57 protein-coding genes (1 of these 57 running past the window's edge) are annotated in these 55,822 nt (G+C 71.3%); 38 read left to right on the forward strand and 19 right to left on the reverse strand.

Going from position 1 to position 55,822, the window contains the following annotated elements:
- Window positions 1-121 precede the first annotated feature (121 nt).
- From ACZ61C_RS38760 to ACZ61C_RS38770, 3 genes are all read right to left on the reverse strand, one after another.
- Window positions 122-1,660, reverse strand: coding sequence for an amino acid permease (locus tag ACZ61C_RS38760; RefSeq protein ID WP_465312906.1), 1,539 nt, complete (start codon window positions 1,658-1,660; stop codon window positions 122-124).
- A gap of 71 nt (window positions 1,661-1,731) precedes the next feature.
- Entirely contained in the window at window positions 1,732-2,655 is a 924-nt protein-coding gene (locus tag ACZ61C_RS38765) for a serine hydrolase domain-containing protein (protein WP_465312907.1), read from the reverse strand.
- Window positions 2,656-2,695: 40 nt separating this feature from the next.
- Entirely contained in the window at window positions 2,696-3,844 is a 1,149-nt protein-coding gene (locus tag ACZ61C_RS38770) for a glycerophosphodiester phosphodiesterase (protein WP_465312908.1), read from the reverse strand.
- A gap of 169 nt (window positions 3,845-4,013) precedes the next feature.
- Here ACZ61C_RS38770 and purD point away from each other — a divergent pair, with 169 nt between their 5' ends.
- The 9 genes from purD (at window position 4,014) to ACZ61C_RS38815 (ending at window position 11,923) form a co-directional block, all read left to right on the forward strand.
- Window positions 4,014-5,288, forward strand: a complete 1,275-nt coding sequence (gene purD / locus ACZ61C_RS38775) for a phosphoribosylamine--glycine ligase (RefSeq protein WP_465312909.1) — start codon at window positions 4,014-4,016, stop codon at window positions 5,286-5,288.
- Between the two features lie 112 nt (window positions 5,289-5,400).
- The gene (locus ACZ61C_RS38780; RefSeq protein ID WP_465312910.1) at window positions 5,401-5,781 is read left to right on the forward strand and encodes a hypothetical protein; all 381 of its coding nucleotides are present in this window, start codon (window positions 5,401-5,403) and stop codon (window positions 5,779-5,781) included.
- Window positions 5,782-5,806: 25 nt separating this feature from the next.
- Window positions 5,807-6,376, forward strand: coding sequence for a DUF3558 domain-containing protein (locus ACZ61C_RS38785; RefSeq protein ID WP_465313121.1), 570 nt, complete (start codon window positions 5,807-5,809; stop codon window positions 6,374-6,376).
- Between the two features lie 9 nt (window positions 6,377-6,385).
- Window positions 6,386-7,981, forward strand: coding sequence for a hypothetical protein (locus tag ACZ61C_RS38790; protein WP_465312911.1), 1,596 nt, complete (start codon window positions 6,386-6,388; stop codon window positions 7,979-7,981).
- 2 nt (window positions 7,982-7,983) lie between these two features.
- Window positions 7,984-8,742, forward strand: a complete 759-nt coding sequence (locus tag ACZ61C_RS38795; protein ID WP_465312912.1) for an ESX secretion-associated protein EspG — start codon at window positions 7,984-7,986, stop codon at window positions 8,740-8,742.
- Between the two features lie 198 nt (window positions 8,743-8,940).
- Entirely contained in the window at window positions 8,941-9,258 is a 318-nt protein-coding gene (locus ACZ61C_RS38800; protein ID WP_465313122.1) for a hypothetical protein, read from the forward strand.
- Window positions 9,259-9,313: 55 nt separating this feature from the next.
- Window positions 9,314-10,435 (forward strand): transglycosylase SLT domain-containing protein, encoded by a 1,122-nt coding sequence (locus ACZ61C_RS38805; protein WP_465313123.1) that lies wholly within the window; start codon window positions 9,314-9,316, stop codon window positions 10,433-10,435.
- A gap of 26 nt (window positions 10,436-10,461) precedes the next feature.
- Window positions 10,462-11,634, forward strand: coding sequence for a pyridoxal phosphate-dependent aminotransferase (locus tag ACZ61C_RS38810; protein ID WP_465312913.1), 1,173 nt, complete (start codon window positions 10,462-10,464; stop codon window positions 11,632-11,634).
- A gap of 100 nt (window positions 11,635-11,734) precedes the next feature.
- The gene (locus ACZ61C_RS38815) at window positions 11,735-11,923 is read left to right on the forward strand and encodes a hypothetical protein (protein WP_364610651.1); all 189 of its coding nucleotides are present in this window, start codon (window positions 11,735-11,737) and stop codon (window positions 11,921-11,923) included.
- 3 nt (window positions 11,924-11,926) lie between these two features.
- On the opposite strand, the gene ACZ61C_RS38820 is transcribed toward ACZ61C_RS38815, so the two are convergent.
- The 3 genes from ACZ61C_RS38820 to ACZ61C_RS38830 form a co-directional block, all read right to left on the reverse strand.
- Window positions 11,927-12,742 carry an SAM-dependent methyltransferase gene (locus tag ACZ61C_RS38820; RefSeq protein ID WP_465312914.1) on the reverse strand — a complete coding sequence of 272 codons (816 nt, stop codon included), beginning with the start codon at window positions 12,740-12,742 and terminating at the stop codon, window positions 11,927-11,929.
- An 87-nt stretch (window positions 12,743-12,829) separates the two neighbouring features.
- Window positions 12,830-13,408, reverse strand: coding sequence for an HAD family hydrolase (locus ACZ61C_RS38825; RefSeq protein ID WP_465312915.1), 579 nt, complete (start codon window positions 13,406-13,408; stop codon window positions 12,830-12,832).
- Between the two features lie 17 nt (window positions 13,409-13,425).
- The gene (locus ACZ61C_RS38830) at window positions 13,426-14,448 is read right to left on the reverse strand and encodes a threonine aldolase family protein (RefSeq protein ID WP_465312916.1); all 1,023 of its coding nucleotides are present in this window, start codon (window positions 14,446-14,448) and stop codon (window positions 13,426-13,428) included.
- 135 nt (window positions 14,449-14,583) lie between these two features.
- On the opposite strand from ACZ61C_RS38830, the gene ACZ61C_RS38835 reads away from it, so the two are divergent.
- Genes ACZ61C_RS38835 through ACZ61C_RS38845 form a run of 3 tightly spaced genes read left to right on the forward strand, consistent with a single transcriptional unit; the run spans window position 14,584 to window position 16,451 of the window.
- Complete coding sequence (locus tag ACZ61C_RS38835; protein ID WP_465312917.1) at window positions 14,584-15,093, forward strand: SigE family RNA polymerase sigma factor; 510 nt, start codon at window positions 14,584-14,586, stop codon at window positions 15,091-15,093.
- Entirely contained in the window at window positions 15,086-15,802 is a 717-nt protein-coding gene (locus ACZ61C_RS38840; protein ID WP_465312918.1) for a hypothetical protein, read from the forward strand. Before ACZ61C_RS38835 ends, ACZ61C_RS38840 begins: the two co-directional genes overlap by 8 nt.
- Window positions 15,803-15,836: 34 nt before the next feature.
- Window positions 15,837-16,451 carry a TetR/AcrR family transcriptional regulator gene (locus ACZ61C_RS38845; RefSeq protein ID WP_465312919.1) on the forward strand — a complete coding sequence of 205 codons (615 nt, stop codon included), beginning with the start codon at window positions 15,837-15,839 and terminating at the stop codon, window positions 16,449-16,451.
- Here the strand turns inward: ACZ61C_RS38845 and ACZ61C_RS38850 are convergent.
- Window positions 16,433-17,137, reverse strand: coding sequence for a FadR/GntR family transcriptional regulator (locus tag ACZ61C_RS38850; protein ID WP_465312920.1), 705 nt, complete (start codon window positions 17,135-17,137; stop codon window positions 16,433-16,435). The two genes, ACZ61C_RS38845 and ACZ61C_RS38850, sit on opposite strands and share 19 nt — an antisense overlap.
- Before the next feature lie 169 nt (window positions 17,138-17,306).
- On the opposite strand from ACZ61C_RS38850, the gene ACZ61C_RS38855 reads away from it, so the two are divergent.
- From ACZ61C_RS38855 to ACZ61C_RS38870, 4 genes are read left to right on the forward strand one after another with little or no spacing between them, the layout of a single operon-like run.
- Complete coding sequence (locus ACZ61C_RS38855) at window positions 17,307-18,605, forward strand: ABC transporter substrate-binding protein (protein ID WP_465312921.1); 1,299 nt, start codon at window positions 17,307-17,309, stop codon at window positions 18,603-18,605.
- Window position 18,606: 1 nt separating this feature from the next.
- Entirely contained in the window at window positions 18,607-19,524 is a 918-nt protein-coding gene (locus ACZ61C_RS38860; RefSeq protein ID WP_465312922.1) for a carbohydrate ABC transporter permease, read from the forward strand.
- The gene (locus tag ACZ61C_RS38865) at window positions 19,521-20,342 is read left to right on the forward strand and encodes a carbohydrate ABC transporter permease (protein WP_465312923.1); all 822 of its coding nucleotides are present in this window, start codon (window positions 19,521-19,523) and stop codon (window positions 20,340-20,342) included. The genes ACZ61C_RS38860 and ACZ61C_RS38865 overlap by 4 nt, the downstream gene beginning before the upstream one ends.
- A gap of 14 nt (window positions 20,343-20,356) precedes the next feature.
- Window positions 20,357-22,369, forward strand: coding sequence for an alpha-galactosidase (locus ACZ61C_RS38870; protein WP_465312924.1), 2,013 nt, complete (start codon window positions 20,357-20,359; stop codon window positions 22,367-22,369).
- Here the strand turns inward: ACZ61C_RS38870 and ACZ61C_RS38875 are convergent.
- A complete protein-coding gene (locus ACZ61C_RS38875) occupies window positions 22,352-23,548 on the reverse strand; it encodes a glycosyltransferase (RefSeq protein ID WP_465312925.1) in 1,197 nt (398 codons plus the stop codon). The genes ACZ61C_RS38870 and ACZ61C_RS38875 overlap by 18 nt on opposite strands.
- Window positions 23,549-23,652: 104 nt before the next feature.
- Here ACZ61C_RS38875 and ACZ61C_RS38880 point away from each other — a divergent pair, with 104 nt between their 5' ends.
- Window positions 23,653-24,273, forward strand: coding sequence for a hypothetical protein (locus ACZ61C_RS38880; RefSeq protein ID WP_465312926.1), 621 nt, complete (start codon window positions 23,653-23,655; stop codon window positions 24,271-24,273).
- Here ACZ61C_RS38880 and ACZ61C_RS38885 read toward each other — a convergent pair.
- The 3 genes from ACZ61C_RS38885 to ACZ61C_RS38895 are packed head-to-tail and all read right to left on the reverse strand — an operon-like array spanning window position 24,262 to window position 26,781.
- Window positions 24,262-25,260 (reverse strand): lactonase family protein, encoded by a 999-nt coding sequence (locus ACZ61C_RS38885; RefSeq protein WP_465312927.1) that lies wholly within the window; start codon window positions 25,258-25,260, stop codon window positions 24,262-24,264. The genes ACZ61C_RS38880 and ACZ61C_RS38885 overlap by 12 nt on opposite strands.
- Window positions 25,253-25,870, reverse strand: a complete 618-nt coding sequence (locus tag ACZ61C_RS38890; RefSeq protein WP_465312928.1) for a bifunctional 4-hydroxy-2-oxoglutarate aldolase/2-dehydro-3-deoxy-phosphogluconate aldolase — start codon at window positions 25,868-25,870, stop codon at window positions 25,253-25,255. Before ACZ61C_RS38890 ends, ACZ61C_RS38885 begins: the two co-directional genes overlap by 8 nt.
- Window positions 25,867-26,781 (reverse strand): sugar kinase, encoded by a 915-nt coding sequence (locus ACZ61C_RS38895; protein WP_465312929.1) that lies wholly within the window; start codon window positions 26,779-26,781, stop codon window positions 25,867-25,869. Before ACZ61C_RS38895 ends, ACZ61C_RS38890 begins: the two co-directional genes overlap by 4 nt.
- A 122-nt stretch (window positions 26,782-26,903) precedes the next feature.
- On the opposite strand from ACZ61C_RS38895, the gene ACZ61C_RS38900 reads away from it, so the two are divergent.
- The 12 genes from ACZ61C_RS38900 (at window position 26,904) to ACZ61C_RS38955 (ending at window position 39,018) form a co-directional block, all read left to right on the forward strand.
- Window positions 26,904-28,949 (forward strand): DUF8189 domain-containing protein, encoded by a 2,046-nt coding sequence (locus tag ACZ61C_RS38900; protein ID WP_465312930.1) that lies wholly within the window; start codon window positions 26,904-26,906, stop codon window positions 28,947-28,949.
- 14 nt (window positions 28,950-28,963) lie between these two features.
- Window positions 28,964-29,647 (forward strand): SDR family NAD(P)-dependent oxidoreductase, encoded by a 684-nt coding sequence (locus tag ACZ61C_RS38905; RefSeq protein WP_465312931.1) that lies wholly within the window; start codon window positions 28,964-28,966, stop codon window positions 29,645-29,647.
- 14 nt (window positions 29,648-29,661) lie between these two features.
- Window positions 29,662-30,807 carry a galactonate dehydratase gene (gene dgoD, locus ACZ61C_RS38910; RefSeq protein WP_465312932.1) on the forward strand — a complete coding sequence of 382 codons (1,146 nt, stop codon included), beginning with the start codon at window positions 29,662-29,664 and terminating at the stop codon, window positions 30,805-30,807.
- Window positions 30,801-31,655, forward strand: a complete 855-nt coding sequence (locus tag ACZ61C_RS38915) for a DUF4380 domain-containing protein (protein ID WP_465312933.1) — start codon at window positions 30,801-30,803, stop codon at window positions 31,653-31,655. Before dgoD ends, ACZ61C_RS38915 begins: the two co-directional genes overlap by 7 nt.
- Window positions 31,656-32,054: 399 nt before the next feature.
- Entirely contained in the window at window positions 32,055-32,549 is a 495-nt protein-coding gene (locus tag ACZ61C_RS38920) for a hypothetical protein (protein WP_465312934.1), read from the forward strand.
- Between the two features lie 97 nt (window positions 32,550-32,646).
- On the forward strand, window positions 32,647-34,074 hold the full coding sequence (purB, locus tag ACZ61C_RS38925) for an adenylosuccinate lyase (protein WP_465312935.1): 1,428 nt from the start codon (window positions 32,647-32,649) through the stop codon (window positions 34,072-34,074).
- 150 nt (window positions 34,075-34,224) lie between these two features.
- Window positions 34,225-35,049, forward strand: a complete 825-nt coding sequence (locus tag ACZ61C_RS38930) for a substrate-binding periplasmic protein (protein WP_465312936.1) — start codon at window positions 34,225-34,227, stop codon at window positions 35,047-35,049.
- Between the two features lies 1 nt (window position 35,050).
- Entirely contained in the window at window positions 35,051-35,833 is a 783-nt protein-coding gene (locus ACZ61C_RS38935; RefSeq protein WP_465312937.1) for an ABC transporter substrate-binding protein, read from the forward strand.
- Window positions 35,830-36,600: an ABC transporter substrate-binding protein gene (locus ACZ61C_RS38940; RefSeq protein WP_465312938.1), complete on the forward strand. Its 771-nt coding sequence runs from the start codon at window positions 35,830-35,832 to the stop codon at window positions 36,598-36,600. The genes ACZ61C_RS38935 and ACZ61C_RS38940 overlap by 4 nt, the downstream gene beginning before the upstream one ends.
- Window positions 36,601-37,359 (forward strand): amino acid ABC transporter permease, encoded by a 759-nt coding sequence (locus ACZ61C_RS38945; RefSeq protein ID WP_465312939.1) that lies wholly within the window; start codon window positions 36,601-36,603, stop codon window positions 37,357-37,359.
- Window positions 37,353-38,093 carry an amino acid ABC transporter ATP-binding protein gene (locus ACZ61C_RS38950; protein WP_465312940.1) on the forward strand — a complete coding sequence of 247 codons (741 nt, stop codon included), beginning with the start codon at window positions 37,353-37,355 and terminating at the stop codon, window positions 38,091-38,093. The genes ACZ61C_RS38945 and ACZ61C_RS38950 overlap by 7 nt, the downstream gene beginning before the upstream one ends.
- Before the next feature lie 43 nt (window positions 38,094-38,136).
- On the forward strand, window positions 38,137-39,018 hold the full coding sequence (locus tag ACZ61C_RS38955) for an MOSC domain-containing protein (RefSeq protein ID WP_465312941.1): 882 nt from the start codon (window positions 38,137-38,139) through the stop codon (window positions 39,016-39,018).
- Here the strand turns inward: ACZ61C_RS38955 and ACZ61C_RS38960 are convergent.
- Window positions 38,901-39,707 (reverse strand): SAM hydrolase/SAM-dependent halogenase family protein, encoded by an 807-nt coding sequence (locus tag ACZ61C_RS38960; RefSeq protein WP_465312942.1) that lies wholly within the window; start codon window positions 39,705-39,707, stop codon window positions 38,901-38,903. The genes ACZ61C_RS38955 and ACZ61C_RS38960 overlap by 118 nt on opposite strands.
- A gap of 47 nt (window positions 39,708-39,754) precedes the next feature.
- Here ACZ61C_RS38960 and ACZ61C_RS38965 point away from each other — a divergent pair, with 47 nt between their 5' ends.
- The 3 genes from ACZ61C_RS38965 (at window position 39,755) to ACZ61C_RS38975 (ending at window position 41,914) form a co-directional block, all read left to right on the forward strand.
- Window positions 39,755-40,759 (forward strand): phosphoribosylaminoimidazolesuccinocarboxamide synthase, encoded by a 1,005-nt coding sequence (locus ACZ61C_RS38965; protein WP_465312943.1) that lies wholly within the window; start codon window positions 39,755-39,757, stop codon window positions 40,757-40,759.
- Window positions 40,680-41,144, forward strand: a complete 465-nt coding sequence (locus ACZ61C_RS38970) for an NADPH-dependent FMN reductase (RefSeq protein WP_465312944.1) — start codon at window positions 40,680-40,682, stop codon at window positions 41,142-41,144. The genes ACZ61C_RS38965 and ACZ61C_RS38970 overlap by 80 nt, the downstream gene beginning before the upstream one ends.
- Window positions 41,145-41,218: 74 nt before the next feature.
- Window positions 41,219-41,914, forward strand: coding sequence for a DUF2334 domain-containing protein (locus ACZ61C_RS38975; protein WP_465312945.1), 696 nt, complete (start codon window positions 41,219-41,221; stop codon window positions 41,912-41,914).
- Between the two features lie 25 nt (window positions 41,915-41,939).
- Here ACZ61C_RS38975 and ACZ61C_RS38980 read toward each other — a convergent pair whose 3' ends face one another.
- Entirely contained in the window at window positions 41,940-42,593 is a 654-nt protein-coding gene (locus ACZ61C_RS38980; protein WP_465312946.1) for a TetR/AcrR family transcriptional regulator, read from the reverse strand.
- A 90-nt stretch (window positions 42,594-42,683) separates the two neighbouring features.
- Here ACZ61C_RS38980 and ACZ61C_RS38985 point away from each other — a divergent pair, with 90 nt between their 5' ends.
- A complete protein-coding gene (locus ACZ61C_RS38985) occupies window positions 42,684-43,628 on the forward strand; it encodes an SDR family NAD(P)-dependent oxidoreductase (RefSeq protein WP_465312947.1) in 945 nt (314 codons plus the stop codon).
- A gap of 21 nt (window positions 43,629-43,649) precedes the next feature.
- Here the strand turns inward: ACZ61C_RS38985 and ACZ61C_RS38990 are convergent, their stop codons facing one another.
- Together ACZ61C_RS38990 and ACZ61C_RS38995 are read right to left on the reverse strand one after the other, a co-directional pair.
- Window positions 43,650-44,285, reverse strand: coding sequence for an MBL fold metallo-hydrolase (locus ACZ61C_RS38990; protein ID WP_465312948.1), 636 nt, complete (start codon window positions 44,283-44,285; stop codon window positions 43,650-43,652).
- A 48-nt stretch (window positions 44,286-44,333) separates the two neighbouring features.
- Window positions 44,334-45,272 carry an ArsR/SmtB family transcription factor gene (locus ACZ61C_RS38995; RefSeq protein WP_465312949.1) on the reverse strand — a complete coding sequence of 313 codons (939 nt, stop codon included), beginning with the start codon at window positions 45,270-45,272 and terminating at the stop codon, window positions 44,334-44,336.
- A gap of 61 nt (window positions 45,273-45,333) precedes the next feature.
- On the opposite strand from ACZ61C_RS38995, the gene ACZ61C_RS39000 reads away from it, so the two are divergent.
- On the forward strand, window positions 45,334-46,479 hold the full coding sequence (locus ACZ61C_RS39000; protein ID WP_465312950.1) for an MFS transporter: 1,146 nt from the start codon (window positions 45,334-45,336) through the stop codon (window positions 46,477-46,479).
- Between the two features lie 34 nt (window positions 46,480-46,513).
- Window positions 46,514-48,010, forward strand: a complete 1,497-nt coding sequence (locus tag ACZ61C_RS39005; RefSeq protein ID WP_465312951.1) for an aldehyde dehydrogenase family protein — start codon at window positions 46,514-46,516, stop codon at window positions 48,008-48,010.
- Here the strand turns inward: ACZ61C_RS39005 and ACZ61C_RS39010 are convergent.
- On the reverse strand, window positions 48,007-49,566 hold the full coding sequence (locus tag ACZ61C_RS39010; protein WP_465312952.1) for a GMC family oxidoreductase: 1,560 nt from the start codon (window positions 49,564-49,566) through the stop codon (window positions 48,007-48,009). The two genes, ACZ61C_RS39005 and ACZ61C_RS39010, sit on opposite strands and share 4 nt — an antisense overlap.
- Window positions 49,567-49,715: 149 nt before the next feature.
- Here ACZ61C_RS39010 and purS point away from each other — a divergent pair, with 149 nt between their 5' ends.
- Both purS and purQ read left to right on the forward strand, forming a co-directional pair.
- A complete protein-coding gene (gene purS, locus ACZ61C_RS39015; RefSeq protein WP_086675945.1) occupies window positions 49,716-49,955 on the forward strand; it encodes a phosphoribosylformylglycinamidine synthase subunit PurS in 240 nt (79 codons plus the stop codon).
- Entirely contained in the window at window positions 49,952-50,629 is a 678-nt protein-coding gene (purQ, locus tag ACZ61C_RS39020; protein WP_465312953.1) for a phosphoribosylformylglycinamidine synthase subunit PurQ, read from the forward strand. The genes purS and purQ overlap by 4 nt, the downstream gene beginning before the upstream one ends.
- A gap of 82 nt (window positions 50,630-50,711) precedes the next feature.
- On the opposite strand, the gene ACZ61C_RS39025 is transcribed toward purQ, so the two are convergent.
- The 3 genes from ACZ61C_RS39025 to ACZ61C_RS39035 form a co-directional block, all read right to left on the reverse strand.
- On the reverse strand, window positions 50,712-51,137 hold the full coding sequence (locus ACZ61C_RS39025; protein WP_465312954.1) for a pyridoxamine 5'-phosphate oxidase family protein: 426 nt from the start codon (window positions 51,135-51,137) through the stop codon (window positions 50,712-50,714).
- 66 nt (window positions 51,138-51,203) lie between these two features.
- Entirely contained in the window at window positions 51,204-52,949 is a 1,746-nt protein-coding gene (locus ACZ61C_RS39030; protein ID WP_465312955.1) for an ABC transporter ATP-binding protein, read from the reverse strand.
- Window positions 52,946-54,580: an ABC transporter ATP-binding protein gene (locus ACZ61C_RS39035; RefSeq protein ID WP_465312956.1), complete on the reverse strand. Its 1,635-nt coding sequence runs from the start codon at window positions 54,578-54,580 to the stop codon at window positions 52,946-52,948. Before ACZ61C_RS39035 ends, ACZ61C_RS39030 begins: the two co-directional genes overlap by 4 nt.
- 150 nt (window positions 54,581-54,730) lie before the next feature.
- Here ACZ61C_RS39035 and purL point away from each other — a divergent pair, with 150 nt between their 5' ends.
- Window positions 54,731-55,822, forward strand: the start of a protein-coding gene (gene purL, locus ACZ61C_RS39040) for a phosphoribosylformylglycinamidine synthase subunit PurL (protein ID WP_465312957.1). The gene runs 1,215 nt beyond the window's last position; 1,092 of the gene's 2,307 nt are visible here — the first part of the coding sequence; its start codon is at window positions 54,731-54,733; its stop codon lies off the right edge, out of view.

The raw sequence follows: 55,822 nt of genomic DNA on the forward strand, positions 1-55,822 counted from the left end.
AGGAAGAAAACCACAAAGGGAGAAAAAACCCCCCAGCCCCCTCATCCCCGCCGAGGGGGGGGGGGGGGGGGGCCCCCCCCCCCCCCCCCCCCCCCCCCCCCACGACAACTCGCGCCGAGCGTCAGCCGAGTTCCTTGAGCTCCTGTTCCACGGCCGCGAGCTCGGCTTCGGAGCCCTGGACCTTCGGGCCCTTGAACCACTTCCGGGCCGAGACCACCCACCACAGGGCCGCGCCGCCGAGGACCACCAGGAACGCGATCGGCGTGTAGTTGAACGAATCCACCGTCACCGGCGACACCTGCGGGAGCATGAACAGCACGAAGATCACGACGACCCACGCCGTGGCGATGATGCCGACCGGCTTGCCCCAGCGGCCGAGGTGCCACGGCCCGCGCTCGAACCTGTCCCCTTGGCGGACGCGGAGGAACACCGGAATCACGTACGCGACGTACAGGCCGACGGTCGCGATGGACGTCACCGCCGCGTAAGCCGTGGTGCTCCACAGGTACGGCAGGGCCAGGATCAGCGCGCCGCCCGCGCCGAGCCAGACGGCGTTGGTCGGCGTCTGCGTGCGCTTGTTGATCTTGTGCCAGAACTTCGACCCGGGGATCGCGCCGTCCCGCGCGAACGCGTAGATCATCCGCGAGTTCGCCGTCACCGACGCCATGCCGCAGAACAGCTGCGCGCCGATGCAGATCAGCAGGAGGAACTTGCCGGTGACCGCGCCGGTCGCGTCGATGAAGATCTGCGCGGGCGGGACGCCGGTGGCGGAGCCGACCGCGCCGTCGTAGTCCTGGATCGCGAAGGTCAGGCCGATCAGGAGGATCCAGCCCGCGACGAGCGAGACCACGATCGACATCACGATGCCGCGCGGCCCGGCCGTCGCCGCGCTCTTCGTCTCCTCGGTCATGTGCGCCGACGCGTCGTAGCCGGTCAGCGTGTACTGCGCCACCAGAAGACCCAGTGCGAAGACGTAGAACGCCGAGCCCCAGCCCGTCTGGTTCACAAAACTGCCGAAGACGAACGACGCGTCCTGGTGCTTGGCCGGCACGAAGATCAGGACGCCCACGATGACCAGCACGCCGATGAGGTGCCACCACACGCTGACGTTGTTGAGGATCGCCACGATCCGGACGCCGAAGGTGTTCAGCAGGCCGTGCACCACGAGGATGATCGCGAGCAGCAGGATCGTGTGCCCCGGCGTCGCGGTGAAGCCCCACTGCAGGTCGAGGAACGCGTTGAGGAACAGCGCCGCGCCGAAGTCGATGCCCGCGGTGACCGCGATCTGGCCGATGAGGTTGAACCAGCCGGTGAACCACGACCACGCGGGGCCGTTCTTCCGCGCCAGCCGCGCCGCCCAGTAGTACAGGCCGCCCGCGGTCGGGTAGCTGGAGCAGACCTCGGCCATGCCCAGGCCGACCAGGATGACGAAGATCCCGACCAGCGGCCAGCCCCAGATCATCGCGGCCGGGCCGCCCGTCTTCATGCCGAAGCCGTAGAGCGTCAGACAGCCGGACAGGATCGAGATGATGGTGAACGAGACGGCGAAGTTCGAGAACCCCGACATCGTCCGCTTGAGCTCCTGCGCGTAGCCCAGCTGGTGCAAGCGTGCGGAGTCGTCATCGTGGTCGGGAGTGGTCTGCTGGTCGGAAACATCCATCGGGCACCTCTTGAAAGGTATGCGGCCAGACCATTGAATCCGCCGAAGTTAGCCCTGGTGAGCGAGGGGTGTCAAGCCTTCGTCAAGAACTCGTCCAGCCACCGGAGCAGCGGCCCGCCGCCGCGGTGGTCGTTCGAGATGAGGGTCGCCGTGACACCGCCGGAGTGCGTGCTCCAGAACGTGACGCCGGGGTCGCCGCCGTCGAGGTGCACGGCGCCCGGCCGCGGCAGCCAGAACCCCAGCCCGTAGCCCGGGGCGTGCGGGCGCAGCATCCGGTCCACCCACTCGCCGGGCACGATCCGGCCGTCGAGGAACGCGGGCCAGAACCTGCGGATGTCCGGCGCGGTGCTGTAGATCCCGCCGTCGCCGAAGCCCCGGACCGGCAGGCTGAACACGTTGGCGCGGCCGTCTTCCAGGTAGCCGGTGGCGGTCCGGCCGGGCAGCGCGTCCGACCGGAGGAACGCCGTGTCGGCCATCCCGGCGGGCTCGCAGACGCGCTCGCGCACGAGGTCGGCGAAAGGTCTGCCCGCGACCCGTTCGGCGAGCAGGGCAAGGACGGCGAAGGCGCCGTTGTTGTACCTGAACTCCGCGCCGGGCGGAGTCCGCTGCGGAAACCCCGCGAGCGCGGCGAGGTAGTCGGCGGACGTGGCGAGCAGCGGGTTCGCCGGCGGGTCCAGCTCTTCGTCGTAGTAGTCGCCGATGCCGGACGTGTGCGTCAGCAAGTGCTCGACCGTCACGGCGTCGTCGATCAACGGCAGGTCGGCGCCCAGCAGTTCGCGGGCGCGGGTGTCGAGGGTCAGCCGCCCGTCGGCGACCAGCCCGACGACGACCAGCGCGGTGAACCCTTTGGTGCCGCTGGCGATCGCGAAGCGCGTGTCGACGGTGTTCTCGATGCCGTGCGCGACGTGCGCGTACCCGCGTGTCTCGGACACCAAGGTCTCGTCGCCGCGGGTCACGAGCACGACGCCGGAAAAACCCGTGAGGGGCACCTTCATGGACGAAGAGTCCATGAAGGTGCCCCTCACGGCAAAGCGATTACCGGCCCAGGAACGCGTGCAGCGACTCCAGCGCGGTGTCCGCCTGGTCGGCGAAGAAGCCGTCGACGCCCGCCTTGAAGAACGCCTCCTCCTCGGCGAACACGTTGCCGTAGGCGTCCGGCTCCGCCGAGGAGCGCAGGTTCGCCGGCAGGAACGGGTTCTCGTTCCGGAACGTGTACGGCTGCACCTTGAGACCGGCCTTGTGCGCGTCGGCGACGATCGCGGTCGGCTTGGTCAGGTTCCCGGCGGCGTCCAGCGGGATGATCTGCGCCTTGTCCGGGCCGAGGTACTTCGCGTACTTCGCGACCTCACGCAGGCCCTGCGGCGTGACGAGGTCCGCGTACGTCCGCTTGTCGCCCTTCGCGACGAAGTCCGCCGGAGCGCCCGAAGCCGACGTCAGCTGCAGCAGCGGCGTCCGGACCTGCTTGTGCAGCGCCACCAGGTTCGACACCTCGAACGACTGGATGATCGCCGGCGCGTCCGGCCGGTCGAGGCCGTTCTTCTTGAGCGCCGCCACCAGCTTCGGCTCGGTCGGGTTGCCGATCGACTGGAAGAACGTCGAGTGCTTGACCTCGGGGTAGGTGCCGAGCGTCCGGTGCAGCTCCTTGCCGAGCCGCTTGGTCAGGTCGAGCACCTCCTGGAAGGTGGCGATCTGGTAGCGGCCGTTGTAGAGCGTGTTGTGCGGCCGGTTGACCGGGATCCGCTCGACCGCGCGCAGCGTCTTCAGCTCGGCGAGGGTGAAGTCCTGGGTGAACCAGCCGGTCGTCGAGACGCCGTCGATCACCAGGGTCTTCTTGCGGTTCGCGAACTCGGGGTGGTTCGCGACGTCGGTGGTGCCGCCGATCTCCGGCTCGTGCCGGGCGACGAGCTGGCCGTCCTTGGTCGGCACGAGGTCGACGTCGACCCAGTTCACGCCCATCCGGTAGGCGAGCTCGTACGAGGCGAGGGTGTGCTCCGGCCGGTAGCCGGGCGCCCCGCGGTGTCCGATGATCACGGGGTCATCGTGGCCCCGCCCGTGCGCGGCCGTCTCGGCGGACCCGCTTTCGGAGGGCGCCGCGGCCGCGCTCGCCGATCCGATCGCGACGCCGGTGACGCTCAGCAACGCCAGCCCGGCCAGTGCCAGTACACCGACACGTTTGCGCTTCATCTGGTGACCTCTTTTCACACAGGGTTGTCCCTGACTACTCGCGCCACCCTTGATGCCGCAAGCGTCGCGCGGTCCAACCTGGGCGGACGGGCCGGTAAACGACACGTGGACACCCGTTCCGGGGACGGCGAAATGTCCGGGCCGAACCCCGCCGGATACCCTGTGCGGTGTGCGCGTACTGGTAATCGGGTCCGGCGCCCGCGAGCATGCACTCGTCCTCGCGGCGTCCGGCGACCCCACGGTCACCGCGCTGGCCTGCGCGCCCGGCAACGCCGGGACGGCCGCGATGGCCGAGCAGCTCGGCGTCGACGCGGCGGACCCGGAGGCGGTCACCGCCCTCGCGAAGAGCTGGCAAGCCGACCTGGTGGTGGTCGGGCCCGAGGTCCCGCTCGTCGCCGGCGTCGCCGACGCCGTCCGCAAGGCGGGCATCGCCTGCTTCGGCCCGTCGGCCGCGGCGGCCCGCATCGAAGGCTCGAAGGCGTTCGCGAAGGACGTCATGGCCGCGGCGGACGTGCCGACCGCGCGCAGCGAGGTGGTCGACAACCCGGCCCGCCTCGACGCCGCGCTCAACCGCTTCGGCCCGACCTGGGTGGTCAAGGACGACGGCCTCGCCGCGGGCAAGGGCGTGGTCGTCACGACCGACTACGACGTCGCCCGCAAGCACGCGATCATGCTGCTCGACGGCGGCCACCCGGTCCTCCTGGAGTCCTTTTTGGACGGCCCGGAGGCCTCGCTCTTCTGCTTCGTCGACGGCCGCACCGTCGTCCCGCTGCTGCCCGCGCAGGACTTCAAGCGCGTCGGCGACGACGACGCGGGCCCGAACACCGGCGGCATGGGCGCCTACGCGCCGCTGCCCTGGGCGCCCGAGAACCTGGTCGACGAGCTGGTCGAGAAGGTCGTCCAGCCGGTCGCCGACGAGCTGGTCGCGCGCGACGCGTCGTTCTCCGGCCTGCTCTACGCCGGCCTCGCGCTGACCTCCGAGGGTCCGCAGGTCATCGAGTTCAACTGCCGCTTCGGCGACCCGGAGACGCAGGTCGTGCTGGCGCTGCTGCGCACGCCGATCGCCGGGCTGATGCACGCCACCGCCACCGGCAAGCTCGCCGAGCACCCGCCGCTGGAGTGGTCCGGCGGCGCCGCGGTCACCGTCGTGATCGCCGCCGACGGGTACCCGGGCAAGCCGCGCACCGGCGACGTCATCACCGGGGCCGAGCTCGAAGGGGTCCTGCACGCCGGCACGCGCCGCCGTGACGACGGCGCCGTGGTCTCCTCCGGTGGCCGGGTGCTGTCGGTCGTCGGCACCGGCAAGACGCTCAAGTCGGCACGCCGGCACGCGTACGAAACCGTGGAAAAGGTGCACCTCGCGGGCTCGCACCACCGCACGGACATCGCGCTGAAGGCGGCGAACGGCGAGGTCGGCGTCTCGGCGGCGAAACAGCGCGCCTGACCGGGAACCGGCGGGGGACGAAGTTCGTCCAATCTCAGCCTGCTGTCACACCCGGGTTGGTAGCCTCGACGGGAGTCGGCCGGTCACTGTCCGTATGACGTCAGGGGAGCGCATGTCAGGACCCTCGTACGACCTCACCTCGGCCGTCCCGGTGGCGCCGGCGGCCGCGGACGTCCTGGTCCACCCGGACAAGCTCCTGGACGTCGCCCGGATCGTCGAAGAGCAGACCAACGCCCTCGAAGACCAGCTGCTGACCCGGCTCGGCGAGCTGCGGATCGACGCGCCGTCGGCCGACGTGGTCAGCACCCAGTCGATCGAGGCCTGGAACTCCCTGATCGCCGACGGCGACCGCTCCTACGCCGGGCAGGTCCGCCAGTACGTCGCGGGCCTCAAGCAGCTCGTCTCGCAGCTGCGTGACGCCGCCAAGGACTACCAGGTCAGCGACGAGGAGAAGGCGGCGGTGTTCGGTGACCGCGGCAAGCACGGTGCGTAACCGGACGCTGGGGATCACCGGGGGCGTGCTCGCGACGGCGGCGCTCGCCGGCTGCTCGGCGGGCGCCGACGGCACGCCTTACCCGGTCGAGACGGCCGCGACAGCGGCGTCCCAGAGTGCGAAGGCCGCCCAGCTGCCCCAGCGCCCGGCCGACCTGACCCTGCAGGGGGTCAACCTGTGCGAGGTGTTCCCGCAGGTCGAGCTCGATTCGATGAAGATCACCAGCGCGCCTCGAAGTGTCACAGCCGCGATCGACGGTCCGACGTGCGTCTTCGACGCTGACGGCGCCGAGCCGGTGCACTCCTACCACGTGCGGGCGGTGTCGGCGGACCTCGGCGAGTGGATCACCGGGTCCCGCAAGAAGAACAGCATGACCACCGTGCCGAAGACCATCGGCGGGTACCCGGCGCTGACGAACTACCGCGCGGCCGGCGACCCCGCCGACTGCGAGACGCTCGTCGGTGTCGCCCGCGGCCAGACCCTGGCCGTCCAGACGTTCGCCATCACCCGCGGCAAGCTCACGCAGCCGCAGCTGTGCGACATGTCGGCGCACGCCGCCGACGTGGCGCTGCAGTCCTTGAAAGCACGCAACTAGGGAGGGCGCGTGGAATTCTCCGAGCTCGCGGCCGGGATCCAGAACCACCGCTTCGACGGCTGGACCAACACCGCGATCGCCGACCAGATCACGCGGATGGTCAACGGCGACGGCACCGGCAGCATCGGGACCGCCGTCGACGCGCTGAAGGCCGTCGCGACCGCGCTCGCCCACACCGACCAGACGCTGCGCGCGCAGCTGCTCAAGCTGGGTGTCGAGTGGCAGAGCCAGGCCGGCGGCGCGGCGAGCCAGGTGCTCACCGAGCAGGCCGGGTTCTCCCAGGACGCGACGACGAAGGTCGCGCACGCCGCGGAGATGGTCTTCGAACAGGGTGAGTCGTTCAACCGCACCAAGTACAAGCTCCCGGACGCCGAAACGGTCCGGAAGGGCGCGGGCGGCTACACGCTGACCGACGGCCTGCTGCTGAGCCTGATCGGCTTCGAGACCGACCACGCGCGGCAGGTCGAAGCGGCGAACAACGCCAAGGCGCAGGCCACGCAGGCCCTGAACGAGTACGCGCAGGACAGTGGCGCCAACCTGCTTTCGACGCAGTCGCTGTCGGACCCCGAGTCGCTGAAGCTGGCCGCTCCGGGCGTGACGCCGGGAGTGCTCGACGTCGCCGCCGCGTCGGTCGGGGTGACGCCGGACGGCGAGGTGAAGCCGGCTTCGGACAAGGTGCGGTCGGTGCGCGTCGAGCCGCCCGTGGTGCAGCCGGTGTCGCACCAGGTCCACGCCGACCCGCCGACCCCGGTCTACGGCGTCGCGGCGCAGCAGCCGGCCCGCCCGGTCGCGCAGCCGCCCCGCCAGACCGGCTCGGTGACCGCCCCGGCCGCCCAGCACATGACGCCGTCGGGCTCGACCACCACGCCGTCGGGCGTGCGGCCGCCGACCACGTCCACGCCCGGCCCCGGCTGGGTCAATGCCCCGGGCCGCGGCTCGTCCGGCGACCCCTCGGGCGGCGGCCGCTTCACCCCCGGCCAGGGTGGCGGGGGCGGCGGCGACCCGTTCGTCCCGCCGGGTGCGCCCGGCGCGCTGCCGCCCGGCTCGGCGCCGGCGACGGCCCCGATCAAGTCGCTCGGCGGCGGGGGCGCGTCCGGTGGCGGCTCGACCGGCATCGGCGGCTCTCTCGGCGGCGCCGACCGCAGTGCGGACGGGCTGCTGGCCAAGGGCCGCACGGTCGGCGCGTTCCAGCAACCCCCGCTGCCGCCCGGTCAGTTCACGGCCGAACGCGGTTTTGTGCCGAAGCCCGGCGCGACCCCGGGTGAGATCGGCGCGGGCGCGGCGGCGGTCGGCGCGGGCGCGGCCGGCGGCGCGCTGAGCGGCGACAAGGACCGCCAGCGGCGCGAACGCGGCCAGGCCAAGGGCCCGGTGCGGCCGTTGCCGGTCGGTGAGCTCCCCGAGGAGGAGGCCGCGGCGCTGCGGAAGTCGGAGCAGATCAGCCCGAAGCAGGAGCGCGGCGCGACGAAGTTCCTCTCGGAGGCCGCGCCGCAGGAGGACGACGCCGAGCACGTCCGCCGCTTCGGCGTCGACGACCAGGACCTGTTCGCCGACCAGCGGATGGTTTCGCCCGACGTGCTCGGTGACCACAGCGAGGATGTGCGCTGACGGTGTCGCTGGTCCTGTCCGCGTCCGAGTTCGACGTGCTCTGGGAGTCGTTCGAACTACCGCGCCGGCACGTCGCGCTGGACGTGCCGAGTGCGGGAACCACCCGCACGGAACGCCGTGAGGTGGTCGAGGCGGCCTGGGCGTCGCTGACCGAGCGGCGCCTGGCCCGCAACGGCCGGGTGTCCGGCGAGGTGGCCGACATGCTGCACCTGCTGGCTCGTCCCCAGTCCGCGGTCGACGTCTGGGTGTGGGCGGAGCGCGAGATCCGCGGCCGCGCGGTGAGCGTCCGCAGCCAGGCGGTGCTGGCGGTGGTCGACAACAGCGAGGTCTGGCTGATCCCGGCCACCGAAGACGGCCTCCCGGAGGCGGCGGTCTCGGTCGCCGGCGATCTGACCCCGGGCATCGGCCAGACGGTCAGCATCCCGTACGACGTCCTCCGTGCGGCGGACGCGGCGGCGAAGGGTGACCCGAAGGCGATGGTGACGGCGCTGGAAGACCGTGGCGTGGTGCTGTTCCAGGCCCAGGAGCTGTCGGGAATGCTGCTGGGCCAGGAGGCCCGCGGCCAGTTCGGCGCGGAGCGCACGGGCCGCGACGGCATGGCCCACCGGGCCAACCGGGTGGTGGCGTTCTTCGACACGGACGCGGGCCGCTACCTGTTCCAGGTGGAGACCGACCGCGACGGCCGCGAGTGGGCCACCGTCACCCCGGCGGACAACACCCTGCTGGCGACCCGGATCCGCGAACTGATGGCGGAGGCCTGAGCTACTTCACCGAGCGCCGCGACCAGGTGGTATCGCCCGACATGGTGTGGTTCGTCCGTGTCCGGCGCCCGCTGGGGTGGAAGTTGACGGAGATCCGCACGCGCGAGCGCGGGGAAGTCATAAAGTGAGCGCGGGAACCGTTCCGGTCATGACGACGTCTGATCGGGCGGATGCAAGTTTGCGAAGGGGATGACGACCGTGCCTGTCTACGACGCCGACTCGATGGCCATCGCGGCCGGCCAGGTGGAGAAGCTGAAGGACGAGTTCGAGAAGTCCAAGAAGCACCTGACCGGAGTCGACGACGAGAAGGAAAGCCCCTTCGGCACGATGGGGGGCTCGCAGGACGTGCACGGCGCGGTCGGCGAGTTCAAGCAAGGGGTGCATTCCGAGTTCGACGCGGCCGGGAAACTGATGGAGGCGACCGGGTTCATCCTGCGGAAGGCCGCCGGGTTGATCACCGAAACCGACCAGGTCGGGGCGAGCGACCTCAAGCTGCACGAGCACGGGAACCAGTGAGCGCACGGACGGCCCCCGCGGGCCGGAAGGACAAGGGGGCGGCATCGTGGCTGGGCTGATCGACTTTCCGCCGGACTGGCCGGCCGTCGAGGCCAAGAAGAAGCAGGTCGACGGCATCAAGCCGGAGTCGATCGAGAAGGCGGCGCAGCAGTTCAAGACGGCCGCCACCCAGGCCGGCGACCACAGCGCGGCACTGAAGTCGGCCACGGACTCGCTGTCCGCCGGCGTCTGGAAGGGCCCGGCCGCGGACGCGTTCGTCGGCTACGTCAAGCAGATCACCACCGCGGGCGACAAGGTGCAGACGCACCTGACCGACGTCGGCAACGACCTCAGTTCGCTCTCGTCGCAGTTGAGCGACATCAAGGGCAAGGTCAACGACGCCTACGAAACCGCGAAAACGGCGATCCAGAACCGCATCAACACGGAAACCCCCAAGGCCCAGGCCGCGATGAACGCCGAGGCGGAACACGCCCGGGACGAACACAAACCCGCGCCGAGCCCGTCGTCGAAGGAAATCGTCGACAACGCCAACAAAGCGAACCAGAGCGACTCGACCACCGCGGCCGGCAAGATCGATCCCCTGCTCAGGAGCGCCGACGACCTGGTCCAGAAGTCCCAGGCGCTCATGAAGACCCAGATCGAGGGCGGCTATTCGAAGGTCCCGCTGCCCAACAACGAAGGCACGGTCCCGCAGAGCACCGGCGGCATCCACAGCAACGGCTCCTCCCACCACGGCGGCGGTGGCGGCGGAGGCGGCGGTGGTGGTGGCGGAGGCGGTGGCCTCGGCCCCAGCGGCGGCCCCCCGTCGTCGCCGCCGCCGGGGAACGTCCAGCAGTGGATCCAGGAGGCCATCAAGGCGCTCCAGGCCGCCGGCGTGCCCGTGACCGACGCCGACATCCCGAACATCTGGGCGATCATCCAGCACGAGTCGGGCGGGAATCCCAACGCCATCAACAACTGGGATTCGAACGCGGCCGCGGGGCACCCGTCCAAGGGGCTCATGCAGTGCATCGACTCGACGTTCAACGCGCACAAGCTGCCCGGCCACGACAACATCTACAACCCGGTCGACAACATCATCGCGGGTGTCCGGTACTCCTACGACCGCTACGGCGGCCTTGGCAACGTGCCCGGCATCAAGGCCATGGCCCACGGCGGCGCCTACCAGGGGTACTGACTCCCGTGGCCCACTAGCCTGGCCGCATGGCCGACCTCGAGGCGGGTCCCGCGCTGCGGGCCGGTGTGCCGCCGTTCCACGTCATGGACGTCCTTTCCGCGGCGGGCGCGCGGCAGCGCAGTCACGGCGATCTGGTGTCGCTCGCCGCCGGGCAGCCGTCCGCGCCGGCGCCGGAAGCCGTGCTCGAGGCGGCCCGGGAAGCGCTGGGCAAGCGCACCCTCGGCTACACCGAGCAGCTCGGCATCCCCGAGCTGCGCGAGGCCGTCGCCGGGCACTACCGGCGGAAGTACGGGCTCGACGTCAGCGCGCAGGACGTCGTGCTGACCACCGGGTCCTCCGGCGGGTTCCTGCTCGCCTTCCTCAGCGCCTTCGACCCCGGCGCGAAGGTCGCGATGGCCCGGCCCGGCTACCCCGCCTACCGCAACCTGCTGTCCGTGCTGGGCTGCGAGGTCGTCGAGTTCGCCACCGGCGCCGAGACGAACTTCCAGCCCACCGTCGCCCTGCTCGACGAGCTCGGCCCGATCGACGGCCTGATCGTCGCCAGCCCGAGCAACCCCACCGGCACCGTGCTGCCGCCCGGGGAGCTCGCCGCCATCACCGGCTGGTGCGCGTCGCACGGCGTCCAGCTGATCAGCGACGAGATCTACCACGGCATCTCCTACGGCGCCGAGCTCGACTGCGCGTGGCAGTACGGCCGCGAGCCAATGGTGCTGGGCAGCTTCTCGAAGTACTTCGCGATGACCGGCTGGCGGCTCGGCTGGATGCTCGTGCCGCAGCGCCTCCACCGGGCAGTCGACGTCCTGACCGGCAACTTCACCATCTGCCCGCCCGCGGTGTCGCAGTACGCCGCGCTCGCCGCCTTCACCCCGGAGGCGTACGCGGAGGCCGACGCACACGTCGAGCACTACCGCGCCAACCGCGACCGGCTCTTCGCCGGTCTCAAGCGCATCGGCCTCGACAAGCTCGCCCCCGCCGACGGCGCCTTCTACGCGTACGCCGACGTCAGCGCGTACACCGACGACAGCCTCAGCTGGTGCCAGCGGCTGCTCGCCGACACCGGGCTCGCCATCACCCCCGGCGTCGACTTCGACCCGGTCGACGGCGGCAAGTTCGTCCGGTTCTCCTTCGCGGGCAGCGCCGAGGACATCGACGAAGGCGTCCGCCGGCTCGGGGGGTGGCTCCGCCAGGGGGAACCCTGATTTAACCCCGAACGTTGGCCGGACGAGGGGAGTTTCCCCGGCCGAGGTGCCACAGTGGAGGCATCGGGCCGAGGGGCCACGGGAGCAATCGGAGGAAGCCATGTTCTGGAAGATCGTCGGCGGCCTGATCGTCGCCTGGGTGGCGTTCATGGTGCTGGGCGCCGTGATCGGCTTCGTGTTCAAGGCCGTCCTGTGGATCGCCATCATCGGCGGCATCGCGTTCCTCGGCGCCGCCGGCTACCGCGCGATCAGCGGCAAGAAGGACCCCCGGCGCATCAACCGCTACTGAGTCTCACGGGACCCGCGCCACGCCGCACAGCGACGTCCAGTTGACCGGCGTCAGCGGTGTCAGGCGCGGCCCGTCCGGCCACCACAGGTGCGGCGCGGTCAACCCGGGCTCCAGCAGTTCGAGGCCGTCGAAGAACGACGCGATCTCGGCGCGCGTGCGGTAGAGCGTGTCGAGCCCGGTGCCGCTGAACCGCTCCTGCAGGGACGCCGCGACGCCGGCCGCTTTGGAGCCGTCGCCGGGGTTGTGCTGGTGCAACAGGACCAGGTACGAACCCGGCGCCATCGCGCCGACGTAGGACTTGACCACCTGCTGCGCCTGCTGGAGGTCCGTGATGTGGTGGACGATCGCGCACAGCACGAGCCCGACCGGCCGGCTGAAGTCGAGGTGCCGCTTCACGTCGGCCAGCGTCTCGGCCGGGCGCAGCAGGTCGTTGCCCACGATGTGGGTGAAGTCGTTGTCGACCAGCACGGCCCGGCTGTGCGCCTGCACCACCGGGTCGTTGTCGACGTAAACGACGTGCGCCTCCGGGTTGTACTTCTGCGCCACCTGGTGGGTGTTCTCCACCGTCGGGAAGCCGGAGCCGAGGTCGAGGAACTGGTCGACGCCGAGCCGCTCGGTCAGGTACCGGACGGCGCGCACGAGCCACTGCCGCACTTCCTGCGCCATGGCCGGCGCCTCCGGCGCGACCTCCAGGATCTGCCGCAGCACCGCGCGGTCGACCTCGTAGTTGTCCTGCCCGCCCATGAGCGCGTCGTGGACACGGGCGATGCTCGGCCGGTCGAAGTCGACGCGGGCCGACGGTCGTTCGCTCGTCGCCATGGGGCCACCTGTCGCGGAAGTCGGGTCCGGGTCAGCCTAGGCCAACCGGGATCACGGCGGGTAGGCGGACGTGCGGTGCGGGTGAGCTCAGCCCAGCCAGGCCTGCGCCGCTTCGGCGCCGTTCCACAGCTGCGCCTTGAGCCCGACGGCGCGTGCGCCGTCCACATTGGACTGCCGGTCGTCGAAGAACAGGCAGTCGGCGGGCTCGGCGCCGAGCTCGTCGAGCAGCAGCCGGAAGATCTTCGCGTCCGGTTTCACGCACCGGACGTCGCCGGAGAACAGCGTCACGCGGAAGTGCCGGACCCACTCCTGGGCGCGGGCCCATTCGCCGAACACCGAAGGCGCGTTGGAGAGCAGCGCCAGTGCCGCGCCCGCTTCCGAGAGCGCTTCGAGCAGCGCCTCCGAAGACGGTTCCAGGTGGCCCCAGCCGTCGACGTCGACGCGGGTCAGCTCGGCCGACAGCGTCTCGTCGACCGGCACGCCCAGTGCGTCGCCGACCGTTTGCCAGTACTCCAGCGGCGTGCTGCCGGCGTCGTAAGCGAGCCGGTGGTCCCAATAGGCCTTCTCGAACTCCGGCAGCGGCGCGCCCAGCCGGGCGGCCAGGTCCGGGCGAGCCGTGCTCGGCTTGCTCAGCACGTCGCCGTAGTCGAACACGATCCAGTTCACGGTGCCCCCAGGTCGTTTCAGGCGCCGGTCTTGATCCGGCGCAAGGCTTCTTCGATGTCGGCCGCGCTCAGGTCGCGGTGGGTGACGAACCGGACCCGGCCCGCCATCGGCACGGCCCGGACGCCCAGCGAGTCGAGCCAGGCCAGCGCGGTCGGGATGTCGGGCACCTCGGCGAGCACGATGTTCGTGTCGGGGGTGTTGACCGGCCAGCCGTGCTCACGCAGGCCCTCGGCGAGCCGCCGGGCGTTCTCGTGGGACTCCGCGAGGTCGGGAATCCGGTCCAGCGCGACCAGGCAGGCCGCGGCCAGGACCCCGCCCTGCCGGACACCGCCGCCGAGCATCTGCCGCATCCGGCGGGCGCGCTCGACGAAGGTCTTGCTCCCCGCGACGACCGAGCCGACCGGCGCGCCGAGGCCCTTGCTGAAGCAGGCCGACACGCTGTCGACACCGACGGTCAACGCGGCGGGCGGCACCTCCAGCGCGACCGCGGCCTGCCAGAGCCGGGCGCCGTCGAGGTGCACGGCCAGACCGGCTTCCTTGGCGACGGACAGCAGCTGGGCGTGCTCGTCGGGCGGCGTCACCGCGCCGCCGGCCGCGTTGTGCGTGTTCTCCAGGCACAACAGCGATGTCCGTAAAGTGAAGTATGGCCCGGGTTGTCCGATCGCGGCTGCGAGGGCGTCCGGCGAGGGGCGGCCCGGGCCCCCGTCGTGCTCCAGCGGGTCCGGCATCCCGCCGGCCAGCCAGGCCGCCGAGCCCAGCTCGTTGGACAGCACGTGCGCGCCGCGCGTCGCGAGGAACCGGTCGCCGCGCTGCAGGTGCAGGCTCAGCGCGACGAGGTTCGCCATCGTGCCGCTCGGCACCCACAGCGCCGCCGGCATGCCCAGCACGTCCGCGGCCCGCTCCTCCAGCGCCTGGACCGTCGGGTCGCGCTCGAGGACGTTGTCCCCGACCTCCGCGGACGCCATCGCCGCGCGCATCGTGTCATCCGGACGGGTGACGGTGTCGGATCGGAAGTCCAGCGGCGGCAGCGTGAAGGTCACGGAGTGATCACATCACACCCACCTCGCGGGGATCAATGAGCCCTTGAGTGGTCGAACCCGGGCGGTCCGTGCAACCGTGGACGCCCCTTGTTCCGTCCTACCCACCGACGACAACAGAGCGGAGCACGACTGCGCGTGGACCAGCGCGACGAGCAGGAGTTCGCGGAGTACTTCGCCGCCAGGCGGGACGCCGTGCGCCGGACCGCGTACATGCTCTGCGGTGACTGGCACCGGGCGGACGACCTCGCGCAGACGGCGTTCGTCGCGCTGCACCGGAGGTGGAAGAAGATCAGGGATCGCGCGGCGACCGACGCGTACGTCCGCACGACGCTCGTCCGGGCGTCGATCGACGAGTCGCGACGTCCGTGGCGGCGCGAATGGCAGACCGAGACGCTGCCGGAGCCGGCCGATGACTCGCCCGGCCTCGACGACCTCGTCGCGACCAGGGAAGACCTGCTCGCGGCGCTGAAGGAAGTGCCGCCCAAGCAGCGGGCGGTGCTGGTCATGCGGTTCTTCGAAGGACTCGACGTGACCAGCGCGGCGCAGGCACTGGGCTGCAGCGAAGGCAACGTGAAGAGCCAGACCGCACGCGGGCTGGCGAACCTCAAACAGGTGCTGGAACGGGAGGTGGAGACCAATGGATGAGCAGGAGCTGCGCTCGTTGTTCTCCGCCGCGCCCGGGGACGCGCCGTCGCCGACCTTCGGCCAGGACGACGTCGTCCGCGAGTCCCGGCGCCAGACCCTGCGGCGCCGCAACCGGATCACCGCCGGGGTCAGCGCCGCGGCGCTCGTCGTGATCGGGTTCGGCGCATACGGAGCGCTGTCCGGGGGTACCCCCGAGTCGATGAGCGCGGCCAAGGACAACGCCGTGTCGGCGCAGTCCGCGCCCGGCTCGGGGCAACCCGGGGTGGACCCGGCACGTCCTGAGGTCGGTGGGGAGTCACCGAACTTCTCTTCCACGCCGCCCCAGCAGGGGGGCAGCGTGGACGGGAAGACCGGCCAACTGGCCGAAGGCGCCTCCGGGTGCGAAGAGGTGGACGGGGAGCTCGCCATTGCCCTCGCTGGCGAGCTCCCCGCCCACTCCGCCGTTTCCCAGGCTGTCCCGGGCGGCGCCTGTTCGACGGCGTCGCGGTCCGCGGGGTTCCCGGTTCCAGGCGGCGAAGTGTCCGCGGCGGTGTACCCGAAGGGCATCCCGGTGGTCTTCAAGTCCCAGCCGGCCGGTGCGGTCACCGCGCAGGTGCCCACGGCGTCCGGCGGGGCACTGCTGCTGGTCAGCGTGCCTTCCGCCGGAGCGACGGCGCCCTACGCGGGCCAGGTCGGCGAGTTCGCGCGCGCTCTCGCGCCCCGCTTCTGAGCCCGGGTCCGCCCGGTTGGCAGAATGACCGGTCATGACCGCTGCGACCACCCCCAAGGGGGAGCGACGGCGCGCCGCGCTCGTCGAGGCCGCCGCGAAACTGCTCGTCGAGGGCGGGTTCGACGCCGTGCGGCACCGGGCGGTGGCCGAGCGGGCGGGCTTGCCGCTCGCGTCGACGACGTACTACTTCGACTCGCTGGAAGACCTGGTCACGGCGGCCGTCGAGCGCCATTCGAACGCCGAGCTGGCGGCGGGCCGCGCCCGGCTGGAGGAGCTCGCGATCCGCAACCGCGGGGTGCAGGCGACCGTCGAGCTGGTGCTCGAGATGCTGCTCGGGCCGGAGAGCGGTGACCCGGAGGCCGACGCCGAGGCGGTGCTCCTGCGGTACGAGCGGCTGGTCGCGACCGGCCGCCGTCCGTACCTGCGGCCGTTGATGCGCACGCTGTCGGTCCAGCTCAACGAGCTGCTGACGGAGATCTTCGCCCGCTCGGGCACCCCGGTGAGCGAGGCCGAGCTCGAGCGGCTGGTGGCCCTGGTCGACGGCGCCGTCGTCAACGCGCTGATCGCGGTCGACCCGGAGCCGCGCGCGGCGGCCGCCCGGATGCTGCAGACCGCCCTCGAGCCGGCCGGTCAGGACCGCGTGCGCTGAGCCTTCGCCAGGTCGTCGCGTGACTTCGTGACCAGGGCGAGCATCGCCTGTTCGGCGGCGGCCGGGTCACCCGCGACGATCGCGTCGAACACCTTCCGGTGGCTCGGGACCGGGTCCTCCGCCGCCGACGCGCCGTGCACCAGCTTGTCGCGCTCGGCCAGGCCGATCGCGATGACCCGTTCCATCCGCATCAGGAAGTTGTTGTGGGTGGCGGTCATCAGCCGCCGGTGGAAGGCCAGGTCGGCCTGGACGCTCGCCTCGGCGTCGTCACCGGCCGCCGCCATGTCGGTCAGCGCCTCGCGCAGGGAGTCGAGGTCCTCCTCGGACGCGCGTTCGGCGGCGATCCGCGCCGCGGCGGGTTCGACGACCGCGCGGACCTCGGTGAGCTCGTCGAGCAGGCCCGGGTCGTCGGCGGCCGCGGTCTGCCAGCGCATGACGTCCGCGTCGAGCATGTTCCACTTCTCGCGCGGCTGGACGAACGTGCCGCGCTTCTGTCGCGCGTCGATCATGCCCTTCGCGGCCAGCACCTTCAGCGCCTCGCGCAACGCGGTCAGGCTGATGTCGAGCTCTTCACGCAGCGCGGGCAGGTCGAGGACGGTGCCCTCGCCCCACTCGTCGGACAGGATCCGGCTGGCCAGTGCCTCCACGGTCTGGCCGTGCAACCCGCGTGGCCGGTGTTCGGTCAAGGGAGGGGCCTCTCAGCTGGCGGACTGACGGAAGGTCATCCTACGCTGCCCGCTTAGTCATCATAAATTATGAATACATCTTGACAGCGGCGTCGCCCGGTTGCACTCTTTGGCAGCAGTCACGCCCGTGCGGGCACCACGACAGTGCACATGACAAAGGGGTCACGACATGACGAGTGCAGGCCTGTCCCGCCGTCGTTTCCTGCGCAACGCGAGCCTGGCCGGGCTGGGTGCGATCGGGTCGTCCAGCTTCCTCGCCGCCTGCGCCACTTCCGCGTCCAACGGCCCGGTCAAGCAGGCCGCCGGCGCGGTCACCGTCCAGTCGAACCTCTCCTCGCCCGAAGCGAAGAAGGCGATCGAGGCGCTGGCCAAGGCGTTCGGCGAGAAGGGCGGCGCGACGGCGACGGTGAACACCGTGGCGTCGGAGACCTTCCGCACCCAGCTCCCCAGCTACCTCACCGCGGCCAACCCGCCGGACACCTTCACCTGGTACCCGGGTTCGCTGCTGTCGGGCTACGCGCGCAAGGGCCTGCTGCTCGACGTCGGCGACGTCTGGCAGACCATGGGCAACTACAGCCCGGCCTTCCGGACCCTCTCCGGCGACGGCGCCGGGCACCAGGTCTTCGTCCCGACGTCGTACTACTGGTGGGGCTTCTTCTACCGGAAGTCGAACTTCGCGAAGTGGGGCGTGCAGCCGCCGACCAACTGGAGCGAGTTCCTCGCCCTCTGCGAAACCCTGAAGGGCAAGGGAATCGCGCCGATCGGCATGGGCGCGGGCGGCACCACGCCGTGGACCGCGTCGGCCTGGTTCGACTACCTCAACATTCGGATCAACGGCGCGCCGTTCCACCGCGAGCTGCTGGCCGGCAAGCAGCGCTTCGACGACTCGCGCGTCAAGAAGATCTTCGACCCGTGGCGCCAGGCGCTGCCCTACACCGACCCGAACGGCACCGCGATCGCGTTCCAGGACGCCACGACCGTGCTGCTCCAGGGCCGCACCGGGATGATCCTGACCGGCACCTTCTTCGCCGACGCCGCCCCGAAGGACGCCCTCGACGACCTCGACTTCTTCCAGTTCCCGATCCTCGACCCGGCCGTGCCGGTGGCCGAAGAGGGCCCGACCGACGGCTTCTTCGCGAGCGCGCGCACCCCGCACGTCGCCGAGGTCAAGGAGTGGTTCTCCTACGCCGCGACGGCCGAGGCGCAGGAGCTCTACATCAAGAACTCCTCCGGCACGGTCCTGCCGACCAACCCGGACGCCAAGGACAACGGCACACCGTTGGTCCAAAAGGGACGGAAGCTGCTCGCCGACGCCAAGGAGATCACCCAGTTCTTCAACCGCGACTCCTCCGACGCGCTCCAGCCGACCGCCGACGCGGCGTTGATCCGGTTCATCCAGAAGCCGAACGAGCTCGACTCGATCCTGGCCGACTGGCAGACCGCCGCGCAGAAGGTCTGGCAGTCCTGAGATGGCGGTGCTGACCGCGGAACGGCCGAAGACGGCGGCGCGCGCCCCGAAGCGCCGTCGCCGGCTCTCACCCGTGCTGCTGGCGTTCGTCCTGGTGCCCCTCGTGGTCGAGGGGTTCTGGGTGTTCTGGCCGGCGCTGCAGGGGTTCTACCTGTCGCTGACGAACTGGGACGGCGTCTCCGCACCCGAGTTCGTCGGCCTCGGGAACTTCGCCGAGATGTTCTCCGACGACATCTTCGGCACGGCGGCGCTGGACACGGTGATCTGGATCGTGCTCTTCGGCGGCCTCTCGGCCGTCGGCGGGCTCGCGCTGGCGACGTTGCTGCAGAAGGAACGCCGCGGTGTCGGCTTCTACCGCGCCGCCCTGTTCACGCCGGTGGTGTTCTCACTGGTCGCGACGTCGCTGATCTGGCAGGTGATCTACCAGCCGGACGGCGTGGTCAACAAGGTGCTCGGCGCGATCGGGCTCGGCAGCTGGCAGCACTCGTGGCTCGCCGACCCGAAGACTGCGCTGTACGCGGTGCTCGTCCCCGCGCTGTGGCGGCAGCTCGGGTACGTGATGGTGCTGTACCTGGCCGGCCTCAAGGGCATCGACCCGGTGTTGTACGAAGCGGCCAAGCTGGACGGCGCCACGGCGTGGCAGCAGTTCCGCAACGTCACCTGGCCGCAGCTGCGCAGCGTCAACTCCGTGGTCCTGTCGGTGATCATCATCGACTCGCTGCGCTCGTTCGACGTCGTGTGGTCGATGACCAAGGGCGGGCCGTACCACTCGTCCGAGCTGCTCAGCACGTACATGTACGCGACGGCGTTCCAGTCGCTGCGGCTCGGGTACGCGTCCGCGCTGGCCGTGGTGATCTTCGTGCTGGCGTTCGGCGTGATCGTCACCTATCTCGTGCGCGCATTCCGGGAGGACTCGTGAGGAAGACGCGGACCGCGGGCTTCCACCTGCTCGCGGGTGGACTCTCGGTGCTGTGGCTGCTGCCGATCGCGCTGGTGCTCACCACGAGCGTCCGGTCCTTTTCGGACATCGCCTCGAACGGCCTGGGCGCGCTGCCGGCGTCGTTCTCCCTCGACGGCTTCGGCCAGGCGTGGGGTGAGGGCGGCGGCGGGCACGCGATGCTCAACAGCCTGATCGTGACGATCCCGACCGTGCTGCTGTCCCTGCTGCTCAGCGCGGCCGCGGCGTTCGCGTTGAGCCGCTACCAGATCCCCTTGCGGCGCACGATCATCCTCGTGATGCTGTCGGGCAACCTGCTGCCGCCGCAGATCCTGCTGGTGCCGGTGGCGAAGCTGTCGGAGCTGCTCGGCATCTACGACACGTTGACGGCGCTGATCATCGTGCAGGTCGGCTTCGGCCTCGGGTTCTACACGTTCGTGCTGCAGGGGTTCATGCGGTCGATCCCGGACGAGATCCAGCAGGCGGCGCTGATCGACGGCGCCGGCGTGGTCCAGATCTTCGCGCGGATCATCCTGCCGATGACCCGCCCGGCGCTGGCGGCGCTCGGCGCGCTCGCCTTCACCTGGACGTTCAACGACCTGCTGTGGTCGATCACCGTGCTGCGCACCGGCACGGTGATGCCGGTGACACCGGCGCTGCTCGGCCTGCAGGGCCAGTACGTGTCCAACTGGAACGTGATCGCGGCGGGCTCGGTGATCGCGGCCGTGCCGACCGTGGCCGTGTTCCTGCGGTTCCAGAAGCACTTCATCTCGGGCCTGGCGATCGGGGCGATCAAGTGACGTGGACGGTGACCATGAAGTCCACTTCGTACACCGTGGCGCTGGACCCGTCGTCCCGCTGGGCCGAGCTCGTGGCCTGGGGTCCGCACGGGATCGAGGACGGCCCGTCGGTCTTCACGAACGCGGGCTCGGTGCACTTCATCACCGAGGCGGACGCGGCGCCGGTCGAGTACGCGCCGCTGGGCCTGCGCCCGTTCTCCGGCGCGGACGTCTCGGTGCGCGGCGGCTCGTGGTGGCGCTTCGACGGCGCGGTCACGGACCCGGACCTGCGTTTGTCCTTTGTGGATGAGCTGACCGGGTTGCGTGCGGTGCTCTGCTACCGCGGGTCGGCCGAGACGGACGTGCTGACCCGCTGGGTCGAGTTCACGAACACGGGCTCGGCGGTCCTGGAGTTCGACCGCCTCGGCTCGGCGGGCGTGTGCGTCCCCACGTCCGGCGCGGCCCGGCTGACGTACCTGACCGGCCAGTGGTCGCGGGAGTTCACCCGCCAGTCGGTCGAACTGGCCGCCGGCGGGTTCCGGATGGAGAGCCGCTTCGGCGTGCCGGGCCACGCGCACGTGCCGTGGCTGGCGGTGCAGGACGCCGCCGGCGGTCCCGCTTACGGCGTCTCCTTGGCTTGGCCGGGTTCGTGGTCCATCGAGGCCGATGTGGAGCCTTCCGGCCTGACGCGCGTCCGAGCGGGCCGGTTGCCTTCGCCGGGGCCGGTGCTTCTCGAGCCCGGGGCCTCTCTGGTGACACCCGCGCTCGCGCTGGCGTCCAGTGTGGATGGTCTGGCCGGGCTGGCGTCGGTGTGGCACGACCACGACCGCGTGCTGGCGGGTTCCCGGTGGCGGCGGCCGCGTCCGGTGCTCTACAACTCGTGGGAAGCCACGGGCTTCGACGTCCGGAGCGCACACCAGCTGGAGCTGGCGAAGCGGGCGGCCGACATCGGTGTTGAGCTGTTCGTCGTCGACGACGGCTGGTTCGTGGGCCGCGACGACGACACCGGCGGCCTGGGCGACTGGACCCCGGCGGAGGAGTCGTTCGGCGAGTTCGTCGACTCGGTCCGCGAGCTGGGCCTGGAGTTCGGGCTGTGGGTCGAGCCGGAGGCGGTCAGCCCGAAGTCGCAGCTGTACGCGTCGCACCCGGACTGGGTGTACCGCATCGACGGCCGCCCGGCGACGTTGATCCGCAACCAGCTGCTGCTGGACCTGGGGCTGCCCGACGTCGTCTCGTTCATCAAGTCCACTTTGGACTCACTGTTGTCGACGTACCCGATCTCGTACCTGAAGTGGGACATGAACCGCCCGCCGACGGAACGCGGCCGCCCGGGTTCCCCTGCCGCAGACCTGGACGCCGAGCACGTCGCGGGGTACCTGTCGGTGCTGGACCACCTGCGTGCTCGTCATCCGCACGTCACGATCGAGGCCTGCGCCGGTGGTGGTGGCCGTACGGACCTGGCGACGGTCGAGCGCACCGACGTCGTCTGGCCGAGCGACAACACGGGCCCGCTCGATCGCCTCGCCATCCAGGACGGCTTCCTGCTGATGCACGCGCCGCACCTGATGAGCTCGTGGGTGACGGACTCCCCGGGGGTGTTCGACCCGCGTCCGCGGTCACTGCGTTTCCGGTTCGTCACGGCCATGGCGGGCGTGCTGGGCATCGGCGCGGACCTGTCCCGGTGGACGTCCTCGCAGCACACCGAGGCGGCGTCGCTGGTCGCGGTCTACAAGTCGGTCCGCGACGTGATCCACCACGGGGTGGCCCGCGTCCTGCACGGGCCCTCCGAACCGACGGCGGCGACCCAGTACACCTCCGAGGACGGCGACACGGTGGTCGTCCTGGCGTGGAGCACAGGTGAGCTGACCGGCGCGCCGCTGGTCCCGGGCCGCTCCTCGCGGGTGCGGCTGGACGTGTCTCCCGACTCGTCCTATGTGGACGAATCGGGGACCCGCTACTCAGGCGCGCACCTGAAGCACGCGGGCCTCCCGTTCGACTGGACGGCGGAACACGACGCGGACGTCGTCGTCCTACGCCGGCTCGAGTAGCAGCTTCGCGGCCACCGCGGTTCCGTCGGTGCGGACCGTGGTGGCCACCTCGGCGGCCTTGGCCCGCGCGGCCAGGGCCGTCCCGAGCGCCGTCGTCAAGGACTCCGTCGTCGGCGCCGGACCGTCGTGCGCGACGCCGATGCCCAGCTCCGCGACGCGGCTCGCCCAGTAGGGCTGGTCGGTGGCCTGCGGGACCACGACCTGCGGCACGCCGGAGCGCGCCGCCGTGGTGGTGGTGCCGGCGCCGCCGTGGTGCACGACGGCGGCGGTGCGCGGGAAGAGCGCCTGGTGGTTGACCTCGTCGACGGCGAAGACGTCGTCGCCGGCCACCGTCAGGCCGGCCCAGCCGCGCTTGAGCACCAGGCGGCGGCCGTGCGCCCGCACCGCCGCGACAGCGACCTCGGCGACGTCCGCGGCGGCGTGCATCGGCATGCTCCCGAAGCCGACGTACACCGGAGGCTCGCCGGCGTCGAGGAACGCCGCCAGGTCGGCCGGCAGCGGGCGTTCGTCCGGAACGGTCCACGCGCCGGTCTGGACGACGTCGAGGTCGGCCGTGGGCGGCCACGGGTCGAGGACCGGATCGGTCGCCAGCCACGGTCGCTTGCCGATGACGTACTCGCGGACGTCGTCCACTTCGGACAGCCCGTGCGCGACCCGGCTGGTGTTGAGGCCCGGGCCGAACAGGACGTTCATGCTCTCGCGGTCGAGGTCCCACAACGCCCGGTTGTCGGTGACGCCCGCCGGGTGCGGCCGCCCGGGATAGGCCAGCGGCGCGTGGTGCGGCGACGGCAGGGTGACCTTCTGGAAGGCGACGTAGACCGACCGGACCCCGGCCAGCTCGGCGACGGAAAGCGCCCCGGCGGCGGTCGGCATCATGCCGGTGGCGACCACGACGTCGCAGCCCTCGACGGCCTCGGGCATGACGTCGAACTGCGCGGCGATCAGCTGCGCGGCCCGTTCGGGCAGCGAAGACGGCGGCGGCGCGGCCTTGGTCAACGCCTTCGCCGACGGCCCCACGGCGACAAGCGGAACGTCGATGGAGGCGAGCCGCGCCACGAAGTCGTCGTCCGGCGGCGCGCAGACCGTGACCTCGGCGTCCAGCTCCCGCAACCGGACGGCGAAGGCGACCAACGGCTCGACGTCCCCGCGCGACCCGTAGGTGGACAGCAGAACACGCATGGTGAATCCCCCTGTTTCTCGTCAGGGCGGTGATTCTGCTGGAGCCAGGGGGGCTTGCCGCAAGCCCGGGGGTGCGCTATACGTTGAGTACGAGGGAGGTCGTGGTGTCCGCAGTGGACTGGCACGCCGTTCCCGGACCACCCGGCTGGTACGAGCCGGACAGCGTCGGGCCCGCGTTGCGCGAGCTGGCGGCGGCCACGACGGTGCTCGAGGCTTCGGCGCCCAGCTCGGTGCTGGCCAACACCGGGCTCCTCCACGAGCACAGCGGCACGGTCTACCCCGCGGCGGTGTTCGCGGCGCCGGCCTTGCTGGACATCGTCGAACACGGGCACCCGGTCGTCCGGGTGATCGCCGCGGACCTGCTGACGTACGCCATGGAGCTCCGCCCGTCCGACGACTACCCGCGCGTCGCCGCGGCTCCCCTCTGCTGCGGGGTCGCGGCGCAGGTCCGGGCCCGCCGGCCCGCGCTCACCGGGTGGCCCGTGCTCCGGAAGGAGGCGGACCGGCACTGGCGGTTCGACGTCCGGGAGGTCCTGGCCGACGGCGCCGACACGGTCGCGTTCGGCACCCTGGGCGGCCGGCTTCCGCCCGGCGTCCACAGCGCCGGGCGGCACGGCGGCGCACCGGTGGCCGTCCGCCTGGAGGACGGCGACCTGCGTGTGCTCGGCGCCGTCGTCGAAGCCGGCGAGCTGCTCTTCCCCGCGGAATGCGGCTCAGGGCAGTGAGACCGGCAGGACGAACGTCGGCGAGCCCGTCGGGAAACGGCGCAGCTCCGCGCCACCCGACGCCGTCAATGTGAACGCCGTGATCGCGTCCTCCGACTGGGCCGCGACGTAGCAAGTCCCGTCCACCAGGGCGAAGTGCCGCGGGTTCGCGCCGCACGGCTGGTCCGCCACGGCCACCGCGTCGTCGAGGGCGAACTCCGTCACGCAGTCCGGGCCGCGGTTCGACACGTACAGCCGCGTCTCGGTCAGCTCCAGGTGGGCCACCAGGTTGGGCGTCACGGAAGAAAGCGTCGACGGCGTCACCGACACCACCTCGAAAGCGCCCGGCGATGTCTCCCGGACGGTCACGAGCGTCCCGGCCAGCTCACCGACGACGTACGCCAGGTCGGTGCCCGGCCGCCGGACCAGCTGGCGCGGGCCCGTGCCCGGCGGCAGGGAGGACACCGCCAGCGGCTCCAGCGAGCCGTCGGATCGGAGCGTGTAGCTGCGGATCTCGTCCGTGCCCAGGTCGACCGCGCTCACGATGCCGTCGCCGGGAACCGCCATGTGGACGTGCGCCGCCTCCTGGCGGGCCGCGTCCGGGCCGGTGCCGGTGTGCTGGACCAGCGCCGTCCGCGCCTCGATCGCGCCCGACGAGGACAGCGAGAACACCGCCAGGCTGCCGCCGGTGTAGTTGGCGCACAGCAGGAACCGGCCGTCCGGGGTCACCGCCAGGTGACACGGGTGCGCGCCGCCTGTCTCGGCCGTGCCCAGCACCGAAAGCGCGCCCGAGCCGTCGAAGGAGAGCGCCGTCACCGCGCCGGTGGCCGTCTCGTTCGCCGCGTACAGCACCGGCAGCGACGGGTGCCGCGTCAGCCACGACGGTGACTCCATCGGCAGCGCGGCGACCTCCGTCAGCTCGCCCGAAGCCGACCGCGAGAACGTCGTGATCCCGGTGCCGTTCCCCGCGTCTCCGGGGTAGCACCCGACGAAGACCAGCTCAGCCATGCGCGCTCCTCAACAGCGTCTCGACCCGGGCGGAGATCTCCGCGGTGGTGCCGCGGGTCAGCGCCGAGCCGATCCCGCAAGCGACCGCGCCCGCCGAGAGCCAGCGTGGCACGTCTTCGGGTGCGATGCCGCCGGTGGGTACCAGCGGCGCCTGCGGCAGCGCCGCCCGGACGTCCTTCACCCAGGACGGGCTCAGCGCGGAAGCCGGGAACACCTTCACCGCGTCGGCGCCTCGTTCCAGCGCGTGGACGATCTCGGTCACCGAACCGGCGCCCGGGAAGGCCGCCGCGCCGTACCGGTGAGCGGTGCGGATCACCGCGCTGTCCACCGACGGCGACACTAGGAACCGCGCGCCCGCCCGGATGGCGAGGACCGCCGACGCCTCGTCGAGCACCGTGCCGGCCCCGATCGTCGCGTCCGGGTAGGCCGCGGTGAGCCCCGAGATCGCGTCCAGCGCACCGGGGTTGGTCAGCGGCAGCTCGATCGAGCGCAGCCCGGCTTCGAGCGCCGCGCGGGCCGCCTCCACAGCGGACTCCGCGTCGTGCGTGCGCACGATCCCGACCACGCCCTGACGCAGCGCGTTCGCCGTGATCTCCCATCGATAGGTCATCGGTCCACCTCCGTGCCGATCAGTGCCTTGGTGAGCTCCCCGCGGTCCGGAAGGCCTTCGAGGTCGGTCCGCGTGCCGACGACCAGCGCCGCGCAGGCCGCGCCCGCGCGCAGCGCCTCAGCCGGCTCGGCGCCGCGCAGCCACGCCGAGAGGTATCCGGACGTCAGCGCGTCACCCGCGCCGACCGGGTCGACGACCCGCGTGACCAGGCTCGGCTGCGACCACGAGCCGTCCGCGGTCACGGCCCGCGCGAGCTTGTCCCGCTGCTTGACGACAACCGTCTGCGCCCGGCCCGCGAGCAGCGCGTCCGGCGTCTGCCCGAGCAGCTCGAGCTCGTCCTCGCCGGCGAAGACGAGATCCGCCCTGGTCAGCAACGGCCCGACGGTCTCGCGCCACCGGTCCGGCTTGCCGAGTTTCACCCGGACGTTCGGGTCGAAGGACACCCAGGCGCCCGAGGCTCGTGCGAGCGTGAAGAGAGTTTCGACGGCTTCGCGTGCTCCGTCGGACAGCATCGCCGTGATGCCGGAGACGTGCACGAGCCGTGCGCCGTCGAGACCCGCTTCGCGGACGAAGGCGGCGGAGAGGCGCGAAGCCGCGGAGCCGCTTCGGTGGTACTCGACGGTCTCGGTGTCCCGGATCAGGAAGCCGGTGTACGCGTCCGGATCAACCTCGACGCGCGAGACGTCGACGTCGTCCGCGCGCAGGGTCGCGAGCACGTGCGCGCCGGACGGGTCGTCGCCGACCCGGCTCAGCCAGCGGACGCGGTGCCCGAGCCGCGCCAGGCCGACCGCGACGTTCGTCTCGGCCCCGGCGACGGACGAGGTGAAGGTGTGCGCGCGCCGCAGCGCGACGCCGGGCTCGGCGAGCAGCAGCCGCATCGCCTCGCCGAGAGTGACGACTTCGGTGTTCATCGGGGAGAGCATAGCGCGTGAAATCTTAATTTAGGATTTATTCTTGACGGAAGCCGAGACGCCCCGGCATGCTGCTCCCCGGCCAGCTGACGCTGTTTCATCGGAGAAGGGTGTCCAGCAACATGCTCCTGAAGAGATCCCTAGCGGTCGTAGCAGCGGCAGCCGCCGCGCTCACCGCCATCGCGATCCCCGCACAGGCAACACCGGCCGTGGACCAAGGCGCTCCCGACTACTACGACAGCGGGGTCGCGAAGACCCCGTACATGGGCTGGAACACCTACTACGGCCTCGGCGCCCCCAGCGAGGCGTCGGTGAAGTCCGTCGCGGACTTCCTCGTCTCCAGCGGCCTGCGCGACGCCGGCTACCGCTACGTCTGGATCGACGGCGGCTGGACCGCCCCGGACCCGCGCGACGCGCACGGCAACCTCCTCGCGGACAGCGCGAAGTTCCCCAGTGGACTATCCACTTTGGTCAACTACCTGCACGGCAAGGGGCTCAAGGCCGGCATCTACACCGACGCGGGCGCCTCCGACGGCAAGAACTGCGCGGCCGGCTCCGGCGGCCACTACGAGCAGGACACCAAGCGCTTCGCGAGCTGGAAGTTCGACGCCGTCAAGGTCGACTTCCTCTGCGGCATCGCCCAGAACCTCAAGCCCGCCGACGCGTTCACGCAGTTCAGCAAGGCCCTCGCGAAGGCAGGCCGGCCGATGGTGCTGAACGTCTGCAACCCGGTCACCGACGAGTGGGGCACCCCGCACGGGCCCGACCAGGTCGCCGGCATCGCCTACAGCTACGGCCCGCTGGTCGCCGACTCCTGGCGCACCAGCACGGACATCGCGTTCGGCACGCCCTACGAGGGGATCTGGAAGGACGTCCTGCGCAACATGGACGCCAACGCCGCGCACCCCGAGGCGAACGGGCCGGGGCACTACAACGACCCCGACTACCTGATCCCGATGCGCAAGACCGAGCAGGGCACCTACGAGCTGAACGAGGAGGAGTCGACCACCCAGCTCGTCATGTGGGCGGAGATGGCCTCCCCGCTGATCATCGGCTCGGACCCGCGCACGCTCCCGGCGTCGATGATCGGCACGTTGAAGAACCCGGAGATCGTGGGGGTCAACCAGGACCGCCTCGGCACCCAGGGTGTCCGCGTCGCGACGACCGGCACCACCGACACCTACAGCAAGGTCCTCTCCCGCGACGGCGACCGCGCCGTGGTGCTGCTCAACCGCGGTGAGGCGCCGACGCAGATGACGCTGAACCTCGCCGACGCCGGGCTCAAGGGCCGGGTGTCCGTCCGGGACCTGCGCGCCCGCGCCGACCGCGGCACCGCGACCGGCTCGTACACCGTCACCGTGCCCGCGCACGGCACGGCGTTCCTCCGCCTGCACGGCACCGACCTCGTCCCGGGTGACGACCTCGGTGGCGACGCGTCCGCCAGCCCGGCGATCGTCCGCACCGGCGGCAAGACGGTGACGTTCTTCCGCGACCGGAACGGCTCCCTGCAGGTCAAGGGCCTCGACGGGCCGCGTCAGGTGGGCGGCACGTTCCTCGGCCAGCCCGCCGCGGTCGCCACGTCCACCGGCATCGACGTCTACGTCCGCGGGCTCGACAACGCCCTCTACCAGCGGAGCTACTCGAAGCGCTGGAGCGACTGGAAGCGGCTCGGCGGCACGCTCACCGACTCGCCGTCCGTGACCACCGACGGGACGGTCTTCGTCCGCGGCGCCGACGGCCAGGTCTGGCAGCGGACCAGCGCCGGTCAGTGGTCCGGTCTCGGCGCGCCCGGCGGCAAGCCGATCTACGGCCGGCCCGGCGCGGCGACGTCCACCAGCGGCACGGTCGTCGCGGTCCGCACGGCGGACGACAGCGTCTGGGCCCGCACGAAGACCGGCGGCACCTGGTCGGACTGGACCGGCATCGGCGGCACGGTCAGCAGCAGCCCGACGCTGGTCGCCGTCGGCGCGAAGGTCGCGCTCACCGCGTCCGCGAGCGACTACTCGCTGTGGGCCAACGCCTGGTCCGGCTCCTGGGCGGGCTGGTTCAAGCGGCCGGAGTACCCGAGCGGGAGCATCGTGGGAACCCTCGGCGCCGCGTCCGACGGCGCGTCGCTGTGGTTCGCCGCCCGCGGGCCGGACGACCATGTCCACGTAGCGAAGTTCTGACGAAGGAGCAGGCGATGTCCACGCGTACGGCGGTGGTGACCGGAGCGGCGTCCGGGATCGGGCTGGCGACGGCCCGGAAACTGCTCGACGACGGCTACCGCGTGCTCGGCGTGGACATCGCCGAACTCCCCGACGGCGTCCTCCCGATCCGGGGCGACGTCGCCGACGAGGCGACCTGGGCGGACATCGGTGAGGTGGACGCCCTGGTCAGCAACGCCTACGTGCCCAGCACCGGGCCGCTGCACGAGCTCGGCCTCGACGGGTGGCGCCGCCAGCTCGACGTCAACCTCACCGGCACCTACCTCGCCGTCCGGGCCTGCCTGCCCTCGCTGCGGGCCCGCGGCGGCGCGGTCGTGCTCGTCTCCTCGGTGCACGCGCACTTCGGCCTGCCGGGCCACCCCGCGTACGCCGCGAGCAAGGGCGCGCAGGTCGCGCTGGCCCGGCAGCTGGCCGTGGAGTACGCCCCCGACGTGCGGGTCAACTCCGTGCTGCCCGGGCCGGTGCTCACCGAGGCCTGGAACCGCATCTCGCCGGAGGACCGCGAACGCAGCGCCCGCGCGACGCCGGTGGGGCGCCTCGGCCGGCCGGCCGAGGTCGCGGACGTGATCGCCTTCCTGCTTTCGGACGCCGCGTCGTTCGTCACCGGGGCCGAGCTGACCGTCGACGGTGGCTGGTCCGCCGCCAAGGATTCCGCGTAGATGGGGGACAACGGGTGAAGATCACCGGCATTGAAACGTTTCTGGTCGCGCCGCGCTGGCTGTTCCTCAAGGTCAGCACCGACGAGGGGATCAGCGGCTGGGGCGAGCCCGTGGTCGAGGGCCGCGCGGAGACCGTGCGCGCCGCCGTGCACGAGATGTCCGAGCTGCTCATCGGCCAGGACCCGCTGCGCATCGAGGACCACTGGCAGGTGCTGCGCCGCGGCGGCTTCTACCGCGGCGGCCCGGTGCTCTCCAGCGCGCTGTCCGGCTTCGACCACGCGCTGTGGGACATCGCCGGCAAGGTCCGCAACGCGCCGGTGCACGAGCTGCTCGGCGGCCCGGTCCGCGACCGCGTCCGCGTCTACAGCTGGGTCGGTGGCGACCGCCCGGCCGGCATCCGCGAGGCCGTGACCGCGCAGGTCGAGGCCGGGTTCACGGCGGTGAAGATGAACGTCGCCGGCCCGCTGACGGCGATCGCGTCCCCCGCCGAGGCCGAGGCGGCGGTGGCCCGCGCGTGGGAAGCCCGCGAGGCGCTCGGCCCGCACCGCGACCTCGCGATCGACTTCCACGGCCGCGTCTCGCCCGCGATGGCCCGCCGCCTGGTCAAGCTCCTCGAAGACGTCCAGCCGATGTTCGTCGAGGAGCCGATCCTCCCGGAGACCCAAGGCGACGCGCTGCGCAAGGTCGTCGAGGCGTCCACCGTGCCGGTCGCGGTCGGCGAGCGGCTCTACTCGCGCTGGGAGTTCAAGCCGGTGCTCGACGCCGGGGTCGCCGTCCTGCAGCCGGACCCGTCCCACGCCGGCGGCATCTCCGAGCTGCGGCGCATCGGCGCGCTGGCCGAGATGTACGGCGCGTCGCTGGCGCCGCACTGCCCGCTCGGCCCGATCTCGCTGGCCGCGTCCCTGCAGGTCGCGTTCGCCACGCCGAACTTCCTGATCCAGGAGCAGAGCGTCGGCATGCACTACCACGAGGGCCAGGAGCACCAGTACCTCGTGGACTCCTCGATCTTCGCGTTCCGGGACGGGTACGCGGCCCGCCCGCTCGGGCCCGGCCTCGGCATCGAGGTCGACGAGGCCGCTGTCCGCCGCGCCGACGAGATCGGCCACGCGTGGCGCTCGCCGGTCTGGCGCCACGACGACGGCGGTCTCGCCGAATGGTGACCTGGCTGGAGCGCGGTGACCTGCGGCTCGGCCTGGTTCCGGAGCTGGGCGGCCGCCTGTTGTCGGTGCGGTACCGCGGCCGCGAGCTGCTCTGGCGCAACCCGGCGCTGCTCGGTGACGACCTGCGCGGCGCCTACGCCCCCAACTCCGGCCGGATGGGCGATTGGGTCAACTACGGCGGCGACAAGACGTGGCCCGCCCCGCAGGGCTGGGACGGCCCCGGCCAGTGGCCCGGCCCGCCCGACCCGGTGCTCGACTCGGGCCCGTACACCGCCGTGACCGACGGCGACACGGTCACCATGACCAGCGCACCGGACCCGCGAACCGGCCTGCGCCTGACCCGCGCGGTCACGATCCTCGACGACGGGTACGACCTGCGGCTGTCCGCGGAGAACACCAGCTCGCACCCGGTCCGCTGGGCCCTGTGGAACGTCACCCAGCTGCCCGGCGGCGGACCCGTGACCGCGGGGCTCCGGCGGCCCGACGTCGTTGCGCTGGTCGCCGGAACCGGCACCCCGGAGTACACAGTGGACGGTGACCGCCTGGTCGTGCCGCCCCAGGACGTCGTCGGCAAGCTGGGCGTGCCGGGAACGGCGGGCTGGGTGGCGTACGGGCCGCTGACGCTCGCGTACGACGTCGACCCCGCGGGCGAGTACCCGGACGAGGGCTCGCCGCTCGAGATCTGGCTGGAGCACCCGCTTCCCGAGCCGCTGGCGTCGCTCGGCGACCTCGACCCGCCGGCGCGGATCGTCGAGCTGGAGGTCCTCGGCCCGCTGACGACGCTCGCGCCCGGCGCGGTCACGAGCTTGCCGATCCGCGCCACGGTGGGCCCGTTCCCGGTTTCATGACGCGTGACCTTCACAGGCAGAACCCTTGTCGCGGCGGCGTTCGCGCTGGCGATCGCGGCCACGGTCCCAGTCACCGCGCACGCGGCCTACGACTGGTCGTCATCCACGACACCGAGTTCCTGCCCACCAGCAAGCTGAAGCCCGTACGACCAGGCCATCGCGACGTTCCAGGACCCGACGGCGGGGAGCGCGGGGGGCATCGCCGCGCAGGGCGGCACCTGGTACACCGGAGCAGATGTACCGCTCGTCGGCGGCAATGGTGCGCTACCTAGCAGCGAAGTACCAGATCCCAGTACATCCTGGGGCACGAAGACGTCTCGCGGGAACGCGCGCTGAACCGGCGGACCGGCGAGCCAGGCTGTCACGATCAACCCGGACTACACGACCAACCAGCCCGCGATGACCAGCTGCGACAAGACCGGCGTCTGCACGCCGCTGCCCGCCCACGGCGCGAACTTCGTCCCCCTGCACACCGCGCCGGACGCGAACTCGCCGCTGGTCACCGACCCGGTGGTGCACCCGAACGGCTCACCCGGCACAACGGCGATCGACGACTGGAGCGACAAGGCCGTCGCCGGCCGGACGTACGCGCTCGCCGGGCAGCAGGGCGACTGGACCGCCATCTGGTACGGCGGCCAGGAGGCCTGGTTCGCGAACCCGGGCCACTGCGTGGCGGTGCCCGCCCGCGCCGAGCGGGTGACCGCGCCCACCGGCGTCACGTCGGTGCCGCTGTACGGCCGCGCCTTCCCGGAGCAGCCGGAGTACCCGGCGGAGATCCCGTTCAGCTCGCTGTGGACGGTCGCGCCGATCCCCTGGACGCTCCCGGCGGCCAGCCGGAGAACTACTACGCCCGGTTCGGCCCGGCGAACGTGCCCGCCAACCACACGCTGGTGACCGGCGCCACGAAGGCGTCCGACGTCCGGGTCCTGCCGTAGTACCCGCAGGTGGCGGCCCTGCCGGGGGTCGCCACCAGCCCGGGTATCGTGAGGTCGTGACGGACAAGCCCCGCATTCCGAACGTGCTCGCCTCCCGCTACGCCTCGCCGGAGCTGGTCCGGCTCTGGTCGCCGGAGCAGAAGGTCGTCCTGGAGCGGCAGCTCTGGCTCGCCGTCCTCAAGGCGCAGAAGGACCTCGGTGTCGACGTGCCCGACGGTGTCGTCGAGGCCTACGAGCGGGTCCTCGAGCACGTCGACCTCGAGTCGATCGCCGCGCGCGAGCGCGTCACCCGGCACGACGTCAAGGCGCGCATCGAGGAGTTCAGCGCGCTCGCCGGACACGAGCACATCCACAAGGGCATGACCTCGCGCGACCTCACCGAGAACGTCGAGCAGCTGCAGCAGCTCCGTTCGCTGGAGCTCGTGCGCACCCGCGTCGCGGCCGTGCTGGCCCGGCTGGCCGCCCTCGCCGTCGAGCACGCCGACACGGTCATGGCCGGCCGCTCGCACAACGTCGCCGCGCAGGCCACCACCCTCGGCAAGCGGTTCGCCACGGCGGCCGACGAGCTGCTCGTCGCCTTCGAGCGGCTCGACAACCTGATCGGCCGGTACCCGTTGCGTGGCATCAAGGGCCCGGTCGGCACCGCGCAGGACATGCTCGACCTGCTCGGCGACGAGTCCACTTTGGACGAGCTCGAAGACCGTGTGGTGCAGCACCTCGGCTTCAGCCGCCGGTTCGTCAGCGTCGGCCAGGTGTACCCGCGCTCGCTCGACTTCGACGTGCTGTCCACCGTGGTCCAGGTCGCGGCGGCGCCGTCCAGCCTGGCCAAGACGATCCGGCTGATGGCCGGCCACGAGCTGGTCACCGAGGGCTTCAAGCCCGGCCAGGTCGGCTCGTCCGCCATGCCGCACAAGATGAACACCCGCTCGTGCGAGCGCGTGAACGGCCTCGCCGTCGTGCTGCGCGGCTACCTCTCGATGATCGGCGAGCTGGCCGGCGACCAGTGGAACGAGGGTGACGTCTCCGACTCGGTCGTCCGCCGCGTCGCGCTGCCGGACGCGTTCTTCGCGCTCGACGGCCTGCTGGAGACCTTCCTCACGGTGCTGGCCGAGTTCGGCGCCTTCCCGGCGGTCATCGAGCGTGAGCTTGATCGCTACCTGCCGTTCCTCACCACCACGAAGGTGCTCATGGCGTCGGTCCGCGCCGGCGTCGGACGTGAGACGGCCCACGAAGCGATCAAGGAGCACTCCGTCGCCGTCGCGCTGGAGATGCGGGAAGGCCGCGCGGAGAACGACCTGCTCGACCGCTTCGCCGCCGACGACCGCATCCCGCTCGACCGCGGTGAGCTGGACAAGCTGCTCGCCGACCGGATTTCGTTCACCGGCACGGCCGGCCGCCAGGTGACGCAGGTCGCCGAGCGCGTCGCGCAGGTGCTCGAGCAGTTCCCCGAGGCGGCGGGGTACGCACCGCAGCCGATCCTGTGAGCTGACGCACCAGTCCACGGACTGGAACGAATCCACACCAACGGGTCAAATCCCTAATCTCGATCGCTGAACCCGGAGCGCCGGGCCGCCCATCCCGCGGCCTGGCGCGCATTCATCGCGCCCCGTGCGCGATCAACCATGGAAGAAGCGATGAGATCCACGCTGTCGAGAATTGCCGCCGTCGTCACCGCGGGCGCGCTGACGCTGACCCTGGCCGCGTGCGGCGGCTCGGACACCTCCGCCGCCGGCCAGACCCTGCGCGTCGGCACTCTGGGCGACGCCCCGCCGTCGATCTACCTGGAGAACGGCCGGTTCACCGGCTACGACAACGAGTTGCTGCGCGACATCGCGAAGCGTGAAGGCTTCGAGGTCGAGTTCGTCGGCACCGAGTTCTCCGGTCTGCTGGCCGGCGTCGCGACCGGCAAGTTCGACATCGGCAGCTCGACGATCTCCAGCACGGAGGCGCGCAAGAAGACCGTCGCCTTCTCGAACGGTTACAACACCGGCTTCACCACGGTCGTCACCGCGAAGGGTGCGAACCTCAAGGACGCCGGCGCGCTGCCGGGCAAGCGCCTCGGCGTGGTCCAGGGCTCGGTCCAGGACGAGTTCGCGGGCAAGGTCGCGGGCGCCCAGGTCGTCCGCTTCCCGGACTACAACGCAGGTTTCGCGCAGCTGAAGAACGGCACGCTCGACGGCTGGGTCGTGCCGCAGGACATCGGCCAGAAGTACCTCGACCAGAACCCGGCGGTCCCGCTGGAGCTCGGTTACACCGTCGAGGACAAGGACACCCCGTCCGCGTTCGCCGTCGCCAAGAAGAACACGGACCTGCTGAAGAAGCTCAACGACGGCCTCGCCAAGGCGATCGCCGACGGCACGGTCGCGCGGATCTACGCGCAGTTCTACAAGAACACGCCGCTGTCCAAGGAGCTCCAGCAGGGCGGCCCCGGCCTGCTCGTCACGAACCCGGGGGTCTGACGTGAAGAAGCTCCTGCTCACCGGCCTGACCGCCGCCCTCGTCGCCACGCTCACCGCGTGCGGCGGTGGCTCGGACGCCGCTTCCGCGACCCTGCGCGTCGGCACCCTCAGCGACGCGCCGCCGAACATCTTCCTTAAGGACGGCAACTACACCGGCTTCGACAACGAGCTGCTCAAGGCCATCGCGGTCAAGCAGAACCTGAAGCTCGAGTTCGCCGCGACGGACTTCTCCGCCCTGCTCGGACAGGTCGCGTCCGGTCGTTACGACATCGCCAGCTCGGCGATCGCGCAGACCGACGAGCGCAAGAAGACCGTCGACTTCTCCGCGGCCTACGACTTCGAAACGATGAGCATCCAGGCGAAGCAGGGCACGCCGGTGACCGACGAGAAGGGGCTGGCCGGCAAGCGCGTCGCCGTCATCCAGGCGACCGTCGGCGACCACTGGCTGACCAGCACGGTCCCCACCGCGCAGGCCGTGCGCTTCCCCGACTACGCGGCCGCGCTGACCGCGTTGAAGACCGGCGCTGTCGACGCGTACATCCTCGACCAGAGCATCGCCGAGAAGAACGTGACCGACAACCCGGACGCCCGGCTCGTCGTGGTGAAGAGCTTCGTCACCGACGTGCCGCACGGCTTCGCGGTGAAGAAGGGCAACAGCGCACTGCTCGGCAAGATCGACGACGGGCTCAAGCAGGTCATCGCCGACGGCACCTGGCTGAAGCTGCACCAGCAGTTCCTCCCATCCGTCCCGGTGCCGGCCGGGTTCTCGGGAGGAGGAGCGTGAGGAAGGCACTCGTCACAGCCGTCACCGCGACCCTGCTGGCCGCGCTCACCGCGTGCGGCGGCGCGGACAGCACGTCGGACACCCTGCGCGTCGGCACGCTGAGCGACTCGAAACCCAACGCCTACCAGGAAAACGGCACCTTCACCGGGTTCGACAATGAGCTGTTGAAGGCCATCGCGCAGCAGGAGGGCCTCAAGGTCGAGTTCGTCGCGACGGACTTCTCGTCGCTGCTCGGCCAGGTCGCGAATGGCACCTTCGACATCGGCAGCTCGGCCATCGCGCAGACCGACGCCCGGCGCAAGACCGTCGACTTCTCGGCACCGTACAACTACCAGGCCCTGGGCATCGCGGCCAGGAACACCGCCGGCATCACCGACGAGAACTCATTGGCCGGCAAGCGGATCGGTGTGGTCCAGGGCACGGTCTCGGACACCTGGCTGGGCTCGAACGCGCCCACCGCGCAGGCCGTCCGGTTCCCGAACGACGCGGCCGCATTGAGCGCGCTCAAGACCGGAGCTGTCGACGGCGCGGTGTTCGACCAGGCCACCGCCGAGGACTACGCGAAGAACAACGCCGGGCTCCAGGTCGCCAAATCGGTCGTCACCACCATCCCGCACGGCTTCGCCTTCAAGAAGGGCGACAACGAGTTGATCGGCAAGATCAACAGCGGCATCAAGAAGGTCGTCGCCGACGGCACCTGGCTCAAGGTGCACGACCGCTTCGAGCCGACCGCGCCCGTGCCCGCCGAGTTCAAGCCGGGGCAGTAGATGGACCAGTTCCTCGACACCTTCTTCAACTGGGAGTACATCTGGCAGGTCTTCCCGGACCTGCTGAAGACCGGCCTGCTCAACACGCTGATCCTGGCGCTGACGTCCGCGCTGATCGGCATCGTGCTCGGCATGGTCGTCGCGGTGATGGGCCTGTCCACCAAGCCGTGGCTGCGCTGGCCGGCGCGGGTGTACACCGACATCTTCCGCGGCCTGCCGGCGATCCTGACGATCCTGGTGATCGGCCAGGGCCTCGGCACGCTCGCGCGGGATGTCGTCGGCACCAACCCGTACCCCCTGGGCATCCTGGCGCTGAGCCTGATCGCGGCCGCCTACATCGGCGAGATCTTCCGGTCCGGCATCCAGAGTGTCGAGAAAGGACAGCTGGAAGCCAGCCGCGCGCTGGGGATGAGCTACAGCAAGGCGATGTTGCTGGTGGTCATCCCGCAGGGTGTGCGGCGGGTGCTGCCGGCGCTGGTGAACCAGTTCATCGCGCTGATCAAGGACTCCAGCCTGGTGTACTTCCTCGGCCTGCTGTCCGAGCAGCGCGAGCTGTTCCGGATCGGGCAGGACCTCGCGGCCAACACCGGCAACCTGTCGCCGCTGGTCGCCGCCGGGTTCGTCTACCTGGTGATCACCGTGCCGCTGACGCACCTGGTCAACTACATCGACAAGAAGCTCCGGACCGGCCGCAAGGTCCGGGCGGACGAGACCGATCCGGTGGAGCTCGGCGCCGGAGGAAGGGTCATGACGTGGTGACGGCAGTCCGCTCGTCCAGCGTGGAACTGCGCGACGTCCACGTGCGCTTCGGCACGCTGGAGGTCCTGCGCGGGGTCGACCTCAAGGTGGCGAGCGGGAAGACGACCTGCGTGATCGGGCCGTCCGGCTCGGGCAAGTCGACCCTTCTGAGGTGCGTGAACCGGTTGCAGGAGCCCGATTCCGGCGATCTGCTCCTCGACGGCGAGTCGGTGATCCACGCCGACCCCGACGCGCTGCGCCAGCGCGTCGGCATGGTGTTCCAGCACTTCAACCTGTTTGGCCACCGCAGTGTGCTCGACAACATCGTGCTGCCGCTGCGGAGCGTGAAGAAGCTGGGCAAGGAGGAGGCGATCGAGATCGCCCGCGCCCGCCTCGCCGACGTCGGCCTTGCGGACAAGGCGCCGTACCGCCCGAGCGCGCTCTCCGGCGGCCAGCAGCAGCGAGTCGCCATCGCCCGGGCGCTGGCGATGGATCCCGAGGTGATGCTGTTCGACGAGGCCACCAGCGCCCTCGATCCTGAACTGGTCAAGGGCGTGTTGAACCTGATGGCGGGCCTCGCCGAACGCGGGCTGACGCTCGTCGTCGTCACCCACGAGATGGGTTTCGCGCGGAGTGTCGCCGACGAGGTTGCCTTCATGGACGCGGGCAAGATCGTCGAGCAGGGCTCACCGGCCCAGATCTTCGACGCACCGCAGAGCCCGCGCCTGCAGCGGTTCCTCTCCCAGGTGCTCTGAAAAGCGCGGGCTTCGGCGGCCGGGCCCCGGGTAACCTGCGGGCATGGCGAGGATCGCGCGGCTGACGTACTACCCGGTCAAGGGCTGCGCCGGCACTTCGGTGCCGGCCGCCGAGGTCGGTCCGGCCGGCCTGGCCCACGACCGTGTGTTTCAGGTCGTCGCACCGGACGGCGACTTCCGCAGCCAGCGCCGCTACCCGGTCCTGGCGTCGGTCCGGCCCCGGGTGCTCGGCGACCGGCTGTCGCTGTCCGCGCCGGGCCTCGGCGACCTCGTCCTCGACGTCCGCCGCGAAGGCCCGCGGCACCCGGGCTCGACGTTCTCCTGGCACGGCACCGGAGTCCACCAGGGCGCCGAGGCCGCGGAGTGGTTCTCGGACCTCCTCGGCCTGCCGTCGGTGCTGATCGGGGTGGCGCCGGACCACGAGCGCGTGACCAGCGGCGAGACCCCAGGCACGGCCGCCTTCGCCGACGGCCACGCACTGCTTGTCGCCTCGGAGTCCTCTTTGGACGGACTGAACTCGCGCATCCTCGAACGAGGAGCCGAGCCGGTGCCGATGGATCGCTTCCGGCCCAACGTGATCGTCTCCGGCTGGGTCGAGCCGCACATGGAGGACGAAGTCCGTGCGATGTCCGTGGGCACTGCGATGTTCGGCTACGCCAAGCAGTGCGTGCGCTGCACGGTTCCGATGGTCGACCAGGAGACCGGTGAGAAGGCCGGCCCCGAGCCGATCCGCACGCTCGCCGCCTACCGGCGTCACCCGGACGGCGGAGTGATCTTCGGGATGAAGGCCGCGGTGCTGCGACCGGGTCAGGTCGCGGTGGGCGACGAGGTGATCGTGCACTCCTGGGCCGGGCCCAGCCCCAGCACGTCGGCCGCGGAGCCGCCGTTGACCGCGACGGCCAGCCGCCCGGCCGAGTCGGTGTAGAGCACGCTCGCCCCGGCGGGCACGTCCGCGAAGGTCCGCCCGAGCACCGTGGTGACCGCGACCCGTTCGCTGTGCACGGAAACCGCGCCCGACAGACCGGACAGCTCGAGGTCCGCCGGGGTCGCGGCCAGCTGGACGTTGCCGAAGTGGTCGACGGTCAGCACCTCCGACACCAGCTTCCCGGGAAACGCCGCGACGAACGGCTCCGGCATCACGACCAGGTCGGTCACCGGGTCGCCGAAGTCCGCCGGCGCGACACCCAGCGCGAGGTGCGCGGCCGCCGGCGCGAAGACGTCCCGGCCGTGGAACGTCGCCGACGTGACCGCCAGCCGCAGCGACGGCTCAGCCAGCTCGTACGCCGCCCGCACCCCGCCGAGCGCCTGCGCGGCGGGCAGCAGAAGGCCGTTGTCCGGCCCGACCAGCAGCCCGCCTTCGGTCACGACGACCACCCCGAGCCGAGCCGTGCCCACACCCGGGTCGACCACGGCGACGTGCACTGCCTCCGGCAGGAACGGCACCGTCTGGGCCAGCGCCATCGCCCCGTGCCGGATCTCCTGCGGAGGCACTTCGTGGGTCACGTCGATCACCCGCACGGCGGGCGCCAGCCGCGCGATCACGCCGTGGCAGGCCGCCACGAAGCCGTCGCGCAGGCCGTAGTCGGTCGTCACCGAGATCCAGTCGTACGCCATGCCAGCATCATCCATGGTGGCGGAGCGTGCCCGTTAGGGTTCAGCGCGTGACCCCCCTCCCCGCATGCCGGGAGCTCGTTCCCGGCAAGGTTCGCGACCTCTACGAAGTCGGCGACAACCTCCTCCTGCTCGTCGCCTCCGACCGCATTTCCGCCTTCGAACAGGTCTTTCCCACCCCGGTCCCGGACAAGGGCCATGTCCTCACCGCGATGAGCGTGTTCTGGTTCACCGAACTGGCCGACGTCCTCCCGAACCACCTGGTGGCCTACGACGGACCCGGGATCCCGGACGAGGTCCGCGGCCGGGCGCTGCTCGTCGAACGGCTTGACATGCTGCCGATCGAGGCCGTCGTCCGCGGTCACCTGACCGGCCGCGGTTACGCGGACTACCGCCGGTCCGGCTCCGTGTGCGGGGTCCCGCTGCCGGCCGGCCTGGCCGAGTCGGCCCGCCTGCCCGAGCCGATCTTCACGCCGTCCACCAAGACCCGGCCCGGCGAACCCGACGTGAACATCGACTTCGCGAAGTTCGCGGAGATCGTCGGCCACCGGCTCGCCGAGGAGGTCCGTGAGGCCTCGCTCGAGCTGTACCGCCGCGGCGCCGCGCGGGCCGCCGAGCAGGGCCTGCTGCTGGCCGACACGAAGTTCGAGTTCGGCCTCGGCAAGAACGGCGGACTCGTGCTCGCGGACGAGCTGCTGACGCCGGATTCGGCGCGCTACTGGCTCGCCGGCGCTCTCCGGCCCGGCCGTCAGCGGCCGTCGTTCGACAAGCAGCAGGTGCGCGACTGGCTCGTCGGCCCGGCGTCCGGGTGGGACTGCGTCTCCGCGCTGCCGCCCCTGCCGCCCGAGGTGGTGACCGCCACGCGCGAGCGGTACCTCGAGGCATGCCACCGCATCACCGGGCGTTCCCTGGCAGACTGGCTGCGTGATCCTGCTGATCTGCGGCAGCCTGCGGGCAGGCTCCGGCAATGCGGCGGTGCTGGGGACCGTGGCGACGCTCACCGCGAGCACGACCTATCCCCGTCTTGGCGACCTGCCGCACTTCAACCCGGATGACGACCACGACCCCCTGCACCCCGCCGTCGCGGAGCTGCGCGCCGCGATCAAGGCGGCCGACGCCGTCCTGATCTGCACGCCGGAGTACGCCGGCGGACTGCCGGGGTCCTTCAAGAACCTGCTCGACTGGACCGTCGGCGGTGGCGAGATCTACGGCAAGCCGGTGGCGTGGATCAACGCGTCCTCGGTCGCGGCCCCGACCGGCGGCCGCGACGCCCACGACTCGCTCCGCAAGGTCCTGACGTACGCGGGCGCGCGCATCGTCGACGAGGCGTGCGTGCGGATTCCGATTTCACGCGTGGATGTCGCCGACGGTCAGGTCGCCGACCCCGACCTGCGTGGCCGGATCGCGGTGGCGGTGCAGCGCCTCCGCGAAGGCGGCTGACCCTTCCGGCAAGTGTCGGCCGCCCGTTCTGCGCAGTTCACGCGTGCGTCAGACGCGTGCGTCCCAATGGTGGCGTGGACGCTCGCTTGCTGGTTTCGCTGTCGGGAATCACCCCGCGCACGCTGCACCGGTGCGCCGACCTCGCGGCCGAGCTCGACCGCCGCAAGGTGCCGCTTTCGGTGCTGCACGCCGCTCGCACCGGCGAAGGCCCGGTGACGGAGTGGGTGCGCACCCGCGCCCGCCGCGGTGATTCCGTGCTGCTGCACGGTTACGACCACGCTGTCACGCCCACGCACCGCACGGTGTACCTGGGCAAGAAGGCGGAGTTCGCCACGCTGCCGGCGCACGAGGCCCGGCTCCGGCTCATCGCCGCGAAGGCCGCTTTGGACGCCGCCGGGCTGACCGTCGACGGCTTCGCGCCGCCGCGGTGGATCGCCTCGCAGGGCACGCTGCAGGCGCTGGCCGAGCACGGGTTCCGGCTGTGCGCGGACCTCGGCGCGGTGCGGGACCTCGTCACCGGCGAGGTGCGCCGCGCCCGGGTGCAGGAGTTCACCAGCCAGTCCCACCGCACGGAGACGGTGCGCTGCTTCGCGCTCGTGCTCGCCTCCGCGCGCGCAGCTCGCCGGGGTGGGCTGGTCCGGCTGGGGGTCGACGCGACGGACCTCACCCGCCCCGGCCTCCGCCAGGCCCTGCTCGACGCGGTGGACGTCGCGCTGGAGAACCGCGCGTTCGGCGCCACCTACGGCTCGCTGCGCGCGGTGGCGGCCTGACCGCTACCGCTTCTCTCTGGAGTTTTCAATCAACAAGGGTTCGATCAGGCCTGTCCACTGATCGTTTTGCCGGGCTGTGGGCCGGCCGGCTGTCCAGGAGCACGTCGAGCTGCCCGAAGGCGACGTCGACCGCGGGCGCCAGCGCCGGGGCCTCGGCTCCGGCGAGCCGGCTCCCGGCCTGGTAGCAGGCGACCGCGATCTGCGCGGCCAGCACGGCGACTTCCCGCGGAGTGCCGCGCTCCAGCAGGATCGCCTCGCCCAGTTCGGCGAACCGCTGCATCTTCCGCGCACTGCGTTCCCTGAGCTCCGGGTTCTGCTCCAGCAGCCGCTGGTGCATTTCGTAGTGCGCGATGTCCGCGGTGGCCTCGGCGCAGACATCGAGCACCAGCCCGCGGACCTGGTCGAGGGCCGTCGACAGGTCCTGTGGCGCGCCACCCGGCAACGCTCGCTGCCGCTCCGCCAGGTGATCCAGCAGCTGCTGCTCGTCCGAAAACACCACCTCCTGCTTGTCGCCGAAATATCTGAAGAACGTCGTACGCCCCACCTCCGCGCGCTCCGCGATGTCCGTGACCGTGACCTCGGTGAAGCCGCGCTCCGCGAACAGGGCGAAGGCCGCTTCCACGATCTGCTCGCGAGCTTGCTTCTGCTTGCGTTCCCGCAGCGAAGGGCGTTGATCCATGTCCCCACACTAGCGCAACTGGTATCGAGTGCGCTACGGTACCGAGTACCAGTTCGAATCGAGTACCTGTTCGAGTGAGGGAGCGACGACATGACCGAACCGACGAACACACTGCTGATGTCCGGCGCGAGCCGGGGCTTGGGCCTGGCCGCGGCCGAACGGCTGCTCCGGGACCACCCGGACCAGCTGCTCCTGATCACCGTGCGCGGGGACGCCGGTCAGCGGGTCGCGCGGGACCTGGCGGCGCGCACCGGAAACCCGAACGTCCAGGCGGTTTCCTGCGACCTCGGCTCGCTCGCGGAGGTGCGCGCGGCGGCGGAAACCGTGCGAAAGCGCCTCGACGCGGGAGAGATTCCGCCGCTGACCGGGTTCCTGGCCAACGCGGGTGTCCAGATGGCCTCTAGTAATAAGGCCACCGCGGACGGCTTCGAGGCCACCTTCGGGATCAACGTCCTGGCGAACTACCTGCTGATCCGCCTGCTGGCCGACCGGTTCGAGCCGGGCGCGCGGATCGTCGTGACCGGCAGCGAGTCGCACTTCGGCGACTTCCGGCACAACCTCGGCCTGGTGCCGGCGCCGCGCTGGACCGGCGTGCGGAGCCTCGCGACGCCGGGAAGCGGGCCGGAGGCGGAGACCCTCGAGGCGGGCCGCCGGGCGTACTCGACCAGCAAGCTCGGGGTGCAGTACCTCGTGCACGCGCTCGCGAGGTGGCTGCCGAACGTCGACGTCTACGCCTACACACCGGGGCTGGTGCCGGGCACGGGTCTGGTGCGGGATGCGAGCGCCATCCAGCGCTTCGGGTTCCGGTGGCTGATGCCGGCGTTGTGGGCGACGCCGATCGCGTCGAGCCCACGGACGGCGGGGGCGAAGCTCGCCGCGGCCATGGGCGGGCCGCGGCCCGCGGAGTCCGGGGCCTACCTCGACCGCGGCCGGGTGGTGCCGTCGTCGAAGGAGTCCTACGACGAGGGGCGAGAGGAGGAGCTGTGGCGTGACGCCGCCGAACTGTGCGGCGTGCCGGCGGACTCGAGGTCCTGAGCAGGGCACGCCGCACGTGGTTCAGACGGTGGTGAGCTCACCACGATCGAGCACCTTGAGCTCGGTGTCCTCCGGCGCGAGATTGCCGAACAGGCCGTAGTGCATGGCCGGGTTGGCGAGCACGGCTTCGTGGATCGGCACGGCGATCCGCGGCGCCACCGCGCGCAGGTAGTCGACGGCTTCGCCGGCCTTGAGCCACGGCGCGCCCGTCGGCAGGCCGAGGACGTCGATCTTCTGCTCGGGCACGAAGAACGAGTCGCCCGGGTGGTAGAACGCGCCGTCGTCGACGAGGTAGCCGATGTTCGGGATCACCGGGATGTCACTGTGGATGACGGCGTGCTCGCCGCCGACGGCCTTGAGGGAGGTGTCGCCGATGGCGAAGGAGTCGCCGACGTTGGCGATGTCGAACGGAACGCCGAGCTTCTCGACGGCTTCGGCCGAGCCGGGGTCGACGATCAGTTTCGCGCCGGGGTTGGCTTCGAGCACCTTCGGCAGCCGCTCGACGTCGAGGTGGTCGAAGTGCTGATGGGTGATCAGCACGGCGGACAGCTCACGCTCGCCCTCGAAGTCCGTGGAGAACGTGCCCGGGTCGATCAGGATCCGCTCCGAGCCGGTCTCCACCAGCACGCAGGCATGTCCGAAATGGACGATACGCATTGATGATTCTCCTTAGGGGGTGGTCGATTCCAGCCTAGTCCCGGTTCGTCAGATCTTGCCCGTGAGCAACGCGTCGCCCAGCTCCGTCCGCCGGTACAGCACCCGGTGACCCCGGCGTTCCGAGGCCAGCAACCCGGCCCCGCGCAACGCCGTGAGGTGCGCCGAAACCGTCGCCGGGGCCAGGCCGTGGCGCTGGGCGAGGTCGGTCGTCGCGGCCGGCTGGTCGAGCGTTGTCAGCAGCAGGGCCCGGGTCCGGCCGAGCACCTCGGTCAGCGGCTCCGGTGGAGTCGTGACCGACGTCCACAACGAGGCGACACCCCGAGCGGGGTAGAGAAGGGAGATCTGCCACGGCGGAACCGTGATCACACCGACGTTCGGCCAGGCGAACACCGCCGGGATCAGCAGCAGCCCGCGTGAGTCGATCTCCAGCCGTTCGCGAGACCGGACGTCCACCAGCAGGGACGTCCCGGTCAGGCGGACGCGCGGGTGGAGTTCGGCGAGCATCGTCGCGACACCCCCTTCGCCGAGCACTCGGGTCCGGTGGGCGATGTCGGCCGCCAGCAGCTCGCGGAGGCGAGGCCACTGCGGTGCGAGCATCGTGTGCCAGACCGTCTCGAGCTGGTCGGCGAGCAGGTCGCGCGCGGCCGCCGGGTCGGCGGGCAGGCTGCTCAGGTCGGCGTCGACCATCGCCAGCTCCAGGGCGACCTGGTGCGGCGGCGTCGCGCGGACCGTGCGCAGCTGGGCTTCGGCGGTCGTTTCCGGGCCGTCGGGCGGAGGGCTCAGGAACTCGGTGAGGTAGTGCCGGGCGCTGAGCACCGCGGCGAGCTCCGGGACGTCGACGTCGGGCGCGCCGGACACCCACGGCAGGTGGGCCGGGTGCGTGCGGACGCCGAGCAGCGTCTGGACGGCGCCCAGCACCTCCTCCAGCGGCGAGATCGCGAAGCGGACTCGTTGGGCGCCGGCCGCGGTCAGGATGAGCTCGATCATCGGCGATTCGCTCTCACCCGAATAAGTGTGCCTCGGCCCGGGGACACGCGAGGTTACGAACATGTCGTTGTTCACCCATCGCGCGTACTGGCGCTGGTCGGCGGGCGTCCAGTTCGCCCGGCTGCCGGCGACCATGGCGCCGCTCGCGTTCACCCTGCTGACCACCGCGACGACCGGCTCGTACCGCCTCGGCGGGGTGCTGATGTCGGTCTACGTCGTGGCCGAGATGGCCGGCGCGGTGCCGGTCGGGCGGCTGATCGACCGGGTCGGGCCGGCCCGTGGCCTGCCGGCGCTGCTGGTCTTGACCGCCGTGGGCTTCGTCGTGCTGGCCGTGGCCGCGGCGGCGGGCGCGCCGAACGCCGTGCTGCTCGGGCTCGTCCTGCTGCCCGGGGCCACCGCGGGAGCGTTGTCGGGCGGCTTCCGGACGCTGCTCGCCGACACCGTCGACGACGCGCTGCTGCCGCGGGCGATCTCCGTGGACGCGATGATCCTCGAAGGGGTGCTCATCGGCGGTCCGGCGCTGGTCGCGCTGCTCGACCTGGCCGGCACGTTCGTCCCGCTCGCCGCGATGGCCGTCGCCTGTGTGGCCGCCGCGGCGCTCGTCCCGCGTCGTGAGGGTGAGCGCGAACGGGTGGAATCCGGCGCCGAAGGCGGACGGGTGCCGGTGAGCGCGTACCTGCCGTGGCTGTGCTGCGCGTTCACCGTCGGGCTGTTGCTGTCGACGATCGAGGTCGCGCCGTTGCCGCTGGTCCAGCGCCTCGGCGCGCCCGAGGCCGCCGCACCGGTGGTGATCGCCGTGCTGAGCGGGGCGAGCATCGCGGGCAGCGCGCTCTACGCGTGGCGGGGCAAGACCGGTGACGCGCGGCTGTTCCTCGGCGGGTTCATCGTCGGTGGCCTCACCCTCGCGGCGGACCTCGGCTGGCCGGGGCTGATCGGGTCGGTGGCGGTGATCGGCGCGTGCACCGGGCCGCTGGTCGCGGCGACGTCGGTCAACCTGCAACGGCTGCTGCCGAAGAACCGCAGGTCAGCGGGGTTCTCGCTGAGCTTCACGGTGCAGGCGGCCGGCTTCGGGCTGGGCTCGCTGGCCGTCGGGGTGCTGCCGTTGTGGGTCGCTCCGTTGTTCGGTGTCTTTGCCTCGGCGATCGCCGGTGGAATGCTGGTGCGGAAGCCCGCGCGAGCTATTGGCACGATGTCAGTAACGTCGTAACCTGGGCTGACCCGCGACCTCCAGGGAGACGCCGATGACTGCCGTCCAGCCGAAGCCGACGTCGGTCGGCGAGACCTTCGACTCGCTGAGCCCGGCGACCGACGAGGTGGTCGGAACCTATCCCGTGCACAGCGCCGAAGACGTGCAGGCGGCCGTCGCGCGAGCGCGCGTCGCGGCGCAGTGGTGGGGCGACCTCGGCTTCGCCGGGCGCGCGGAGCGGCTCAAGAGCTGGAAGGGCGTCCTGACGCGGCGGCTGCCGCAGCTGTGCCAGGTCGTGCGCGACGAGACCGGCAAGCCGATCGCCGACGCGCAGCTCGAGAGCGTCCTGGCCATCGAACACATCGCGTGGGCGGGCAAGCACGCGAAGAAGATCCTCGGCAAGCAGAAGCGTTCCGCCGGGCTGCTGATGTCGAACCAGGCCGCGACCGTCGAGTACCAGCCGCTGGGCGTGGTCGGCGTGATCGGCCCGTGGAACTACCCGGTGTTCACCCCGCTCGGCTCGATCGCGTACGCGCTCGCCGCGGGCAACGCCGTCGTCTTCAAGCCCAGCGAGTACACGCCCGGTGTCGGGAAGTGGCTGGTCGACGCGTTCGCCGAGATCGTGCCGGAGCAGCCGGTGCTGCAGCTGATCACCGGCTTCGGCGAGACGGGCGCCGCGCTGGTCGGGGCGGGTGTCGACAAGATCGCCTTCACCGGCTCGACCGCCACCGGCAAGCGGATCATGGCCGCGGCCGCCGAGACGCTGACCCCGGTCGTCATCGAGGCGGGCGGCAAGGACCCGGTGCTCGTCGACGTGGACGCCAACCTCGACGCCGCCGCCGACGCGACCGTGTGGGGCGCGTTCTCCAACTCCGGCCAGACCTGCATCGGCGTCGAGCGGGTGTACGTCCACGAGAAGGTGCACGACGAGTTCGTCGCGAAGGTCGTCGAGAAGACGAAGGACGTCCGCGCGGGTTCGGACGAGGCCGCGCAGTACGGCCCGGTGACCATGCCTTCGCAGCTCGGCGTGATCAAGCGGCACATCCAGGACGCGCTGGCCCGCGGGGGCAAGGCCGTCCTCGGTGGTGAGGAGTCCGTCGGCGACCGTTACGCCCAGCCGACGGTGCTCATCGACGTCCCGGAGGACTCCGAGGCGGTCACCGAGGAGACGTTCGGCCCGACGGTGACCATCGCGAAGGTCCGCGACATGGACGAAGCGATCGAGAAGGCGAACCACACGAAGTACGGCCTGGGCTCGACGGTCTTCTCGAAGTCCCGCGGTGTCGAACTGGCCGAGCGGCTGCGCACCGGCATGACGTCGATCAACGCGCCGCTCTCGTTCGCCGGGATCGCGTCACTGCCGTTCGGCGGTGTGGGCGACTCCGGCTTCGGCCGCATCCACGGCCCGGAAGGGCTGCGCGAGTTCGCCCGCACGAAGGCGATCGCGCGTCAGCGCTTCACGGCGCCGTTGACACTGACGTCCTTCAGCCGCAAGGAGTCCACGGACGCGCTGGTCGTCAAGCTGGTGACGATCCTCCACGGCAAGCGCTAGCGGCCCCGGATCAGGTCGGCCGCCTTCTCGGCGACCATGATCGTCGGCGCGTTCGTGTTGCCCCGCGGCACCACGGGCATCACGGACGCGTCGACCACGCGCAGGCCTTCGACCCCGAGCACCCGCAGCTGCGGGTCGACCACCGAACCGATCGAGCACGTGCCGACCGGGTGGTAGAGCGTCTGCGTGTTCTCGCGGATGTGGTCGGCCAGCTCGGCGTCGGTCAAATCGTGCCGCGCCGGCAGGAACGGCTGGTCCAGGAACCGCTTGAGCGGGCCGACCCGGCCGATCTCGATCAACGCGCGCAGGCCGGCGATCATCTTGTCCATGTCGGCCGGCTCCGCGTAGTAAGCCGGGTCGATTTCCGGCTTCCACAACGGGTTCGCCGACTTCAGCCGCAGCCGGCCGCGGCTCGCGACGTCCACGAGCGTCGCCGCCGACGTGAAGCCGGGGACGGTCGGTTCGCGCAAACCGTTGTCGTAGAACAACGTCGGCGCGACGTGGATCTGCATGTCCGGCGCGGGCAGGCCGTCGCCGGTCGGGAAGAACGCGCCGGCTTCGCCGATGTTCGACGCCAGCGGCCCGCGCTTCGTCAGCTGGTAGCGAACTAGACCGGCCGGTGTGGCGGCGTCGACGAGGTCGGTCGTGCCACGCGTGGACCAGATGATCCCGCACGCCGGGTGGTCGTGCAGGTTCTCGCCGACGCCGGGCAGCGCCGCGACGACGCTGATGCCGTGCTCACGCAGGTGCTCGGCCGGGCCGACACCACTCACCATCAGCAACTGCGGCGAATTCACCGCCCCACCCGAAAGAAGAACCTCGGCCGACGCGCGTGCCGTGACCTCGACGCCGTTGTCCAAATAGGACACGCCGGTCGCGCGCGTGCCCTCGAAGACGACCCGGGTGGCCGGTGCGTTCGTCTTCACCGTGAGGTTCGGCCGCTCCAAGGCGGGCCGCAGGTAGGCGTCCGCGGTCGACCAGCGGCGGCCCTTCTTGCAGGTCACCTGGTAGACGCCGGCGCCTTCCTGGCTCTCGCCGTTGAAGTCGTCGGTGCGCTTGAGGCCCCACGCGACGGCCGAGTCGACCCACGCGCTCGACAGCTCGTGGGTGAAGCGGCGGTCCTCGACGTGCAGCGGGCCGTCGGTGCCGTGCAGCGGGCCCCCGAGCCGCTGGTTGCCCTCGGCGCGCTTGAAGTAGGGGAGGACGTCGTCCCAGCCCCAGCCCTCGGCGCCGTGGGAATCGCGCCAGCCGTCGTAGTCGGCGCGGTTGCCGCGGATGTAGATCATCGCGTTGATCGACGAGCAGCCGCCGAGCATCTTGCCGCGCGGCCAGTAGGCCGGCTTGCCGGTGTGCTTCTGCTCGACCGTCTCGTAGTTCCAGTCCCACTTGGTCTTGAACAGCGAGGCGAACGCCGCCGGGATGTGGATTTCGTCCGCGGTGTCCTCGCCGCCCGCTTCGAGCAGCAGGACCTGGGCCGACGGATCCTCGGAGAGCCGGTTCGCCAGCACGCAGCCCGCGCTCCCGGCGCCGATGATCACGTAGTCGTAGGAGTCCACGGTGCCTCCACAGCTGTTGGCGCGATGTCAACGACTCATCATGGCGCAGGTCGGCGCCCGCGGCCAGTCTAGGTGCCCGCCGCCTGCGGAACTGGGTGAACTATGCTCGCGGGGTACCCACGACCTGCGTGAATAAGGAGCAGCCTGCCGTGGCCCGAGTCGTCGTCGACGTCATGCCGAAGCCCGAAATCCTCGACCCGCAGGGACAGGCCGCGCTCGGCGCCGCCGGCCGTCTCGGCTTCACCGGGATCAAAGAGATCCGCCAGGGCAAGCACTTCGAGATCGAGGTCGACGACACCGTCGACGACGCGACGCTCGAGAAGATCGCCGAAGGCTTCCTCGCGAACCCGGTCATCGAGCAGTGGACCATCACGCGGGTGGACGCGTGAGCGCGCGCATCGGCGTCATCACCTTCCCCGGCACGCTCGACGACGGCGACGCGGCCCGCGCGGTCCGCTACGCCGACGCGGAGGCCGTGCCCCTGTGGCACGCCGACGAGAACCTGCACGACGTCGACGCCGTGGTCGTCCCGGGTGGCTTCTCCTACGGCGACTACCTGCGCGCGGGCGTGATCGCCCGGTTCGCGCCGGTCATGACGCCGGTGATCGAGGCGGCGCGCGCGGGCATGCCGGTGCTCGGCATCTGCAACGGCTTCCAGATCCTGTGCGAGGCGGGCCTGCTGCCGGGCGCGATGATCCGCAACCAGGGTCTGCACTTCATCTGCCGTGACCAGTGGCTGCGCGTCGAGAACACCGAAACCGCGTGGACCACCCGGTACGAGCAGGGCGCCGAGATCCTCGTCCCGATGAAGAACATCGACGGCTGCTACGTGGCCGAGCAGTCCACTTTGGACGAGCTCGAGGCCGAGGGGCGCGTGGTGTTCCGGTACGTGGGCGGCAACCCGAACGGGTCGCGGAACGACATCGCGGGGATCCGGAGCGAGAACGGCCGGGTCGTCGGGCTGATGCCGCACCCGGAGCACGCGATCGACGCGCTGACCGGGCCGTCGGACGACGGGCTGGGCATGTTCTACAGCGCGGTGGACGCGCTGATCAAGGCTTGAGGGCGGGCGGCGCCCCCCGGTATCCATTTTACCGAGGGGCACCGACAGTTCCGGGCCCGTGGACGCGGGTTGTCCACGGGGCTCAGCTCTTGCTCTGGTCGTTCGACAGCCACTTCTCCGGGCGGACGCGCACCAGGACCGACCGCTCGCCGAGCGCCGAGTCGACGTACGCCGTCGCCTCGGCCGTGGGCCAGTAGCGGCCCGCTATCCGCAGCGCCTGTTCGCGCGTCGGCGGCTTGTCGTTCGCGATCACCGGGCCCTCGACCGTCACGTACTTGTACGGCGGGTTCTCGTCCTGGACGGCCAGGCTCAGCCGGCCCGCCGCCGTGATCGCGCGGTCCTTGACCGTCTCGCGTTCCATCCAGATCAGCAGCTCACCGCCGGGTTCGTAGTCGTACCAGACCGGGACCGCCAGCGGGGCCCGGCCGGCGCGCTCCACCGCCAGCACCCCGACGTGGACACCGCTCAGGAACGATTCGCGCTCGGCCGTCGTCATCACGAAGGACATGTCACTCCCCAGGCAGAAGATCCGCTACCCGGGGAGCAACACCGCGCGAACTCCGGACATTCCGGACTACGAAGCCGCCGCCACGAGACGCGCGTACGAACCGCCCGCCGCCAGCAGTGCCGAGTGGGAACCCAGCTCCGTGATCCGGCCGCCTTCGACCACCGCGACCCGGTCGGCCGCCGCGGCCGTGTGGAGGCGGTGGGCGATCGCGATCACCGTCCGTCCCTCCAGCACGCTGTTCAGCGACCGCTCCAGGTCCCGCGCCGAGCCGGTGTCCAGCAGCGACGTCGCTTCGTCGAGCACCAGTGTGTGCGGGTCCGCCAGGACCACGCGGGCCAGCGCCAGCTGCTGCGCGATCGCTGCCGGCACCGGGTGCTCGCCCGAGCCCAGCTTCGTGTCGAGGCCGGAAGGCAGCGACGCGACCCAGTCGGACGCGCCCGCCGAGGTCAGCGCCGCCAGCAGCTCGTCGTCCGTCCAGTCGCCGCCCGCGCGCCGCGCCGGGAGCGCGAGGTTCTGCCGCAGCGTGCCCGAAAACACGTGGTGCTCCTGGGTCAGCAGCAGGATCTCACCGCGCAGGACGTCGTCGGCCAGCGCCGAAACGTCCTGGCCGCCGATCCGGACCGAGCCCGCGGACGGCGCCGCGATGCCGGCCAGCAGCCGGCCGAGCGTCGACTTGCCCGCGCCGGACGGCCCGACGATCGCCAGCCGCTCGCCGCGCGGCACCCGCAGGTCGATGCCGTGCAGCACCTCACGGTCGGCGGTGTAGGCGAACCGGACGCCGTGCACGTCGATGTCCCGCCCGCGCGGCACCTCCGTCACCTTCGGCGCCTCCTCGAGGGCCACCGAGTGGACACCCAGGATCCGCCGCGCCGCGGCCCCCGCGACCTGCAGGTCCTCCAGCCAGAACAGCGCCTCGTTGAGCGGGGTCGCCATCGCCTGGACGTACAGCAGCATCGTGGTGATCTCGCCGAGCCCGGCCCAGCCGCGCGTGTACGCGAGCAGCCCGAGCGGCAGCATGACCGCCAGCGGCAGCACGTAGCTGATCTCCAGCGACGGCAGCCAGCGCAGCTGCAGGGCCCGCATCCGGCGCTCGCCGTAGATGCTGAGCTCCAGTGCTTCGTGCGCCGCGTCGATCCGCCGGTCGGTGAGGCCGAGCGCCTCGACCGTGCGCGCGCCCTCCGCCGTCTCGTGGACGCTCGTGGTCAGGTCCGCCCAGCGGTCGAGCATCCACTGCATCACCGACGGGATCCGCCGCTGGTACCAGATGTTGACGGTGACCAGCAGCGGCAACGCGACCAGCAGGCTCAGCGACAGCAGCGGTGACGTCAGCACCATCGCGACGACCGTGAACACCACCGTCACCGCCGCGACCAGGATCTCCGGCGCCGCGAACCGCGCCGCGTGGTCGATCCGGCCGAGGTCGGTGGTGGCGCGACTGAGCAGGTCGCCGGTGCCGGCCGCCTCGACCGTCCCCAGCGGCAGCTGCAGCGCCGTCCCGACGAACTCCTCGCGGGTCTCGGCCAGCACCAGCTCGCCGAACACCGCGCCGCGCATCCGCGCGATCTTCCGCGCCAGCGCCTGCAGCACGAGGATCACCACGAACACGGCCGCGAGCAGGTCGACGTGCCCGGTCGTGGTGCCGGCCGCGACGTCGTCGACGAGCGCGCCGAGCAGCTGCGGCGCGGCGAGCCCGATCAGCGTCGCGACGGCCAGCGAGCCGAGCAGCAGCCCGAACTCGCGTTTGTGGCTCACCGCCGTCTTCCGCGCCCAGCGGCGGACGTCCTGCCGGGACGCCGTGGGAAGCCTTCTCATACCGTCACCCCTTTCGCCGTGAAGAACTCGTCGGCCACATGTGTCCACAGTGGACTCTGGCTGAACACCACCGTCGTCTTGCCGCGGCGCAGCGCCGTGACGCGCTCGGTGATGCGTGCCTCCGTGTGCGCGTCGACCGCCGACGTCGGCTCGTCCAGCACCAGCACGTCGGCGTCGACCGCCAGCGCGCGGGCCAGGTTCAGCCGCTGCCGCTGACCACCGGACACCTCGCGGCCGCGCTCGCCGATCAGCTCGTCGACGCCGTTGGGCAGCGCCTCGATGATGTCGTCGGCGTCGGCCGCGTAGAGCGCTTCGGCGATGCTGACCTCGCTCGGCCGCGCCGGCGCCAGCTGCTCGCGCAGCACACCGGAGAACCAGATGTCCTGGTTGTGCGCGTACACGACCCGCCGCCGCAGCTCCGCGAGCGCGACGTGGTCCGCGCGGATCCCGCCGACCAGCACCTCTTCGCCGTCGGCCGGATCGGCGAACCGGGCCAGCCGGTCGGCGACCGCCTCACCGTCGGCGCCGAGGTCGACGACCGTCAGCCGCCCGGCCGCGACGCGGATCCCGGACTCGGTGTCCACCAGCTCCAGCGGCCCTTCGGGCAGCCGCACCGGTGTCTCCGGGTCCGCCAGCTTCGGCTGGATCGCCAGCAGCGCCGCGACCTTGCGGGACGCGACCAGGCCCGACGTGATCGACCCGACCGCCTCCGTCGCGGCGGAGACCGGCCAGATGAGGAACGCCGAGATGCCGTAGAACGCCACCAGCTGCCCGACGTCGATCGAGCCCGCGACGGCCAGCCGCGCGCCCAGCCAGGTGATCACCACGGTGACCAGGCCGGGCAGCGCGATCTCGGCCGCGGCCAGCCAGGCCTCGGCCTGGCCGACCTCGATGCCGGCCACCCGCACCCGCTGGCTCGTCTCGCGGAAGCGGCTGAAGAACCGCCGCTCACCGCCGATGCCGCGCAGGATCCGCAGGCCGGACACGATGTCCGCGCCGAGCGCGTTGACGTCTCCGCGCTTCTCGCGCTGCTTCGCCTTGCGGTTCTGCAGCGGCGCCAGCAGCGGCCCGATGCCCAGCACCGCGACCGGCACGCCGATGAGCGCGACCAACCCGAGCAGCGGCGACGTCGAGAGCAGCCACACCGCGACCACGACGAACGCCAGCAGCGAGCCGAACGCGCGCCCGGTCATCTCGACGGTGTTGCCGATGTGGTTGATGTCGGTCGTCGAGATCGCGACGAGGTTGCCGGTGGTCGTCTGCTCGCGCAGGCCGGCGCCGACACGCGTGGTGTGCGCCGACACCGCCCGCTGCGTCGAGCCCGCGCCGTGCAGCCACAGGCCGTAGTTGAGGAAGTGCAGCCAGGTCCCGGACAGGGTCTGGACGACGCCGAGGGCGGCCGCGGCCAGCGCCCAGCGCCAGATCGCCCCGCCGTTGTGCGCGACGACGGCGCCGATGCCCTGGCCGACGACCAGGGGCAGCAGCGCGCCCGGGAGCGCCCAGACGACACCGATCGCGGCCGCGCCGAGGACCGAGCCCACCCGGGCCCGGAACACGGCGAGCAGGAAGCGGCTCGCGGTCGGCCGTGCGGGCAGCCGCAGCGGCGGAAAGGGATATGTGGCGGAAAGCACGATTCCCGACGGTAAGCCGACCACCAGCGGAAGGCGACCGATTTTCCTCGCGGCCGTTCCGGTGTCGGCCCGCTCACACCGGCCGCGGCGCGCTCGATTTCGGCGGCCCACCGTCCGGGGCGCTGCCGGGCTGCCCGTATCCTGGCGGCCGTGGCGAACCCTGACACGGACACCGTGACCAGCACCGTTGACACCACCGAGCGCGCCGGGGCGACCCCGGACCACAGCCAGCCGTATCGCGAGCTCGGGCTCGCCGACGACGAGTACGCCCGCATCCGGGAAATCCTCGGCCGCCGGCCCACCGACGCCGAGCTGGCCATGTACTCGGTGATGTGGAGCGAGCACTGCTCCTACAAGTCGTCGAAGAAGCACCTGCGGTACTTCGGGGAGACCGCCACCGACGAGATGAAGGCCAAGATGCTGGCCGGCATCGGCGAGAACGCGGGTGTCGTCGACATCGGCGAGGGCTGGGCGGTCACCTTCAAGGTGGAGAGCCACAACCACCCGTCCTATGTGGAGCCGTACCAGGGCGCCGCGACCGGCGTCGGCGGCATCGTGCGCGACATCATGGCGATGGGCGCGCGCCCGCTCGCGGTCGCCGACGCGCTGCGCTTCGGCCCGGCCGACGCCCCCGACACCAAGCGCGTGCTGCCCGGCGTCGTCGCGGGTGTCGGTGGTTACGGCAACTGCCTCGGCCTGCCGAACATCGGCGGCGAGCTGGTGTTCGACCCGTCGTACAGCGGCAACCCGCTGGTGAACGCGCTGTGCGTCGGCGCGATGCGCGTCGAGGACCTGCACCTGGCGTTCGCGTCCGGCACCGGCAACAAGATCATCCTGTTCGGCGCCCGCACCGGCCTCGACGGCATCGGCGGCGTTTCCGTCCTGGCGAGTGACACCTTTTCGGGTGACGAGTCGTCGGGCGGCCGCAAGAAGCTGCCGAGCGTCCAGGTGGGTGACCCGTTCACCGAGAAGGTGCTCATCGAGTGCTGCCTCGAGCTGTTCGCGCAGAAGCTGGTCGTCGGCATCCAGGACCTCGGCGGCGCCGGGCTGTCCTGCGCGACGTCGGAGCTGGCCGCGGCCGGCGACGGCGGCATGCACATCTACCTCGACCGGGTTCCGTTGCGCGCCACGGGAATGACGCCCGCGGAGGTGCTCTCCAGCGAGTCGCAGGAACGCATGTGCGCGGTCGTCTCGCCGGAGAACGTCGAGGCGTTCATGGCGGTCTGCCGCAAGTGGGACGTC

This window comes from Amycolatopsis sp. NPDC104587 (assembly GCF_055583645.1).

Excerpts from the sequence above, each read along its gene's own strand:
- ACZ61C_RS38820 (WP_465312914.1), bottom strand. The coding sequence starts at position 12,742 with ATGGCGACGAGCGAACGACCGTCGGCCCGCGTCGACTTCGACCGGCCG.
- ACZ61C_RS39005 (WP_465312951.1), top strand. The coding sequence starts at position 46,514 with ATGACTGCCGTCCAGCCGAAGCCGACGTCGGTCGGCGAGACCTTCGAC.
- ACZ61C_RS38860 (WP_465312922.1), top strand. The coding sequence starts at position 18,607 with ATGGCGGTGCTGACCGCGGAACGGCCGAAGACGGCGGCGCGCGCCCCG.
- ACZ61C_RS38920 (WP_465312934.1), top strand. The coding sequence starts at position 32,055 with ATGACCAGCTGCGACAAGACCGGCGTCTGCACGCCGCTGCCCGCCCAC.
- ACZ61C_RS38815 (WP_364610651.1), top strand. The coding sequence starts at position 11,735 with ATGTTCTGGAAGATCGTCGGCGGCCTGATCGTCGCCTGGGTGGCGTTC.
- ACZ61C_RS38990 (WP_465312948.1), bottom strand. The coding sequence starts at position 44,285 with ATGCGTATCGTCCATTTCGGACATGCCTGCGTGCTGGTGGAGACCGGC.
- ACZ61C_RS38980 (WP_465312946.1), bottom strand. The coding sequence starts at position 42,593 with ATGGATCAACGCCCTTCGCTGCGGGAACGCAAGCAGAAGCAAGCTCGC.
- ACZ61C_RS38845 (WP_465312919.1), top strand. The coding sequence starts at position 15,837 with ATGACCGCTGCGACCACCCCCAAGGGGGAGCGACGGCGCGCCGCGCTC.
- ACZ61C_RS38955 (WP_465312941.1), top strand. The coding sequence starts at position 38,137 with ATGGCGAGGATCGCGCGGCTGACGTACTACCCGGTCAAGGGCTGCGCC.
- ACZ61C_RS38905 (WP_465312931.1), top strand. The coding sequence starts at position 28,964 with ATGTCCACGCGTACGGCGGTGGTGACCGGAGCGGCGTCCGGGATCGGG.
- ACZ61C_RS38895 (WP_465312929.1), bottom strand. The coding sequence starts at position 26,781 with ATGAACACCGAAGTCGTCACTCTCGGCGAGGCGATGCGGCTGCTGCTC.
- ACZ61C_RS38875 (WP_465312925.1), bottom strand. The coding sequence starts at position 23,548 with ATGCGTGTTCTGCTGTCCACCTACGGGTCGCGCGGGGACGTCGAGCCG.
- ACZ61C_RS38945 (WP_465312939.1), top strand. The coding sequence starts at position 36,601 with ATGGACCAGTTCCTCGACACCTTCTTCAACTGGGAGTACATCTGGCAG.
- ACZ61C_RS38760 (WP_465312906.1), bottom strand. The coding sequence starts at position 1,660 with ATGGATGTTTCCGACCAGCAGACCACTCCCGACCACGATGACGACTCC.
- ACZ61C_RS38915 (WP_465312933.1), top strand. The coding sequence starts at position 30,801 with ATGGTGACCTGGCTGGAGCGCGGTGACCTGCGGCTCGGCCTGGTTCCG.
- ACZ61C_RS38995 (WP_465312949.1), bottom strand. The coding sequence starts at position 45,272 with ATGATCGAGCTCATCCTGACCGCGGCCGGCGCCCAACGAGTCCGCTTC.
- ACZ61C_RS38930 (WP_465312936.1), top strand. The coding sequence starts at position 34,225 with ATGAGATCCACGCTGTCGAGAATTGCCGCCGTCGTCACCGCGGGCGCG.
- ACZ61C_RS38890 (WP_465312928.1), bottom strand. The coding sequence starts at position 25,870 with ATGACCTATCGATGGGAGATCACGGCGAACGCGCTGCGTCAGGGCGTG.
- ACZ61C_RS38900 (WP_465312930.1), top strand. The coding sequence starts at position 26,904 with ATGCTCCTGAAGAGATCCCTAGCGGTCGTAGCAGCGGCAGCCGCCGCG.
- ACZ61C_RS38870 (WP_465312924.1), top strand. The coding sequence starts at position 20,357 with ATGAAGTCCACTTCGTACACCGTGGCGCTGGACCCGTCGTCCCGCTGG.
- ACZ61C_RS38810 (WP_465312913.1), top strand. The coding sequence starts at position 10,462 with ATGGCCGACCTCGAGGCGGGTCCCGCGCTGCGGGCCGGTGTGCCGCCG.
- ACZ61C_RS38885 (WP_465312927.1), bottom strand. The coding sequence starts at position 25,260 with ATGGCTGAGCTGGTCTTCGTCGGGTGCTACCCCGGAGACGCGGGGAAC.
- ACZ61C_RS38985 (WP_465312947.1), top strand. The coding sequence starts at position 42,684 with ATGACCGAACCGACGAACACACTGCTGATGTCCGGCGCGAGCCGGGGC.
- ACZ61C_RS38855 (WP_465312921.1), top strand. The coding sequence starts at position 17,307 with ATGACGAGTGCAGGCCTGTCCCGCCGTCGTTTCCTGCGCAACGCGAGC.
- ACZ61C_RS39000 (WP_465312950.1), top strand. The coding sequence starts at position 45,334 with ATGTCGTTGTTCACCCATCGCGCGTACTGGCGCTGGTCGGCGGGCGTC.
- ACZ61C_RS39030 (WP_465312955.1), bottom strand. The coding sequence starts at position 52,949 with ATGAGAAGGCTTCCCACGGCGTCCCGGCAGGACGTCCGCCGCTGGGCG.
- ACZ61C_RS38840 (WP_465312918.1), top strand. The coding sequence starts at position 15,086 with ATGGATGAGCAGGAGCTGCGCTCGTTGTTCTCCGCCGCGCCCGGGGAC.
- ACZ61C_RS38765 (WP_465312907.1), bottom strand. The coding sequence starts at position 2,655 with ATGAAGGTGCCCCTCACGGGTTTTTCCGGCGTCGTGCTCGTGACCCGC.
- ACZ61C_RS38780 (WP_465312910.1), top strand. The coding sequence starts at position 5,401 with ATGTCAGGACCCTCGTACGACCTCACCTCGGCCGTCCCGGTGGCGCCG.
- ACZ61C_RS38770 (WP_465312908.1), bottom strand. The coding sequence starts at position 3,844 with ATGAAGCGCAAACGTGTCGGTGTACTGGCACTGGCCGGGCTGGCGTTG.
- ACZ61C_RS39025 (WP_465312954.1), bottom strand. The coding sequence starts at position 51,137 with ATGTCCTTCGTGATGACGACGGCCGAGCGCGAATCGTTCCTGAGCGGT.
- ACZ61C_RS38960 (WP_465312942.1), bottom strand. The coding sequence starts at position 39,707 with ATGGCGTACGACTGGATCTCGGTGACGACCGACTACGGCCTGCGCGAC.